We start from the raw sequence: 55,414 nt of genomic DNA, 5'->3' as shown, positions 1-55,414 counted from the left end.
ACGTTCGAGAAGCGCAGGCCCGTGATCTTCAGGTCCGGGTGCCAGCGGCACAGCTCGATCGCCATCTGCTCCTCGAGGTGCTTGGTGAGCGAGTAGACCGACTCCGGGCGCGCCGGGTACTGCTCGTCGACCGGGATGTAGGGCGGCGGGACGTCGAAGGGCAGGCCCAGCACGGTCTCGCTGGAGGCGTAGACGACGTTGCGGATGCCGGCACGGATCGCTCCGTGGAACGCGTTGAACGTCGCGATCATGTTGTTGTGGAACGTGGCGACGTCGGGCACGAGGCCCGGCGCGGGGATCGCGGCGAGGTGCACGAGCGCGTCGATGCCCTCGTACTGGTCGTTCACCGACTGCAGCGCGTCCACGACCTGGCCGTAGTCGGCGATGTCGATGCGGACGAAGCCCGCGCCGCGGTCCCCCGCACGGTCCAGGTTGAAGACCTCGTGCCCGGAGGCGCGGAGGCGGGTGACGACGTGGCGGCCGAGCTTGCCGGATCCACCGGTGACTGCGATTCTCATGCTCGAACGCTAACGGGCCTGAGCGACGAGGGACGAGGGTTGCGGATCAGCTCCGGGCATGGAGCGAGATCGCGCCGCCGACCTCGGGCGTCGTCTCGTCGGCGACGAGCTCCGTCCAGCGGCGGAGCACGGCGGCGCCGGCCGCGTCGTTCACGGCTCCGTCGACGACGAGGACCGGGTAGGGCTTCTCGGGCACGCCCTCTGCGGGCCGCACGTCGACGTGGGCGACGTCGTAGGCGTGCTCGAACAGCCAGTCGGCCATCGCGTAGTCGCTCCGGGAGTCGCCGACCGTGCGCCAGCGCTGCGGGATCGCGCCGGTCGCTCCGAGCAGCTCCACGGCGCGCTGGGCGCCGAGGTCCTTGCCGAGCCGGTTCGACTCGATGTCGGTCGAGATGACGGTCGGGTCGATGCGGAAGTCGACCGTCCCCTCCTCGTTCGGGTACCGGATGCCGCGGCGCTCGACTCCGAGGCCCGCGGCGGTCATGATCTGCAGGGCGTCGGCGTCGAAGACGAGCTGGCGCTCGAGGTAGTCCTCGCTCGGCAGGTCGACCAGCTGCTCGGCCGAGACCATGGCGCGCTTGGTCTCGTCGAAGAAGACCAGGTCGTCGTAGTCGGAGCGGATCATCCGCTCGAGGTCGCGGGCCACCGGCTCGGGGATCGCGAGCGACTCGTCGACGATCGGCTCCGAGGTGCCGCGGTAGTCGACGGTGAACCAGACGGCGCCCTTCTCGCAGACGCAGACGATGCGGGCCTCGGCCGAGACGCCGCGCTCGAGGAGCGCGGGCAGGACCCGCTCGCGCAGGAACGCGTCGGAGCGGCCCGTGTTGAACACGATCGGGATGCCGGCGTTGGCCAGGGTGACGAGGTCGTCGGCGATCTCGGGGATCGAGATCGTGCGCGTGACGGGGCTCGCGATGGGCCCGTCGACGTCGAGGAGCAGGCCGAGCGGAGGGGGTGTGGAGGTCATCGTGTCCCATTCTGCCGTGCCGGGGCCGCTCGACGCCTCCGTGACCGCCTCCGCGCGGGCGGAGCGGTTCAGGAGGCGGGGACGACGAGGGTGCGCTGGGCGGTGGTGCCGTCGGGAGCGAGGACGGCGAGGGTGATCAGGGTCTCGGAGTCGCGGCAGTCGGCGGTGACGGCGGTGTAGCCGGACGCCGCGAGGTCGACGGGCTCGCCCGCGCTCGCGTCGGTGGTGCCGACGGCCAGGCGGGCGGTGGCGCCTCCGCTCGTCTCCCACGACAGGGCGAGCGGGACGGAGGCGGTGCGGTCGCCCTCGCAGTCGACGGAGGCGGGGGTGGAGGCGAAGGAGACGATCGCGGGAGGAGCGTCGGATCCGGTGCCCGGCTCGGTGCCGGACGGAGCGGCGGAGACCGTCGGTGCGGGGGCGGCGGCGCCGTCGGCCGCCTCCGCGGAGCCGGGAGCGGCGGACGTCGCCGGAGCGGTCCCGGACGGCGCCGAGGACGGGCCCGCGGACGCCGTGGCTGCGCCGGGCGCTCCCCCGCCGGCGGGCCGGACGAGCAGCACGATCGCGAGGACGACGGCGACGAGTCCGAGGGCGGCGAGGACGATCCCGGTGGTGCGGGCGGAGCGGGACGGCATCGGTCCTCCTGGGACCGGGCGGCGGGCGCCCGACCCCTCCCCGAAGGCGAAGGCTAGGCCTCCTGGTCCTCGCGGCGACGGCTGCGGGCGATCAGGAGCGAGCCGAGGCCGAGGGCGACAGCACCTCCCGAGAGCAGCAGCCAGGAGCCGGTCTCCACTCCGGTGGAGGGGAGGCCGCCGGGGCCGGTCGGTGCGGTGATCGGCGCGGCCGTGGCGGTCGGTCCGGCCGTCGGCACGACGGTGGGCTCCGGGGTCGGCGTGGGCTCCGGGGTCGACGTGGGCTCGGGGGTCGACGTGGGCTCGGGGCTCACGGTCGGCTCGGGCGTCGCGGTGGGCTCGGGCGTCGCCGTCGGCTCAGGCGTCGCCGTCGGCTCGGGAGTCGCGGTCGGCTCCGGCGAGCCGGTCGGCTCCGGCGTCGGCGTGGGCTCCGGGGTCCCCGGCAGCTCGACGGCGGCGCCCTCCGGCGCCACGACGAGCAGCGCCCGGGCGACGTCGCTGAACGCTCCGACCGGGTGGTTGCGGAACACCGGCGAGGTGCCGAAGAGGAAGCCCTCGGTGCCCGACTCCGTCGAGAACGAGACGGCCGAGGCCTGCCCGGCCGCGTCGCTCCGGGACTGACCCTCGGAGTCGACCCAGTGCCCGGCGACGAACGTGCCGTCCTCCGAGTAGCTCTGCTCGACCGCGACGGACGCGTCGAAGCCGGCGAACCACAGTGCCGGCGAGACGAACGCGGTGTCCTGCGGGTAGTCGCCGAGGACTCCGCCGGCGGGCGTCTCGACCGAGACGATGCCGTTGGAGCCGCTGGTGCCTGTCTGCGCGGTCAGCTCGGCCAGGCCGAAGTCGGACACGAAGGCCGCTCCTGCGCCGCCGCGGCCGACGACGTCGCCGCCCGCTGCGAGGAACTCCTCGACGACGGTGCGGCCCACGGCCTGCTCCGGGGTGAAGGAGAGGGCGCGTCCCACGTAGAGCACGTCGGCGCCCTCGAGGGTCGCGGTGCCCGCGGTGAGCGCGGCCGCGTCGACGGCGACCGCGTCGGCGAAGCCGAGCTTGGCCAGCGCGTCGCGGTCCTCGTTCGTGCCGGAGTAGGCGACGCGGAGGGCGTCGAGCGCCTTCCCGTCCTCGGCGCGCACGCGGTCGGCGGTGGTCGCCGTGAAGTCGACGCCGAAGGCGGCGGCGGCTCCCTCGGCGGCCGCGAGCCCGGCGGCGTCTGCACGGAGGGCGATCGTGCCGTCCTCGAACTGCTCGAGGGCGACGCCGTCGGCCAGCAGCGCGTTGACGGCCTGGTACTCCAGGACGCCGCGCGGCTCGAAGGCGAGGTAGTCGGCGCCTGCCGGGACGGAGCCGACCGGAGCCACGGCAGTCACCGGCTCCAGGCCGACGGCCGGGAGGGCGTCAATGGTGGAGCCGATCGCCTGCACGTCGGCGCCCCAGAGGAGCGAGAGGCTCCAGGCCGAGACGTCGTACATCTCGGGCACGCGGCTCGAGATGTCGCTGCCGTCGGCGAGGAGGACGTTGGCGAGGCCGCGGACCGACTGGTGCATGTCGACCAGGTAGGTGCCCGCGGGGTAGGAGACTCCTCCGACGCTCGTGGCGGCCGTGGTCCGCGACACCTCGACGCCGTGGGCGAGCAGCTGCGCGACGAGGGTCTCGGCGTCCGAGACGGAGCGCTGCGTGCCGTCGACGGGGATGACGTAGGCGCGCGGGTACTCGGTCGTGTAGACGTCGGTCTCGTCCCAGATCTCGGTCCACTCGGTCGGCACGCCCGCGGGCAGGTCGGCCGCGGAGACGTCGGCGGGGATCTCGACGGCGGGGGCGCCGGTGACGCCGCGCTCGAAGATGCTGACCTGGTTGCTCAGGAGTGCGTCGCGGTTGGCCTCGATGTAGTCGACGGAGGCGTCCATGACGATCCCGGCGACCTCGACGTCGATGTCCGCGTTGGCCTGGCCCTGGGCGATCTCCTCCGGAGTGCTGTTGGCCGTGCGGCCGAGCGGAAGCTCCACCGTGTTGGTGATCGCGCCTTGGAAGGCGACGTACTGCGGGGCGAAGATGGGGGGCCAGTCGTCCCAGCCCGCGCGGATGTCGCGGTAGGGGATGAGGATCTTCCCGGTGTTGTCCGTCGTGGCGCTGCCGTCCTCGGCGAGGTAGGTGTTGCCGGGCACGTCGGCCTCGACGACGCGGCGCTCGATCTCCAGCGCGGTCGCGTACGCGTGCGGGAGGAAGAGGTCGTACTCGTAGTTCTCGCCGTGCGGCGGACCGCAGGGCTCGACCTGGAGGATCCCGGTGTAGCCGTGGATGTCGATGAAGTACGTGGGCTGGAGCACGCTCGAGAGGTCGCGGATCACGGCCGCCTCGCTGGTGGCTCCGGTGATCATGTCGCGGTTCGGGTCGTAGCCCGCGGCGACGGCGCGCTGGCCGAGGGCGCGGCCGTCGGGGTTGTTGGTGACGGTGAAGTAGAGGCGGTTGCCCTCGAGCAGCGCCTCGGTCTCCGCGTCCTCGGCGGTGGCGACGCCCTCGATGTACTCGAGGATCGCGTCGCTGCCCTCCCACTCGTTGCCGTGGATGTTGCCGTTGAACCAGACCGGCACCTTGTAGCCGTCCATCAGCTCGGCGTCGGCGGCCGCGGCGGCGGGCTCGTACTTGAGCCGGTCGCGCCACTCGGCCTGCTGAGCCGTCTCGGCCTCGGTCTCGGGGGCGGTGACGGTGACCAGGTAGATGTCGCGGCCGAGGCCGGACTTCCCGACCACCTGGGTCGAGACCCGGTCGGAGCGGGCGGCGAGCGCGTTCAGCTGAGGCGCGATGGCGTCGTAGGGGGTGACTCCGCGCAGGAGCGAGGCGTCGGTCGGGTCGACGGGAACCTCGGTCAGCGGGGTCTGCTGCGGGTAGCTGGTCGGCACCGCGATCGGAGCGGACGGCGGACGCACGATGTCCACGCGGGTGTAGCCGGCGGGTGCTGCGGTCGTGGCGGTCGCCGGCGGGGCGACCAGGAGGCCGCCGGCGGCGAGCGCGAGCGCGGCGCATCCGGAGGCGAGGGCGGTTCGAGATCTCAAGCGGAGTTCTTCCCTTGTCGAGGCGTGACGGAACGGATCGGGCCCCCGTCGGCGTCTGGATCTCCGAATCGGATGTGAACCCTCTCAGGAAGATAGAGGCTCCATGTTTCCGTCACGTGTCGGCCGGGTCAGCTCCGCGAGATGCCTCTTCGGTACGCCTCGCCCGGCGACTCGAGTGCCCGAGTGGCATCCGGCGAGAGGAGGAAGGAGGGCCCGGTCAGAGGAAGAGGGAGAGGACGAGCGTGGCGCCGAGCGCGAGGACGGAGGCGAGGGAGACGCCGACGGTCACGGACTTGAGGGCGCCGCGGACCGACTGGCCGAGGAAGCTCTGCAGCAGCCAGAAGGTGTTCGAGGTGACGTGGATGCAGAACAGCGCGCCGGAGCCCGCAGCGAGCGCGATCAGCAGCGGGTCGAGGCCGAGTGTCGCGGCGACCGGCGCGACGACTCCGGCCGCCGTGATCGCCGAGAGGGTGACCGAGCCGACCGCGATGTGCAGCACGGCCGCCATCACCCAGACGAGCAGCAGCGGCGCGGTCGCCGAGGTCGAGAAGTAGCCCTTCAGGATCTCGCCGAGGTCGCCCTGCGCGATCACCGCGGCGAGCGCCCCGCCGACGCCGGTGAGCAGGAAGATCTGCCCGCCGTCCTGGAAGCCCTTGGCGACCGCCTTCTCCATCCGCGCGGTTCCCACGGTGGACCGGCCGACCACTCCGGTGCCGATCACGGCGAGGAGGAGCGCGATGACGGGGTTCCCGAGGAACTGCAGCACCGGCAGCTCGATCCCGGAGACGGTGAGCACCGCCTGCGCGGCGATGAGCAGGAGGGCGAGGAGCATGGGCGCGAAGAGGAGCAGGAGCGGGCGCTCGCGGGCGGGGTGGGCGTCCTGCGCCTCGGCGGGACCCGCCGCGTCCTCGACGGACGAGCCGGACGAGCCGCCCGATGCCGCTCCGACTCCGCTCGAGGACGCCCCGCCGCTCCCCCGCGCTCCGAACGACGGCAGCCGTCCGCCGTCCGCGGCGGGCGACGCCCCCACCGTCGCGAGCCCGGTCGTGTCGTCGCGCACGACCAGCTGCTCGTCGCGCGCCGGGTCCCAGAAGCCGAGGCGGAACGCGAGCGACATCAGCAGGATCGTGACCACGACCGTCGGCGCCACCACCGCGAATCCGCCGAGCATCATCACGCCCAGCGGCACTCCGAGCAGCCCCGCGAGCGCGACCGCGGCGAAGCCGGGCACCATCATCACGATGCCCGTCTCGAGCCCGACGGCGAAGGTCACGGCGACGATGCCGGTGCCCGCGCGCCCCAGCCGCGGCGCGATCCGGCGGGCGAGCGGGGCCGCGATCACGATCAGCGCGTCGACGAAGATCGTCTGCAGGTACGTGGCGAAGGAGAGGCCCAGCGCGTAGGGGATCCCGCGGCGGCCGAAGACGCGCAGCAGGCCCTCGACGAGCCGGACGACGGCGCCCATCTCGTTGAGCATCGCGCCGATGAGCACGCCCCAGCCGATCAGGAGGCCCGCCTCCATCATCACCTCGCCGAAGCCGGTGGTCATCGTGGAGACGGTGTCGACGGGGCCGAGCCCGGTGAGCAGGCCGATCGCGGCGGCTCCGACGGCCAGCGCCAGCACCGGGTTGAACCGGAAGCGCACGATCGCGACGACGACCACGACGATCACGAGGGCGACGACGCCCAGGGTGTACCACTCGGGCATGACGTCCTCCTCCGCCCGCGACTGCGCGTGCCGTCACACCCTAGGGGACCGCCGCGCACCCCCTCGCCCCCGCCGGGCACGGGGCCCTAGCGTGGACGCATGGCACTGACGCTCCCCGAGCCCCGACTCCCCTCCCTCCTCGACTCCCCCGTCCTGCGCTGGGGGGTGATCGCGCCCGGCTCGATCGCAGGCTCGTTCGTCGAGGCGCTGCAGAAGCACACCCGGCAGCGCGTGGTCTCGGTGGGCTCCCGCTCGCTGGAGCGCGCGGAGCGGTTCGCGAGCCGGTTCGGGATCGAGCGGGCCTCGGCCGGCTACGAGGCCGTGGTCGAGGATCCGGAGGTCGACGTGGTCTACATCGCGTCGCCGCACTCGGAGCACGCCCGGCAGGCGCTGCTCGCCATCGCCGCGGGCAAGCACATCCTGGTCGAGAAGCCGTTCGCGCCGACCCCGGGCGAGGCCGAGATGATCGTGCACGCCGCGCGCGACGCCGGAGTGTTCGCGATGGAGGCGATGTGGATGCGCTACCTGCCGCACATGGACGTCGTGCGGCAGCTGCTCGCCGACGGGGCGGTCGGCGCGCCCGCCGTCGTCTCGGCCGACTTCGGCGCCGCCTTCGACTTCGACCCCTCCAGCCGCATCTTCGACCCGGCGCTCGCGGGCGGCGGCCTGCTGGACGTCGGCGTCTACGCCTCCTCCTTCGTCTCGATGGTGGCGGGCACCCCGCAGAGCACCGTCGTCGCCGGCAGCATGACCTCGACCGGCGTCGACGCGACCGCGACGATCGTCGGCAGCCACGCGCACGGGGTGCAGTCGGTGGCCACCTCGACCGTGCTGGCCGACACCCGCCACGCGGCGAGCGTCGCGGGGCGGGCGGGGCGGATCGACGTGCACCCGTCGTTCTGGACGCCGGGCGGCGTGACGCTCACCCGCGGCTCCGAGAGCGGATCGTGGATCGACGAGACGCCGCTCCAGGGCGGCGAGGGCCTCGCCTGGGAGGCGCTGCACGTCGCGCAGTACGTGACGGAGGGGCGCACCGAGTCGCCGCTGCACCCGCTCGACGAGGTGGTCGCCGTGGTGCGGACCCTCGACGACGCGCGCCGCCGGCTGGGCGTCTCGGTGTAGGGCGGGGCGGCGGGAGACCGCCGTTCCGGCCCTCAGCCCGCCGGCAGCTCGACGCGGAAGCTCGTGCGCCCCGGCTCGGACGCGACGAGGACGCGCCCGCCGTGGGCGTCGACGACCGCCGCCACGATCGCCAGGCCCAGCCCCGTCGATCCGGTCGTGCGCGCTCGGGAGGAGTCGCCGCGGGCGAAGCGCTCGAACAGCACCGGCACCAGCTCCGGCGCGATTCCCGGGCCGGAATCGGTGACCGTGACGACCGCGATCGGCCGCCCCTCCGACACCTCCTCGGCGAGCGCCGCCACGACTCGGGTGCCGGGGGGCGTGTGCACGGTCGCGTTCCGCAGCAAGTTGGCGACCACCTGGTGCAGCCGGAAGCCGTCGCCGCGGATCTCGATCGGCTCCTCGGGGAGCTCGAGGTCCCACTCGTGGTCGGGGCCCGCGGCGTGCGCGTCCGACAGCGCCTCGATCACGAGCAGCGTCAGGTCGACGGGCTCCTTCTCGAGGTCGCGGCCCTCATCGAGGCGGGCGAGCAGGAGGAGGTCCTCGACCAGCGAGGTCATCCGGGTGGCGGCGGACTCGATCCGGTCGAGGGAGTAGGCGGCCGACTCCGGCAGCTCGGTCCCGCCGCGCCGGGGCAGCTCCGCGTAGCCGCGGATCGCCGCGAGGGGGGTCCGCAGCTCGTGCGAGGCGTCGGCGACGAACTGCCGCACCTTGTCCTCGCTCGCCTGCCGCGACTCCAGCGCACCGGTGACGTGGTCGAGCATGCGGTTGAAGGCGGCGCCGACGCGGCCGACCTCGGTGCGGGTGTCGGCGTCCTCCTCCGGGACCCGCTCGACCAGCTCGACGGCGCCGCGGTCCAGCGGCAGCTCGGCCACGCGGGTCGCCGTCGCCTCCACCCGCTCCAGGGGCCGCAGGGCCACGCGGATGATCGCGGTGGCGACGAGGGCGACCAGCAGCATCGCCAGCAGCACCACCACGACGACCACCCAGGTGAGGGAGGCGAGCGTCTCGGCGACCTCGCCCAGGGGGACGCCGACGACGACGACGGAGCCCTCGACCGCCGCCGCGCGCACGCGGTAGGTCCCGAGACTCCCGGGCAGCTCGATGGTCGCCTCCTCGCCCCCTGCGGCGACGGCCGCCGCGAGCACCGAGTCGGCCGGGTCCGAGAACTGCCGGCAGACCCCGTCGGCGTCGACGTAGGCGCCGATGAAGGAGCCGTCCGAGCCCTGGACGGCGGTGATGGTGCTGAGGTTCTGGCTCGGGCCGCCGCCGAAGGATCCGCTGGGGCAGGTCGTGGCCTGCTCGATCGCGCTCGACCCGCCGAAGCGGCTCGGCCCGTCGAAGTCCTGGAGGCGCGTGACCGACTGGCTGAGCGACGCGTCCGTGCTGCCGTAGAGGATCGAGCGGGCGGAGAGCACGCTGACCGCTCCCACGACGCCCGCCGTCACCGCGACGAGCGCGACCACGGCGACGACCATCCGCCGCCGCAGAGTCCACGGCGCGCGCCGGCCGCGGCGGGAGCCGCGGAGGGCGGAGCGGGTCGCGAAGTCGCCGAGCGACGGGCGGCCGGTGCGGCTCACTGGTCGGCGGGCTTCAGGAGGTAGCCGGCGCCGCGCACGGTGTGGATCATCGGCGAGCGGCCGGCGTCGATCTTCTTGCGCAGGTACGAGATGTAGATCTCGACCACGCTCGACTTGCCGCCGAAGTCGTAGGACCAGACCCGGTCGAGGATCTGGGCCTTGCTGAGCACGCGGCGCGGATTGCGCATCAGGAAGCGCAGCAGCTCGAACTCGGTGGCGGTCAGCTCGATCTCGTCGCCGCCCCGGCGGACCTCGTGGCTGTCCTCGTTCAGCACCAGGTCCCCCACGACGACCTCGGGGTCGTCCGCGTCGTTGGCGAGCAGGGTGCTGCGGCGGATGAGGCCGCGCATCCGGGCGACCAGCTCCTCGAGGGAGAAGGGCTTGGTGACGTAGTCGTCGCCGCCGGCGGTGAGCCCGGCGATCCGGTCGTCGAGCGCGTCCTTCGCGGTGAGGAAGAGGACCGGGGTCTCGCTGCCGTCCGCGCGGACCCGCTGCAGGACCTGGAGGCCGTCGATGTCGGGGAGCATCACGTCGAGCACGATCACGTCCGGTCGGAACTCGCGGGTGATCGTGATCGCGGCGCGGCCCTCGGCGGCGGTGCGCACCTCCCAGCCCTCGTAGCGCAGCGCCATCTGGAGCAGGTCGGTGAGGGTGCTCTCGTCGTCGACGACGAGGACGCGGATCGGCGTCCCGTCGGCCCGCTTCAGGCGGGTGCGCTGCGCGGGGGCGAGGTGCTTCGAGGGGGCCGGGGTGCTCATGACTCCAGTATCGGGAGTTCCCTATGGATCGGCTATGACCGGCCGATGCCGTCGCTGTGCGCTCCCGATGCGTCCTCCGCGGGATCGGCGTCGAGCTCCTCCGGAGCGATCGCCGCGGTGCGCGCGTAGCCGCGGACCCGCCGGTCGATGAAGGTCGCCACCCAGAGCAGGACGCCGATCACGAGCAGCACCCCCGCGATGCCGTACTGGGCGGTGTCGCGTCCCGAGGTGATCGGCAGCACCAGGTAGACGCAGGCGATCGTGCCCAGCACCGGCAGCACGGTGGGGGTCCGGAAGTGACGGTGCTCGACCGGCTGCCGCCGCAGCACCAGCACGGAGACGTTGACGACGGCGAAGACCGCCAGCAGGAGGAGCGACGTGGTCCCGCCCAGGAGCACCGCGATGGGGTCGGAGGGGTCGCGCGACACGTAGGCGGTGAGGAGCAGGGCGATCACCGTCGTGAAGAGGATCGCGGCCCACGGCGTGCGCCGTCCGCGCAGCACGTTCTGCAGGAACGGCGGCAGCACGCCCTGGCGGCTCATCCCGTAGAGCAGGCGGCTGGCCATCATCATGTTGATCAGCGCGCTGTTGGCCACGGCGAAGAGCGAGATGAAGGGCAGGAGCGTCGAGATCGGGAAGTCGGGCGCCGCGGCCTCGACGACCGTGACGAGCGGAGTGTCGTTGCCGGCCAGCTCCCCCACGGGGACGATCGCGACGGCGAGCGTGGATACGAGCACGTAGACCACGGCGGTGATGCCGAGACCCGTGAGCATCACGCGCGGGAAGATGCGGCTGGGCTCCTTCGTCTCCTCCGCCATGTTCACGGAGTCCTCGAATCCGACCATCGCGAAGAACGCCAGCGAGGTCGCGGTGCTCACCGCGAGCAGCAGCGACTTGTCCTCCGGCGCCTCGAACGCGACCACCCGCGAGAAGTCGGCCTGCCCGCCGAACACCGCGAAGAAGCACACGAAGATCACCAGCAGCAGGCCCGAGAGCTCGATCAGGGTGAGCACCACGTTCAGCCCGACGCTCTCGGCGACACCGCGCAGGTTCACCAGGGCGATGCAGACCATGAACACCAGCGCGATGCTCAGCCGCGTCCCCGCGCCGTCCCCGAGCCCGAAGCCGATCGCGAAGTTGCTCGCGAAGGCGCCCGAGGCGGCGGAGGCCGAGGTGATCCCGCTCGCCATCACGGTGAAGCAGACGAGGAACGTGACGAAGTGGATCCCGAACGCCTTGTGCGCGTAGAGCGCGGCGCCCGCCGCCTGCGGGTACTTCGTCACCAGCTCCAGGTAGGAGCAGGCGGTGAGCGTGGCGACGACGAACGCGATCACGAAGGGGAGCCACGCGGCCCCGCCCACCTCGGCCGCGACCTGCCCGGTGAGGGCGTAGATCCCGGTCCCGAGGATGTCGCCGACCACGAACAGCAGCAGCAGCTTGGGGCCGAGCACCCGCTTGAGCTCGGGCGGGGCGGACGTCTCTCTCGTGGCGGTCATCGTCGGCCCCTCCCGTTGCGGATGAGCGCGAGCCTACGACCGCGGGCACCGCCCCGGGAAGAGCGGGCGCCCGGGGAGCAGGAGCCGACGACACCCACCACTCCGCTGTCGCGCCGTGCGCAGCGCAGCCTCCACCTCGCCGGCGGGAGGCTGCGCGAGGCCGGCTGACCGGATGCTGCCACGGCCGGAGCCTGTCCGGACGTCCCGTGGGCCCCCGACCCTCCGCCCCGCGCGGAGCCGGGGGTCCGCCGCATGTCCGGATGCTGCCGTGCCCGGATGCTGATCTGGTGCCGCCGACGGGCCTCCGCGAGGCTCTGAGGACCACGACGAGAGGACGCACCATGACCGCCACTGCACCCGCCGCCACCCCGCACCTCGGCCCCGTCGCCGCCGGAGGCGCCCTCGCCTGGGCCGCGCTGGCCGCGCTGCTCCTGCTCGGGGAGCCGCACCCCGCGGCTGTCCTCGTGCTCGTGCTCGCGGCCGCCGCCGCGACCTCGCTGAGCGTCGTCGCCGTCGCCCGCCGGCAGCCCCCCGCCCGCCGCACCGGCGTCGTGATCGGTCTCCTCGCCCCCCTCCTCGCGAACGCCGGTCTCACTCCGCTCGCCGCGCTGGTCGGCCCGGCCGTGTTCGGAGCGGTGGCGCTGGTCCTCGCCGGTGAGCTCGCCGTCGTCGCGGTTCTCGCGCGGCGGCGCTGAGTGCGCGCCTCCTACACTCGGGAGGGTCGGGAGAACGGGGGGCCGCCGGTGCTGAGCGAGAACGCGATCGCGCTGTACCTGCACGCGTCCGTGCGCGGAGACTGGTCGCTCGAGAGCGCGTCGGACGAGCTCGGCGTCACCGTCGACGGCCTCCGCGAGGCGCGCGACGAGCTGATCGGGCTCCGGCTGCTCGCTCCGCTGCACGCGGGGGCGGAGTCGCTCGCCACGGCCGCGCCGGACATCGCCCTGGCCGAGCTGATCGCCGACGACGAGCGGCGCCTCCTTGAGCTGCAGACCGGGATCACCCGCCGCCGCAGCGAGCTGATGGCCCTCGTCCCCGCCTACCGGAGCGCCCGCAGCGCCCTCGCCGCCGCGGAGCAGGTGGAGGTGATCGAGGACCCGGCGACCGTCCTCCGGCTGCTCCTCGACCTGCAGCGCGGAGCCTCGGAGGAGGTGCTGATCGCCGCTCCCGGCACCAGCAGCGTGGAGCGGCACGAGGCGAGCGACGCCGTCGACCGCGAGCTGCTCGGGCGCGGCATCGCGAGGCGGACGCTGTACCACGACCGCCGCCGCGACAACGCGGCTCTCCGGCGCTCGGTCGCGGAGCTCGAGCCGCTGGGCGCGCGGTTCCGGACCCTCCCGACGCTGCCCTTCCGGCTGGTGGTCTTCGACCGCTCCCTCGCGATCGTCGCCCGCTCCCGCGACGAGGACGACCGCGCCGCCCTGGTCGTCCGCTCCCCCGAGCTCGCGGCGACCCTGGCGCGCGTGTTCGACGCGGCGTGGGAGTTCGCAGCGCCCCTGCACGCGGCAGGTGCCGAGGAGGAGCCCTCCCTCTCCGCGGTGCAGCGGTCGATCCTGCAGGGCCTCGCCGCCGGGCTCACCGACGAGGCGCTCGCGGCACGGCTGGACCTCAGCGTGCGCACCTGCCGTCGGCACATCGCCGGTCTCTTCGAGCTGCTCGGCGCCGAGAGCCGCTTCCAGGCGGGCGTGCTCGCGGCCCGGCGGGGCTGGCTGCCGGTCCGACCGCGCTGAAGCCGGCCGTCGGCGAGCTCAGCGCCGCGGAGCCGCAGTGTCGGAACGGGGTGTCCGCTAGCGGACACGTCCTCTTCCGGCTCTTGTCCCGGCACTCTCCCAGGTCGAACATGGGGACCGCCGCCGACATCCCCGATGACGGGCGGCCTCCGCACCGCGACCCCGTACCCGACGGGACCGCGGCCCCGACGCCCGCGCCGTACCCGACGGACCGCGGCGCATCAGCGACCTGAGCCGAACGCGCGCACAGGCGCTCCTCCGGCGCGCCGTCCGGCACCCCCGACCGACGACGCTCCGGGCCCCCGCTTCCACCTACCCGAAGAGCTCACCCGTGAACCCCAGCACCCCCGCCCGCCCTGGTCCTTCCGCTCCACCCGAGATCCGCCCGCTCCTGACGCGCCAGCAACGCGTCGCCAGCCCCCGTGCCGTCACCAGCCGCGCCAAGCAGCAGTCGCCCTCGCTCATCATGATCGTGCTCCTCTCCGGCGCCGGCGCTCTGCTCTACGGCGCCTTCCTGCTCAACCCGCGCAACATCGGCGACCCCCTCCCGTTCGCCATCGTCATCATCTGCGAGCTGTACCTGATCGGCCAGGCCGCGCTCACGATGTGGACCGCCCTGTCGAGCACCTACGACCCGCGCGACTCCGCCTTCCACTCCGCTCGAGCGACGCTCTACGGGAGCCCGGTCGACGGCATCCCGATCGGCGAGGACCTCTACCTCGGCCGCCGCCGCATCACCGTCGACGTCTTCATCACGACCTACAGGGAGGACCCCGCGATCATCGAGGAGACGGCCCGTGCGGCCCGCGACATGCGCGGCACCCACGTGACGTGGCTCCTCGACGACGGGGACGACCCGCAGGTCGCCGCGATCGCCGAGCGCCTGGGCGTCCGCTACGTGGTGCGCGAGGACCGCGCGGGTGCCAAGGCCGGCAACGTGAACCACGCGCTCCGTCTGACCGACTCGGACTTCGCCGTGATGATCGACGCCGACTTCGTGACCGTGCCGGAGTTCCTGGAGGAGACTCTCCCCTTCTTCGCCCACGACGACGTCGCCTTCGTGCAGGCCCCGCAGGTCTACGGGAACGCGCACAACTTCATCTCGCGCGGCTCCGCCTACATGCAGATCGTCTTCTACGCCCTCACCCAGCCGGGCAAGAACAAGTACAACTCCGCCTTCTGCGTGGGCACCAACGCCGTCTTCCGCCGCAAGGCCCTCGACGACATCGGCGGGATGTACGAGGGCTCGCAGTCCGAGGACATCTGGACGTCGATCTTCGTGCACGAGCGCGGCTGGCGCTCGATCTTCGTGCCGATGACCCTCGCGGTCGGGCGCACGCCCGAGACGATCGAGGCCTTCGTCCGCCAGCAGGTCCGCTGGGCCGTCGGCGGGTTCGAGATCCTGCTCAAGCACAACCCGTTCTCGCCGAAGCGCCGGCTCACGACCGACCAGCGCGTGCAGTACTTCATGACCGTCACGTTCTACTTCACCGGGATCGTGCCGCTGGGCCTGATCGTGCTGCCCCCGCTGCAGATCTACCTGAACATCACGCCGGTCAGCCTGGAGGTGCCGCTCGTCGAGTGGATCCTCTTCTACTGCGGGTTCTACGTGCTGCAGATCGGGCTCGCGCTGTTCATCATCGGCTCGTTCCGGTGGGAGACGCTGCTGCTGTCGACCGTCACCTTCCCGATGTACACGAAGGCGTTCTTCCTCGCTCTCGCGGGCCGGAAGCCGGCCTGGACCTCGACGGGCGCGACCGGGCAGGCCGCCTCGCCCTTCAACTTCATCAAGGTGCAGATGGTCTTCCTGGTGTTCCTGGCCGCGACCTCCGTCGTCGGCTTCCTCAAGGCGGAGTGGACCGCGGAGTACTCGGTGGCGCTCGCCTGGAACGTCCTGAACACCCTCACGCTCGGAGCGTTCGCGGTGATCGCGGCGCGCGAGCACGTCCTCCTGAAGCGCGCCGCCCGGGCCGAGGTGGTCGCTCCGAGCGGCCCCGCCGCCGCGGGACGCCACGGACTCGCCGTCGGTGCGGCATGACCGCGCTGCGCTGGCTCGGCTTCCTCGCCTCGTGCGCCCTCGCGCTCGGCGTCGCCGCCGCCGGCCTGGTCTACGCGAACAACTCCTCGCTCACCGTGCGGGCGGCGAGCGCTCAGCTCGTCACCGACGAGTACTCGCTGGGGACGCCCTACGCGGGCACGATCCAGGACCTCACGATCTCCCGCGGCGACGCGGTGGAGAAGGGCGACGTGCTCTTCAGCCTGCAGAGCACCGTCCTCGAGTCCGACATGCAGACGAAGACGTTCACCAGCGCCGATGTCGGCTACCGGATCGAGGAGGGCGGCCTGATGGTCTTCACGGCGGCGCTGGACGGCGTGGTCACATCGGTCGACGCCGAGATCGGCTCCTTCGTCGAGGAGGACCAGATGATCGCGGTCGTCGCGATCTCGGACTCGATCCACCTCGAGAGCGAGTTCGTGCTCGGCGCCCGGGACTACTCGCGGGTCCCGATCGGCGGCACCGTCGCCGTGGCGATGCCGGACGGGACGACCGTCGACGCCGAGATCTACGACGTCGAGGTGGAGCGGTTCCACGAGGGGCGGGCGACGACCGTCATCCGCGCGCGCACCGACGAGATCACGACGCAGGACTACACCGTGGTCGGAGCTCCCGTCGCGGCGGAGGTGCGGCTCCGCGACGACGGCGACGGCTTCGGCGGCTGGCTGGTCGCCCAGCTCGGCAGGCTCTTCACGCCGGGCGGATTCGCGCGGTGAGGCGCGGGGCGGGGGCGGCCCTCGCTCTCGCCCTCGCGATCGCAGGCCTCACCGGATGCACGTCCGACGGCTCCGCGTCCGACTGGGCCGTGGCAGCGTCCGTGCACGCGCGGGAGCTGCCGCAGGTCCCCGGCCCCTACGCGGGGACGGCGCGGCTTGCCGAAGGGGTGCGGCCGCCGACGAACTCGTGGGTGTCCGGACCGGTGTTCGGGGAGGATCTCCCGCTCTACTCAGGGATCCTCACCGTCACGCCGCGCGCCGACGGCTTCACCGTGGGCCTCCCGATCGTGGAGGCGGCTCCGCGGACCGTCGACGCCCTCGCCCGGGACGATCTCACCGTGACGGTCCCCTCGAGCGCGGTGGCGCTCTCCGCGTTCGACGACCTCGTCGCGCACTGGAGCCTCGCGGGTGCCGGTGAGCTCGTCGCAGCCGAGGGCTGGCCCTACGCCTCCTACCGGACCGAGAGCGCCCAGACGGTGCTGATCGGAGGCGCCACCGCTCCCGAGCGCGCGGCCGGCGGCCTGCTCCTGGTCACCGCGGGCGGACAGCGGTACGGGCTGGTGGCGCCCGCCGCCGCCCTCGATACGTTCCCCCGGATGACGCTGGACGGCACGCTGCTCCTCTTCGCGGTGCCTCCGGGAGCGAGCAGGGCGCGGATCGACGAGCTTCGGCGTCGTGCAGTGCCCCTCGAGGGCGCGAGCGTCTCCCACGACGTCACGGCGAGCACCACCACCACGACCTACGCGCTGCGGACCGAGGGCGGCGCCGAGACGTTCTTCGGCCTCGGGGCCGAGGGGGCGATCGGCTACGACACGCTCTACGGCCGGGTGGGGCTCCGTGCGGGAACGTCGTTCTCCCGCGCCGCCCCCACTATCGTCGAGTCGGGGGCGCTCGATCTCGGCTCCCTCACGGCCGAGGAGAAGACGACGCTCCGGACGCAGGTGCCACTCGACGCCGCGGCCACCCGCTTCGCCGCGCCCGACACCTACGGAGCCGGCAAGGAGCTCTACCGCGCCGCTGCTCTGCACCGTCTCGCCGTCGACCTCGGCCTGGAGGAGGTGGCGGCCGACCTGCACGACCGGATCGCCGCCGAGCTCGACCAGTGGCTCGACCCGCGCGGCTGCGCACCGGGTGCCGTGAAGTGCGTCGTCTACGACCCCGTGCTCGGAGGCGTCGTCGGCTCCGCGCCGTCGTTCGGGTCCGACGCGTTCAACGACCACCACTTCCACTACGGCTACCTGCTCTCCGCCGTCGGGATGCTGGCCGCCGAGGACCCGTCCCTCCTCGAGCGGTACCGGACCGTCGCGGACCTGCTCGCCCTGGATCTCGCCTCTCCCGTCGACACCGCCGAGTTCCCGCGGCTGCGCGTGTTCGACGCGTACCGCGGCCACTCCTGGGCCTCGGGGCTCGCGCCGGCCCGGGACGGCAACGACCAGGAGTCGGTGTCCGAGGCGGTCAACGCCTGGAACGGCCTCGCCCTCTGGGCCGCCGCCTCCGGGAACGCGCCGCTGCTCGAGGAGGCGCGCTGGCTGCTCTCCCTCGAGACGCAGGCGGCCGCAGACCTCTGGCTGAGCCCGGAGACGCCGGTCGGCTTCGAAGCGCCGTTCGTCGCGATCAACTGGGGCGGCAAGCGCGACTACGCCACCTTCTTCGACGCGACACCCTCGGCGCTGCTGGGGATCGAGCTGATCCCGATGCCGCCGTCGACCGCGTTCCTCCCCGACCCCTCGCGGGTCGACGAGCTCGTGGCCGGAGCCCCAGGCGCGCCGCTCGCCGACTACGTGCTGATGCTGCAGGCGACCAGCGACCCGGCCGCGGCTCTCGCGCGGGCGGAGCGCCTGCCGGACTCCTCGATCGACAGCGCCGACTCGCGCAGCTACCTGGTGGCGTGGATCCTCACCCGCTGATCCCGCACAGCCCGCTCAGCCCGCGTGCGCTCCGAGGAACGCGAGCGCCCGCGGCCAGGCGTCGGTCGCCGCCTCGGCCTGGTAGGTCTGCTCGTTCGCGTCGTTGAAGAAGGCGTGGCCCGCTCCCGGGTAGACGACGACCTCGACGTCCTTGCCCTCGGTCGCCTCGCGGATGCGCGGCACCTGCTCGACGAGGGGAGCGTCCTGATCGCCCAGGAACGCCAGCACCGGCACCTGCAGCGCGCCGAGCTCCTCGGCGGACGCGGTGACGTGCCCGTAGAACGGCACGGCCGCCGCCAGCCGCGGCTCGGCCAGCGCGAGCGCCCACGAGAAGGTGCCGCCGTAGCAGAACCCGGTGACGGAGACGCTGGTCGCGCCCTCCTGGCGCAGGAGCCGCTCGACGAGGGCGCGGAGGATCGCGACGGTGCGCGTCGCGTGCTCCGGAGTGAAGACGGGGGCGAAGAAGGTGCGCAGCTCGACCTGGCGCGGCAGGCGCCGCACCGGGTGGTCGTAGTCGGCGCGCTGCTCCTCGTCGAGCTGCTCGAGCAGGCCGCTGTCGGCCAGGAGCTCGGGGGCGACGACGCTGTAGCCCTCGGCCGCGTAGCGGTCGGCGACCGAGCGGATGTGCCCGTCGACCCCCCAGACCTCGTGGATCAGGATCAGCGCGCGGCCGCCCTCACCGCTGCGGTACACCGGTACGTCGTGCTCGGCCAGGGTCCAGGTCTCATCGCTCGTGGGCATGCTCGCACCCTAGCCCCGGACCCCGGGAGCACGCGTCGTCAGAAGTCGTACTCGCAGTTGCGGAGGTTCGCCACGTCCTCGGTGAGCGTCGGCTCCCCGCCGAGCAGGAACGCGTAGTTCTTCGAGTTGGAGGCCAGGAAGCGCAGCGTCGAGTCGTGCACGCAGTCGCGCTCGGTCAGCAGCACGGACGAGCCCAGGGCCGCCGCCGTCGTCGCTCCCGAGAGGGCGTCGGCGAAGGAGGACCCCGCGGCGAGGAAGACGCTGTCCTGCAGCAGCGACTGGGGGTAGGCGCTGTTCAGCTCGACGCTGGTCTCGTAGCGGTCGCGGCCGGCGATCCTCGAGACCGAGGGGGCGAGGCCGCGACGCTCGAAGTCCGCCACGTACGCGTCCCGGATCGAGGGGTCGCCGCCGAGGAACTCCACGTGCTCCGGCGCCAGATCGCGCACCGCGGTCGCGGTCGCGGAGTCGGCGCCCGAGGTCGCACCGTCGACCAGCAGCACGGGCTGCGCACGCCAGCCGGCGATCGGCGCGGCCGACAGGGCGTCGGGGAAGTTCGTGCCGGTCGCGACGAACATGTTCGAGTAGGGGCCGCTGCCGAAGGCGTCTGCGACGATCCGGCGGGAGGTGTCGTAGCGGTCCGTCCCGCCGATGCGCTCGGTGCCGCCGACGATCGAGCGGATCGCGGAGAGGACCCCGGGGCTCACGCTCAGCTCGCTGCCGACGACCACGACCCGCTCCGGGCGGAGGCGGCGGATCTCGTCGGAGACGACCCGAGGCAGGCGGTCGGGATCGGTGAGCAGGAGCGCGCCTCCGAGGGCGGCGGCGGCCGGGCCGGCGCTCAGCGCATCCGGCCAGTTCGCCCCGCTGGCCACGTAGAGCACCGGGATGCCCGGGGAGAAGTAGCCCGTCGCCTCCACCGAGGTCGCGTAGCGGTCCGATCCGGCGAGGCGGCCGGTGTACTGCTGGTAGTCGCTGCTCAGCGAGAGGTCGATCCCGGCGGCCGATCCGCCCACCGGGACGCGCACGTCGCCCGCGTCGCCCGAGCGGAGGACGTGGTCCCAGTAGCTGTCGTCGATCACGTCGTCGCGGCTCGACGCCCGGACGAGGTAGTCGCCGGGGACGACCTGCTGGAACGAGTACGGGTTGTCGCCGCCCGTGATCAGGTCGAGCTCGCCGGTGCGGAAGTAGCCGTCGGTTCCCGGGTCGCGGTACCAGATGTCGACGCGCTGGTCGCCCGCGACGCCGCTCAGGCGTCCCTCGAGCGACCCCAGCCGTGCGGTGCGCAGCTGCACGCCGGCCGCCGGGGCCTGAAGCGGCTCGGCGCTGCGGGCGACGGCGCTGCCGCCGGACCAGAGGTCGGCGTACAGGTCGGCGTTGTCCTTGATCAGCAGGTAGTAGGTCTGCCCGGCGGTGAGCCCGTCGATGCTGAAGGTGAGGTCGCCGGCGACGGAGTGGTTCCCGAGGAGCCCCGCCTCGCTCGACCAGACCTCGACGTTCAGGAGGGCGCCGCGGGGAGTGGTGGTCGCGATCGAGCCGTCGGCCTCCTCGACCACGACACGGCCGCTGATCGACGCCGCAGCGCTCGCACGGGCGGCGCTCGGCGCCTCGTCCGGCACGGCGGGCAGGGGGGACTCGGCGCTGGGCTGCCAGAGAGGCTGCCCCTCGGGGAGCACGATCGAGCGGGGCGCGTCGGAGGCGGCGCCGAATGCGGCGACGGGGGCGGCCGACGGCGCGGCCGCCGATGCGGCGGAGGCGAGCGGGCTGGAGGTGATCGCCAGGGCGGCGACGAGGACCGCGGAGGCGGCGGACCTCAGAACGAGCGGGGACACGGCGGAGTGCCTGCTTCCAGGAGGAGGTCGCCCTGCGGCCGACCCGGCGGAGGGGATCGCGCTCATGCTAGCGGCGGCCCGCGCCCCGTCGTCCTCCCCGATCAGGGGTCAGGAGACAGGCGGCGCGACGAGGATGTCGTCCCACTCCAGAGCGCGCTCGAACCGGAAGCCGTGCCGCTCGTAGAGGCGGCGGGCGTCGCTGCGCTTCAGCACGTCGAGCCGGAAGGGCAGACCCGGCCGCGCCTCCTCCGCCATCACCCGGCGCAGGACGGCGCCGCCGACTCCGCGTCCCTGTGCGTGCGGCGCCAGGTAGAAGTGCTCGATCCAGACCGCGTCCGGCTCGACCCGCGCGGCGATGCTCCCGGCGAAGGCGCCGTCGAGCTCGATCACCCGGGTGAGCTCGGGCCGGTAGCCGTCGAGGAAGCGGTGCCGCACGCGGTGCTCGTCGTAGCGGTCGAGCGTCTCGAGCGACGGGCGCATGACGACCGCGCGCAGCTCGGCGATCGCTGCCGCGTCCTCCGCGGTCGCGGGGCGGAGCGACCAGCCGGCGTCGTCGGCCACGGTCAGCGGCCGCGGGGCTTGCGGGTGCGCCGCACCGCCGGCGCGGACGCCTTGGCGCGGGCCGGCTTCTTCTTGCCGCCGCCGGCCCTCTCCGCCTTCTCGCGCGCCTCCCGCGCCTTCGCCTTGGCGGCCTTCGCCCGCGACTCGACCTTCGGCGTCGCGGCGGTTCCGCGCGTGGTGTTCGCGCTGCGGCCGCGGACGACTCCGATGAAGTCCTCGACGTCGTCGCCCTTGTCGTCCGTCACCCAGGCGAGGCGGACGGAGGAGGGAGCGACGCCGGTCACCGGCACCGCGGTGACGTCCTTGCGGCTGTGCACGCGCGCCACCGACTGCGGCACGATCAGCACGCCCACGCCGGCCGCGACCTGCTCGACCGCGTCGTCGAGGCCGGCCATGCGCGGCAGCGGGCGCCGCGAGCCGTCCGCGAGCTCCTCGGCGACCGCGGCCCACTCCGGCACGTCCTCCGGATCCTGGAGGAGGTGCTCGCCGGCCAGCTCGGCGACCTCGAGCTCGTCCGCGGCGGCCAGGGCGTGCTCGCGGCCGACGACGGCGACGGGCTGCTCGTCGTAGAGATGGATGGAGCTGAGGGCGGAGGAGGAGACGTCGCCGCGGACGAACGACAGCTGCGCGCGGCCGTCGAGCAGCGCCTGCTCCTGATCGCGCTCGGCGACGACGGTGATGCGCAGCGGGAGATCGGAGCGGCGCTGGCCCCAGACGCGGGTCCACTTGGTGGGGGTGACGCCGGGCACGAGGGCGACGGCGAGCACGGGGCCGGCGGGGACGGCGTCCTCGGCGTCGGAGTCGGCGGCGTCGGAGTCGGCGGCGTCGTCGACATCGCTGTTCCCGGCGTCGCTGTCCTCGGCGTCGAGGTCGGCGGAGTCGAGGTGGTCGGAGTCGAGGTCGTCGGAGTCGCCGTCCTCGGAGGCGCCGTCCGTGTCGTCCGACTCGGCTCCGGCGCCGACCGCACCCGATCCGGCCGACGCGTCGACAGCCGCCGCGTCCGCCTCGCCCTCCGGACGCCCCTCCGCCTCGGGAGCGGCCTGCGGGTCGACGGTCTCGGGCTGCTCGCTCATCCCCTCAGGGTAGGTGGTCCGCGCCGCGCCGGTAGGGTTGCCGCATGGCCAAGGCGACACAGACGATGAAGGCTGCGACCGCGGCGAAGAAGCTGCAGGTCTACCTGCCCGCGACCCCGGAGGAGTTCCAGGAGTCGGCGATCACGCGCGAGCAGTACGACGAGCTCGCCGCGAACCCGCCCGCCTGGCTCGTGCAGCTCCGTGAGGAGGGGCCGCACCCGCGCTCCGTCATCGCCTCCCGGCTGAACGTCTCCATCTCGGGGCTCGCCCGCGGCGGCGTCACCGAGGCGCTGACCACTCCCGAGATCCAGGCCCTGCTCGACGAGGTCCCCGAGTGGCTGCGCGTCGAGCAGAACCGCTACGCGGAGGTCCGCCGCGAGCAGGCCCGCATCAAGTCCGAGCGCGCCGCCAAGGCCGCCGACTGATCGCTCTCCCGCCTGCGGGACCCCGATCCGGCGCGGGCGACGTGGCCTGCGGACCGGAGCGGGATCCCGCCGAGGAGAGCCGCGCGGCTACTGGTTCGAGAACGCGGCGTCGAACGACGCGGTCGGGGTCCTCCAGAGCAGCGAGCGGATGAAGCCGACGGCCTCCTTCGCGCCGTGGAGGCGGTCCATCCCGGCGTCCTCCCACTCGATGGAGATCGGGCCGGAGTAGCCGATCGACTCCAGCGCGCGGAACGCGTCCTCCCACGGGACGTCGCCGTGCCCCGTCGAGACGAAGTCCCAGCCGCGGCGCGGGTCGCCCCACGGCAGGTGCGCGCCGAGCACGCCGGCGCGGCCGTTCTTCGGGCGCAGGCGGGTGTCCTTGCAGTCGACGTGGTAGATCCGGTCCTTGAAGTCGACGATGAAGCCGACCGGGTCGATGTCCTGCCACATCATGTGCGACGGGTCCCAGTTGAAGCCGAAGGCCGGGCGGTGCCCGATCGCCTCGAGGGTGCGCACGCTCGACCAGTAGTCGTAGGCGATCTCGGACGGGTGCACCTCGTGCGCGTAGACCACGCCGTTCGCGTCGAACTCGTCGAGGATCGGGTTCCAGCGGGTCGCGAAGTCCTCGTACCCCTCGTCGATCACGGAGGCCGGCACCGGCGGGAACTGCGCCACGTAGGGCCAGATCTTCGAGCCGGTGAAGCCGACGACCACGTCCACGCCGAGCTTGCGGGCGACCCGCGCCGAGCGCTTCATGTCCTCGGCGGCGCGCTGACGCACCCCCTCCGCGTCGCCGTCGCCCCAGGTGTAGTCGCGCACGAGTGCCTTGTGGCGGAAGTCGATCGGGTCGTCGCAGACGGCCTGGCCGGTGAGGTGGTTCGAGATGGCGAAGACCTCGAGGCCGTAGCGGTCGAGGATCTCCAGGCGCGAAGCGGCGTAGGCGTCGTCCTCGTCCGCGCGCTTGAGGTCGAGGTGGTCGCCCGAGGCCGCGATCTCGAGGCCGTCGTAGCCCCACTCGGCGGCGAGTCGGGCGACCTCCTCGAAGGGCAGATCGGCCCACTGCCCGGTGAACAGCGTCACGGGGTGGGTGGCGGGGTAGGTCTTCTCGTCGCTCATGCGGCGATCTCCGTCCGGTCGTCGGCGGCGGGCACGGTCACCCAGACGCCTGTCTCGGCCGCGTCGAGCACGGCCTCGGTGATGCGCGCCGCGCGGAGGCCGTCGGCGAAGGTCGGCAGACCCTCCACGTCGGCGCCCGCCACGGCGGCGTAGGTGTCGCGGGCGAACGCCGTGAAGGCGTCCTGGTAGCCCATCGGATGACCGCTCGGCACGATCGAGAGCCGGGCCGCGTCGGGCGCGAGGATCGAGGCGTCGCGCGGCACCAGCAGGGCGCTGTCGCGCCGGCCGACCCACAGCGTCTCGGGGAGCTCCTGCTCGAAGCGCAGCGACTCCTCCAGCCCGGACACCTCGAGCACCAGCTCGTTGCGGTGGCCCGCGGTGACCTGCGAGACGAGGAGCGTGCCGACGGCGCCGCCCTCGAGCCGGACGATCAGGCCGGCCACGTCCTCGGTGCTCACCGGGCGGCCGCCGCGCTCGGCGTGGACGGTGCTCGTGATCGCGGCGAGCGAGTCGATCCGGTCGCCGGTGACGAACTCCAGCAGGTCGACCAGGTGCGAGCCGATGTCGCCGAAGGCGCGCGAGCGGCCGCCGGCGGCCGGGTCGACGCGCCAGTTGTCGTCGGAGGCGCCCAGCAGCCAGTCCTGGAGGTAGCTCCCGCGGACGGTGACCAGGCGGCCGGTCTCGCCGGAGGCGACGCGGGCACGGGCCTCGCGCACCATCGGGTGGAAGCGGTAGGCGAACGGGACGGTCGCCACCACGCCGGCGGAGGACGCGGCCGCAGCGAGCGACTCCGCCTCCCGCAGCGTCGCGGCGAGCGGCTTCTCGCACACCACGTGCTTGCCCGCCTCGATCGCCGCGAGCGCGAGTGCGGCGTGCGTGGCGTTCGGGGTGCAGACGTGCACGAGGTCGATGCTCTCGTCCTCGATCAGGGCCCGGGCGTCCGGGTAGGCGCGCTCGACGCCGAGCTCGGCCGCCGCCCGCTCGCCCTTCTCCGGGGTGGAGGAGGCGACTCCGGCGAGCACCGCTCCGGCGCTGCGGGCCGCGCGGCTGTGCACGGCCGCCATGAAGCCGCCGCCGAGCACGCCGACGCGCAGGGGCGCGGGCATCAGGAGAGGGTCGCTTCGGTCGGGTCCCAGCTCTCGGGCAGTGCGGGGCGGGGCGTCACGGAGCTCGTGACGAGGACCTTCTCGCCGGTCTCGGCGGCCTCGAGGAGCGAGAGCATCACGTCGGTGACGTGGTACGCGAGGTCTCCCGAGGCGGCCTCGGGGCGGTCGGCCCGGATCGCACGGGCGAGCTCGAGCACGCCGGTGCCGCGGGAGGCGGTCGAGCCGGTCGCCGCGATGACCTCCGGCTCGGCGGACCCGCGGCGGTGCAGGGTGATCTCTCCGTCGTGCTGGTTCGGGTCGGGGAGGACGAGGGTGCCCTCGGAGCCGTTGATCTCGACGAAGCCGGTGCGCGGCAGGCTCGACTCGAAGCTCCACACGCCCTGGGCCGAGGCCCCGGACTCGAAGCGGAGCAGCCCGCCGATGTGCGTCGGGATGGTCACCGGGAACTCGGTGCCCTCCTTCGGGCCGGAGCCCACGACGCGGGTGGCGCGGGCCTGGGACGAGACGGCGGTGACGCTCTCGACGGGGCCGAGGTTCTGCACGAGCGTGGTGATGTAGTACGGGCCCATGTCCAGCAGCGGTCCGCCGCCCTCGGCGAAGTAGAACTCCGGGTTCGGGTGCCACGACTCGGGGCCGGGGCCCTGGAAGAGGGTGAGGGCGGAGAGCGGCGTGCCGATGGCTCCGCTCTCGATCACGCGCTGCGCCGTCTGGAGGCCCGCGCCCAGGAAGGTGTCGGGAGCGGTCGCGACGCGCAGCCCCTTGTCCTTTGCCAGCGCGAGCAGCTCGATCCCGCTGTCGCGGTCGAGCGAGAAGGGCTTCTCGGTCCACACGTGCTTGCCCGCCTCGACCGCGCGGCGCGCGACCTCGACGTGCGCGGCCGGGATCGTGAGGTTCACGACGATCTCGATGCCCTCGTGCGCGAGGAGCTCCTCGACGGTGCCGGAGGCGGGGACGCCGAAGGCCTCGGCCTGGGTCCTCGCCCGCTCGAGGTCGATGTCGGCGACGAAGAGCACCTCGAGGTCGGGGAAGACGGTGAGGTTGGTCAGGTACTGGGTGCTGATGTTGCCGGCGCCGATGACGCCGACGCCCACGCGGCCGGTGCCGCTCATGCGCCGAGCCCCGAGACGTAGCGGTGGGCCGACTCCAGGCCCTCGAAGATGTCGCCGGCGTAGGCGTCGAACTCCAGCACGGGCAGGGCCTGCGGAGCGGCGGCGAGGATCGCCGGGACGTCCATCGCGCCCTCGCCCGCGGGCAGCTGCTCCTGGGTGTCGGCCGAGATCGGGCCGTCCTTCACGTGCAGGAAGCGCACCTGGTCGCCGAGGCGTCCGAGCACCTCGACCGGGTCGTCGCCGCCGACGGCCGCCCAGTAGGTGTCGAGCTCGAGGACCATGCGCGGGTCGAGCAGGCCCGCGAGGTGCTCGAAGGCGCTGCGGCCGTCGACGCGGTTCTCGAACTCGAAGGCGTGGTTGTGGTAGCCGAGCACCAGGCCGCGGGCGGCGGCGGAGTCGACCAGCGCGTTCAGCTCGTCGGCGATGCGGGCGACGTCGTCCGCGGTGGTCCAGCGGGTCGGGTCGACGTAGGGGTCGATCACGGTCTCGACGCCGAGCGAGGCGGCCGTGTCGAGGATCTCGTCGACGGTGGCGTCGCCCTGAGGGCCGAGGAGGCGCGCGTGGGCGCTGGGAGCGCGCAGTCCGCTGGCCGGGAGCGCTACGCGGTAGGCGTCGGCCAGGTCGACGAACCCGAAGAGCTCGACCGTGGTGAAGCCGATCGCCGCGAGGCGGTCGAGGGTGGCGGGAAGATCGGCCGCGAGCGGCTCGCGCACCGAGTACAGCTGGACAGAGAGGTCTGGGGGTGTGGCCACCGGTGGGGCTCCTGATCGCATCGGAAGGTGTGCCTCGAACCCTACGCGGACTTTTGCTCACGGACAAGCAAAACTAGCCCTGCGCGCCCGCCAAGTCGGGCGCCCGCCGCACAGAAGCACGGGCGCTGTGGTTGACTCTGGCCATGTCCCCGCGCCGCCGCATCACCGTCAGCGCGGTCGGCGAGCTGCTGCTCCTGCTGGCCGACGGGGCGCCCCGGACGCGGGCCGACGTGGTCGCCGAGACGGGCCTGCCGCGCGCGGCCGTCTCCGCCCAGCTCGACGTCCTCACCGCCTCCGGCCTGGTCGCCCGACAGGACGACGCCCCCTCCTCCGGCGGCCGTCCCGCCGCCCGCGTGGCCTTCGACCCCCGGGCGCGCAGCCTCCTCGCCGTCGACCTGGGCGCCGCGCACGCCGTCGTCGCCCTGACCGACCTCGACGGCACGGTCCTCGCCCGCCGCCGCGAGAGCATCGCCATCGCCGACGGCCCCCTCGCCGTCCTCGGCCACGCCCTCGACGTCGCCGCGGCCCTGCTCGGCCGGACTCCGGCGGCCGGCCCGCTCGCGGGAGTCGGCGTCGGCGTCCCCGGACCCGTCGAGCACGCGACGGGCCGCCCGGTGAAGCCGCCGATCATGCCCGGCTGGGACCGCTTCGACATCCCGGAGTTCGTCGGCCGCCGCCTCCCCGTACCCGTCCTCGTCGACAACGACGTGAACCTGCTGGCGCTCGGCGAGCACGCCGACCACTACGCCGACGTGGACGACCTCCTCTACGTGAAGGTCTCCACCGGCATCGGAGCCGGGATCGTCAGCGGCGGCGCCCTGCAGCGCGGAGCCCTCGGAGCCGCGGGCGACCTGGGCCACGTGCAGGTCCCCGGCGACCGCGGCGAGGCCGACCTCGAGGCGATCGCGAGCGGCTCGGCGATCGCCCGCCGGCTGACCGAGTCCGGGATCGACGCCGCCAGCACCTCCGACGTCGTCACCCTGCTGACCGGCGGGGACCCCACCACCGTCGAGCTCACGCGCGCCGCCGGCCGCGACATCGGCGAGGTGCTCGCCACCTGCGTGAACCTCCTGAATCCGTCCGTCATCGTCGTCGGCGGCAGCATCGCCCAGGCCAGCCACGAGGTCCTCGCCGGGGTCCGCGAGGTCGTCTACCGCCGCTCCCTCCCCCTGGCGACCCGCGCGCTCGACATCGTGCAGGCCGCGGCCCAGGGCGGAGGCGTCCGCGGTGCCGCCCTGATGGTCCGGCGCCACCTCCTCTCCCCCGCGCACGTCGACGCCTTCCTCGACGCCTGAGCCGCCGGCGCGGGCCGTCGCGCCCCGGTGAGAGGGCGCGGGTCGGCGTGCCGATTCGACCGGGCGCCGCAGGGGGCAGAGAATGAATCGGTGCCCGACCTGCAGCTCTCCTTCCCCTGGGAGACGCAGCCCGTCTTCACGGACGCCGAGCCCCCGCACCTCCGGAGGGTCGTCGCCGACTCCTCGGACCGCGTCGCCTGGCTCCGCGCCCGCTCGCGCGGCATCACGGCGACCGACGTCGCCCGCCTCTCCTCCCCCGCCGCGATCGGCAAGGCAGCGCTCGACAAGCTCTACGGCACCGGCTTCGGCGGCAACGCCTTCACCGACCACGGCCGCGCCCGCGAGCCCGAGATCGCCGCCTGGGTGCGGAGCGAGCACGCGATCGAGCCCAGCAGCACCCTCTTCCACGCGAGCCAGGAGCGGCGGCACCTCGCCACGCCCGACGGCATCGGCCTCCGCGAGGACGGCCGGCTCGAGCTCTGCGAGATCAAGACCACGACGAAGCCGTGGCGGAGCATCCCGCGCCACTACCTGCGGCAGGTCTTCTGGCAGCAGTACGTCCTCGGCGCCGAGCGCACGCTCGTCGTCTGGGAGCAGCACCGCGACTTCGTGCCGATCGAGGGCGAGCCGAACTCCCGCTGGGTCGACCGCGACGAGGACGAGATCCACATCCTCGTGCGGCTGGCGGGGATGCTGATGGCCGAGCTGCACGAGCGGACGCGCGCCCGGTGACGGTCCTCCTCCTGCACGGCCTGGGCGGCGACCGCTCCCAGCCGCTGGGGCTGCTGCGCTCCGCCCTCCCCGCCGGCAGCGAGGTCATCGCTCCGGACGTCCGCGCCCACGGCGCCTCCGAACTGCTCGGCGCGCCCGGCGACTTCGCCCTCGAGGCGCTCGCCGACGAGGTGACGGAGGAGATCGTGCGCTCCGGAGCCGCGCACAAGCCGCTCACGGTGCTCGGCATCTCGATGGGCGCGGCGATCGCCCTGCGCCTCGCCGTCCGACGCGTGCTGCCGATCGACCGCGCCGTCTTCGTGCGTCCCGCCTTCACCGCCGAGCCGCTGCCCGAGAACCTCACCGTGTTCCCCGTCATCGCGCAGCTGCTGCACGACCACGGCGCGAAGCGCGGCGAGCGGATGTTCCGCGCCTCGGGCCTGTTCGCGCGCGCCGCCGAGGTGTCCCCCGCGTCGGCGGAGGCGCTGACGCTGCAGTTCCGCTCCCCGCGCGCGGCCGAGCGCGCCGTCCGGCTCGCCCAGATCCCGCGGAACGCCGCCTACCGCGACTCCGGAGAGCTGGGCGAGGTCATCGCGCGCACCCTGGTGATCGCGGCCGAGCGCGACCCCGTGCACCCGGTCGAGGTCGCGGAGGCGTGGGCTAGGGCTCTTCCGGATGCGGACTGCGAGCGGGTGCCGTCGCGGGACGAGGGCTTCGCCGCTCAGCAGGACCGGATCCGCGGGCACGTCCGCGGCTGGCTCGCTCGGCGCTGAGGTCCTCGAGCGCGAGCACCAGGCCGACGAACGCGAGCCAGAGCACTGCGATCGCCGTCGCCACGAACTCGAGCGTGCCGCCGAGCCGCAGCCACACGCGCAGGAGCGACAGGATCCCACCCGTCCCGGCGACGACCGCCACCGAGATCCCGGCGGCGAGCGAGAGCCGCGCGACCGCAGGGCGCCCCCGCACGGTCGCCAGCTGGAGCATCGCGGCGCAGGCGGCCCCGAAGCCCAGCACGGCGGCCGAGGTGTGGATGAGGTCCTGCCAGCGGAAGGCCGGCCCGACCGGCAGCGGGCAGCCCGCCGTGCAGGTCACCTGCGAGGCGAGCGCGAAGCAGGCGGCCGCCAGGAGGATGGCGCCCGCCGGGCGGAGGGCGGGCAGCAGGCGGGCGCGCACGGGCCAGGCGCCCGCGGCGATCAGCGCACCGCCGGCCGCCACGAGCAGAAGGGCGGCCTCGAAGGCGCCCGCCGTCGGCAGGTCCGGCGCGCCCATCTCGCTGACGTAGACCCAGCGGCTGGTGCCGATGCTGATCCGGGCGGCCAGGAGGACCACGAGCCCGGCCAGGACAAGGAGGGCACCGCCGACCAGCAGGGTACGTCGGCGTCGCATCCCCTCATCGTGCCAGACCGGGCGCCCGCGGCTCCGCGCGCCAATCTTCTCCCGAGGGTGACACCCCCGTAACAGCGCCGACTCATTGCCTCGATTGACTGGTCGCGGCGTCGGATGCGGGGATCGGGGGCGACGTCCTCGGCACGCTCCACCCGCACGCCTCAGCGACAGGAAAGGCGACGATGCACACCAGCGCGCTCGGGCACGGCCTCGCGATCGGCGAGATCCCGGAGGAGGTCGTCCTCCCCGACACGATGACGGCGGCGGTGATCGACGCGCCGGGCGACGCCTCCGCCCTGCACCTGGCGACCGTGCCGACACCCTCCGCCATCAACGCCGAGTTCACCGTGAAGGTGGTCGCGGCCGGCGTGAACCCGCTCGACGCGAAGACGCGCGCGGGCCAGGGGGTCGCCTCGCAGATCGCCTCCTACCCGGCGGTCCTCGGCCACGACTTCTCGGGCGTCGTCGTCTCGAGCCCCTACCCGGCGCATCCGCTGCGGCCGGGCGACGAGGTCTACGGCTTCGTCATGGTGCCGCGCTACTCGGGCTCCTACGCGGAGTACGTCAGCGTGCCGAGCGTCTCCATCGCGCGGAAGCCGTCGACGCTCTCGCACGTCGAAGCGGCCGGCGTCCCGCTCGCGGCGCTCACCGCCTGGGGCATGGTCGTCGAGCTCGCCAAGGCGCACGAGGGCCAGCGGATCCTCATCCACGCCGGGTCGGGCGGAGTCGGCCACTTCGCGGTGCAGTTCGCCGCCTACTTCGGCGCCTCGGTGATCGCGACCGGCTCGACCCGCAACCTCCAGTGGCTGCACGAGCTCGGCGCCGCGCAGGTGATCGACCACACCGCCGAGCGCTTCGACGAGCTGCTGTCCGGCGTCGACGTGGTCATCGATCTGGTCGGCAACGTCCACGACGACACGGGCTCGCGCTCGCTGAGGGTCCTCCGCCCCGGGGGCCTGATCGTGAACGCGCCCACCGGGAGCTGGCCCGGGTTCTTCGAGGAGGCGGCCGCTGCGGGCGTGCGCGCCTCCACCTACCGCGTCGCTCCCGACGGGGCGACCCTCGGCGTGGTCTCGCGCCTTCTCGAGTCGGGCGACGTCCGCGTCTTCATCGACGGCATCTTCCCCCTCGCCCGCGCCTGCGAGGCGCACGAGCAGCTCGAGACGGGCCACACCCGCGGCAAGATCGTCCTCACCGTCTCCGAGGGCTGACCTCGGCGAGAGGCCACTCGGATACGCCGCGCGGAGCGGGTCGCGTACCCGGGTGGCGTCTCGCGGGGAGGGTCAGGCGAGAGAGCGCTCGAGGACGAAGTCGTCCTCCCAGCGGTCGCCGACGAGGAAGCGCTTGCGGCCGACGACCGCGAAGCCGTGCTTGGAGTAGAACCGCTGAGCACGCGCGTTCTCCTCGTTGACGCCGAGCCAGACGCCCGCGGCACCGTGTGCCCGCGCCTCCTCGAGGGTCGCGGCCATCAGCGCGGCCGCCGCTCCGGAGCCGTGCCGGCCGGGCAGGAGGTAGAACTTGCTGAGCTCGACGGTCGGACGCAGCCGGATCGCCGCGACGACGTCGGCGTCGGCGGGCTCCCCGCGCACGAGCATCGCGTAGCCGGTCAGCGCGCCGGAGTCGTCGTCGACCAGGAGCGAGCGGAGCGGATCGGCGAGGTGGTCGCGGAAGCGCTCGACCGAGAGCACGGTGCGCACGAATTCGGCCTTCGCCTCCGCGGTGGTGTGCGGCGGGCAGGCCAGTGGGAAGGTCGCGGCGGCCAGCTCGGCCAGGGCGTCGGCGTCGGCGGGGGACGCCCGGCGGACGGTCACGGGAGGCGCGACGGAGCGGAGCGGCGGATCACCGGTCCAGTATGCCGGGACGACGAAGGAGGGGGCCCGCCGAAGCGGACCCCCTCCTCACGTCAGTGCGTGCTCGGCTCAGGCCAGGACGTTGACGTCCAGCGGGATGCCGGGGCCGAAGGTCGTCGAGACGGCGGCCTTCTGGATGTAGCGGCCCTTCGAGGAGGACGGCTTGAGGCGGAGGATCTCGTCGAGCGCGGTCTTGAAGTTCTCCTGGAGCTGCTCCTCGGTGAACGCGGCCTTGCCCACGACGAGGTGCACGTTGGCGTGCTTGTCGACGCGGAACTCGATCTTTCCGCCCTTGATCTCGGTCACGGCCTTCGCCACGTCCGGGGTCACGGTGCCGGTCTTCGGGTTGGGCATGAGGCCGCGGGGGCCGAGCACCTTTCCGAGACGGCCGACCTGGCCCATGAGCTCCGGGGTCGAGACGGCGGAGTCGAACGAGGTGTACCCGCCCGCGACCTTCTCGATGAGCTCGGCGCCGCCGACCTCGTCGGCACCGGCGGCCAGCGCGGCCTCGGCGGCCGGACCGGTCGCGAACACGATGACGCGGGCGGTCTTGCCCGTGCCGTGGGGCAGGATGACCGTGCCGCGGACCATCTGGTCGGCCTTGCGGGGGTCGACACCGAGCTTGAGGGCGACCTCGACGGTGCTGTTGAACTTGGCGGAACCGGTCTCGCGGGCGAGCGCGACGGCCTCGTCGGCCGTGTAGAACTTGCCCTCTTCGAGCTTGGCCGCGGCGGCCCGGTAGGCCTTCGACTTCTGTGCCATGTTGTTTCTCCTTGAAACGAGAATGTGGTTCTAGAGCCTGGCGGGCTCTCCCACGGGGGTGATGGAGTTCTGGTGGTGCCGCGATCGCGGCCGTGACTGCTGCTCGCGGGAGGCGGAGAGGTCGTGCGGAGGCGTTTCCGGACCGGGCGTGCGACCCCGCTGAGGGGCCGCCGTCGGGTTCTCGAGGCTTCCGCGGTGGGTCCGCGCCGGTGGGCGCGTCGCTCCCGCCGTCGAGCAGCGCGTCGCGCTACTCGACCGTGATGCCCATCGAGCGGGCGGTGCCGGCGATGATCTTCGCGGCGGCGTCGATGTCGTTGGCGTTCAGGTCGACCTGCTTCGCCTCGGCGATCTCGCGGACCTGCGCCTGGGTGAGCTTCGCGACCTTCACGGTGTGCGGGGTCGAGGAGCCCTTGGCGACGCCGGCGGCCTTCTTGATGAGCTCCGCCGCGGGTGGGGTCTTCAGCACGAAGGTGAACGAGCGGTCCTCGTAGACGGTGATCTCGACGGGGATGACGTTGCCGCGCTGCGACTCGGTCTGCGCGTTGTACGCCTTGCAGAACTCCATGATGTTGACGCCGTGCTGACCGAGCGCCGGACCGATCGGGGGCGCGGGGTTGGCCGCGCCGGCCTTGATCTGGAGCTTGATCAGGCCGGTGACCTTCTTCTTGGGGGCCATTCTGATTCCTTTTCTCAGGGTTCGAGCGGTCGGGGGCTCCCGGCCGCTCTCCCGCGCATCCGACGGTGCCGGATCGCGGTGGAGGAGGGTCGTCCGGCGCGCACAGGGGCGGGCGCCGACACGAAAACCCGTACGAGCTTACACGAGCGGGGCCACCCCCGACAGGGCGGAGGAGGGGCCGACGCCCGGGGGCGCGTGGGGCGGTGCCGGAGGGGGCGCCGCCCGGAACGGCGAACGCCCCCTCCGACGTGCGGAGGGGGCGTTCACGCGGCGCGGAGGCGACGCGTCAGAGCTTGGTGACCTGGTCGAACGACAGCTCGACCGGGGTCTCGCGCTCGAAGAGCGAGACGAGCACGGTGAGCTTGCCGCTCTCGGGCTTGATCTCGCTGATCGAGCCGGGAAGACCCGCGAACGAGCCCTCCTTGATGGTGATGGTCTCGCCGATCTCGAAGTCGACCTCGGCGGGCAGCACGCGCTGGGCCTGCTTCTGGCCCTTGGCGCCGGAGGTCTTCGAGGGGGCGACGTCCTTGATCTCGACGAGGCTCTTCAGCATCGTGAAGGCCTCCTCGAAGCGCAGCGGGGTCGGGTTGTGGGCGTTGCCCACGAAGCCGGTGACGCCCGGCGTGTGGCGGACGACCGACCACGAGTCCTCGTTGAGGTCCATGCGCACCAGCACGTAGCCGGGGATGCGCACGCGGGTGACCATCTTGCGCTGGCCGTTCTTGATCTCGACCACGTCCTCCATCGGGACCTGGACCTCGAAGATGTAGTCCTCGGCCTCGAGCGAGACCTTGCGGTTCTCGATGTTGGACTTCACGCGCTTCTCGAAGCCGGCGTAGGAGTGGATGACGTACCACTTGCCCGGCTTGCCGCGCAGCTCGGTGCGGAAGGCCTCGTACGGGTCGATGTCGGCGAGGTCCTCACCGGCGGCCTCGGCGTCCTCGGCGGCGACCTCGGCCTCGTCCTCGACGGCCTCGAGGGCCGCTTCGGCCTCCTCGACGGTGTCGATGTGCGCGGCCTCGTCGACCGCGGAGTCGGCCTCGGGGTCGTCGACGGAGCCGATGGCGTCCAGCGCTGCCTCGAGGTCGGAGGCGAGGTCGTCCTCGGACTCGTTCTCGTCGATGATGCTCAGCGCACCCTGCTCGGCGGGCTCGACGGCGTCCTCAGCCTGCGACTGGACGTCGCCCTCCTGCTCCTCCTCGACCTCCGACGACTGCTCGGCAGCCGTCGCCCAGTCGACGTCGTCGCGGTTTCTGTCAGACACTCGTCACAACTCTCTCTCGATCGATCGGTCGCGCCCCTCGGGGCGCGTCCCGCTGTCGCCGGCACCCTCCGCTCGCGCGGCCCAGATGCTCTCGGGTCAGGCGGCGGGTGTGCCGAACACGTACGTCACGGCCAGGGCGAACACCCAGTCGAGGAAGGACACCAGCGCCATCATGATGACGACGAAGATCAGCACGACCACGACGTAGTTGCCCAGCTCCTTGCGGGTGGGCGTCACGACCTTCTTCAGCTCGGCGATGACCTGCCGGATGAAGAGGGCGATGCGCGCGAACGGGTTGCGCCGCGCGGCTCGCTGCTGATTGGCGATCGCGACGACGTCCTCGCTCGGCTCGTCGACTGCTTTCCCGGCCACCTGCACGCACCTTTCCCGCACCGGAACCTCCGGTGTGGCCGACCGCCCGTCATGGGCGGCCCTGGACCGATGACCGCAGCGTCGCGGGGACCGCGTGCGACGGGCATCGATGTGCAGGGCGGACAGGGCTCGAACCTGCAACCTGCGGTTTTGGAGACCGCTGCTCTACCAATTGAGCCACCGCCCTATGGATGCCGTTGCGAGCATCCGAGGAGGAGACCGACCCGCCGCCCCACCGCCGCGACCCTCGCGGGCGCTGTGGATGAGGGCAGAGATCGACTACCTCGGACGAGTGTACGTGGACCCGCAGGGCGTGTCCAGCCGAGCGGCGGGGGGCCTCGGAGCCCCGTGCGCGCGCAGGATACGCTGGCCGTCGTGTCCTCCACCACGCGCATCTCCGCCCGCATCGCCGCCATCGCCGAGTCCGCCACTCTGAAGGTCGACGCCAAGGCGAAGGCCCTCCAGGCTCAGGGCCGCCCGGTCGTGTCCTACGCCGCCGGCGAGCCCGACTTCCTCACTCCCGAGCACATCGTCGAGGCCGCCTCGGCCGCCGTGCTCGACCCGAGGAACTACCGCTACACCCCCGCGGCGGGCCTCCCCGACCTCCGCGCTGCCATAGCTGAGAAGACGGCGCGCGACTCCGGATGGGCCGTCGACCCCTCGCAGGTCGTGGTCACCAACGGCGGCAAGCAGGCCGTCTACCAGGCCTTCCAGACCCTCCTCGACGACGGCGACGAGGTGCTGGTGCCGACCCCGTACTGGACCACCTACCCCGAGGCGATCAAGCTCGCCGGCGGCGTTCAGGTGGACGTGTTCGCGGGCGCCGACCAGGGCTACCTGGTCACCGTCGAGCAGCTGGAGGCCGCGCGCACCGAGCGCACCAAGGTGCTCCTGTTCGTCTCCCCCTCCAATCCCACCGGCGCCGTCTACTCGGCCGAGCAGACCCGCAAGATCGGCGAGTGGGCCGAGGAGCACGGCCTCTGGATCATCGCCGATGAGATCTACCAGAACCTCGTCTACTCCACCGGCGACCAGGACGACGCGAGCCCGCTCGAGCACGCGACCTCGATCGTCGAGGCGGTGCCGGCCCTGCGCGACCGGACGATCCTCGTCAACGGCGTCGCGAAGACCTACGCGATGACCGGCTGGCGCGTCGGATGGATGGTCGGCCCGGCCGACGCGATCAAGGGCGCCTCGAACCTGCAGTCGCACCTCTCGAGCAACGTCTCGAACATCTCGCAGCGCGCCGCGATCGCCGCCCTCACCGGCCCGCAGGAGCCGGCCGAGGAGATGCGCCTGGCCTTCGACCGCCGCCGCCGCACCATCGTCGCCGAGCTGAACGCGATCGACGGGATCGAGTGCCCCACCCCCGGCGGCGCGTTCTACGTCTACCCCGACGTGAACGGGCTGCTGAACCGCGAGTGGAACGGCACCACCCCGACGACCTCCCTCGAGCTCGCCGACCTCATCCTCGAGCAGGCCGAGGTCGCCACCGTCCCCGGGGAGGCCTTCGGACCGAGCGGCTACCTCCGCCTGTCCTACGCCCTCGGCGACGACGCGCTCCTCGAGGGCGTGCGCCGCTTGCAGCGGCTCTTCGGCAACGTCTAGCCCCTCTCCTCCTGCGTCGTCGATAGGCCGCGGCCGGCTCGACGACGAGGTGCGTCGCAGAGAGCGGGATGCGCAGCGCGGACGACGATCCGCCGACACGCGGATCGCCGGTCGCCGCTCGACCGTGCCTCACGGTGACCGGCGGGTACTGCGACGCGCCTGTCCGACAGGTGAGGGGTGCCTGGCATCTCGGGGCGGGGAGGGCAAGAGGGAGGCGGAAATCGGGGATCACTGTCGCCGGAGGGGTGCGACAGGGCACGCTGTGACGATGAGCGAAGACCACGCCGTCCGAGTCCGCGACCTGCGGAAGGACTACGGGGGCGCTCCGGCGGTCGCGGGAGTCTCCTTCGACATCCACCGGGGCGAGACCTTCGCGCTCCTCGGCCCCAACGGCGCCGGGAAGTCGACGACCATCGAGATCCTCGAGGGCTACCGCGACCGCTCCGGCGGCGAGGTGTCGGTGCTCGGGGTCGACCCGCGCCACGGCGACCTGGCGTGGAAGGCGCGTCTGGGGATCGTCCTGCAGTCCAGCGGCGAGTCCGGCAACGCGACGGTCCGCGAGCAGATCGCGCACTTCGCCAGCCTCTATCCGCGACCTCGCGACGTCGACGAGACCATCGAGGCCGTCGGGCTGACGTCCAAGGCCCGCTCGCGCATCGGGCGCCTCTCGGGCGGCCAGCGCCGCCGCGTCGACGTCGCCCTCGGCATCATCGGCCGCCCCGAGCTGGTGTTCCTCGACGAGCCCACCACGGGCTTCGACCCCGAGGCCCGCCACTCCTTCTGGGACCTGATCGCTCTGCTCAAGAGCGAGGGCACGACCATCCTGCTCACCACCCACTACCTCGACGAGGCCGCCCGCCTCGGCGACCGCGCCGCCGTGATCTCCGGCGGGCGGCTCCTGGCCATCGGCCCGATGAGCGCGATCGGAGGGGACGAGGCGCGCGTCCCGATCGTGCAGTGGCGCGAGGACGGCGTGCTGCACCGGCTGCGCACCACCGAGCCCGCCCGGACCGTCGCCGAGCTGCACTCCCGGATCGGTGAGCCGACGGCGCTCGAGGTCGTCCGCCCCAGCCTCGAGGACATCTACCTCGACCTCATCCGCGAGGACCGCGACGCGGTCGACCTGATCGGAGAGCCCGCGTGACCGCCGTCGCCACCCGCCCCCGCACCCTCTCCACTGGCCCGGGACGCACCGTCCGCCTCGGACTCGCTCGCGCCCGCTACGAGATCCGCTCGTACTTCCGCGCTCCGGACCAGGTGTTCTTCACCTTCCTCTTCCCGGTGCTGCTCCTGACGATCTTCTCGGTCGCGTTCGGCGACACCGCGGTGATGCAGGCGAACCCGCAGGACCCGGGCATCCCGATGGCCGAGTACTACGTGCCGGGCCTCGCCGCGGCCGGGATCCTGCTCTCGGGCGTCCAGAACCTGGGCGTCGACATCGCGGTCGAGCGCGGCGACGGCACGCTCAAGCGCCTCGCGGGGGCACCGCTGCCGGTCTTCAGCTACTTCATCGGCAAGTTCGGCCAGGTGCTCGTGACGAGCCTCGCGCAGACGGCCCTGCTGCTCCTCGTCGCGGCGACGGTGTTCTCGGTCGAGCTGCCCACCGACAGCGGGCGCTGGGCGACCTTCGCCTGGGTCTACCTGGCAGGAGTCGCGACGTCGGCCATCCTCGGCATCGCCGTCTCCGCGCTGCCCCGCTCGGGCAAGAGCGCGACCGCCGTGATCGTGCCGCCGCTGCTCGTGCTGCAGTTCATCTCGGGGTCGTACCTGTCGTTCACGACGCTGCCGGACTGGCTGCAGAACACGGCGAGCGTCTTCCCGCTCAAGTGGATCGCGCAGGGCATGCGCGCCGTGTTCCTGCCGAGCGGATTCGAGGAGGCGGAGGTGAACGGGTCGTGGGACCTCGGCGGCGTCGCGCTGGTGCTCGGTATCTGGCTCGTCGTGGGGCTCGTCGCCTGCCGCTTCGGCTTCCGCTGGATCCGCCGCGACAGCTGAGCCGGAGGAGGCCGCGGCCGGAGGGCGCGCGTCCCCGGGAGCGCGGGGCCTGCGCGCGCAGACCGCGCGGACTCAGACCGCGGTGCCGACCACGACGGGCTCGGGGTGCAGCAGCACGCCGAACTCCGCCAGGACGCGGCCCTGGACGTACCGGGCGAGCTCGGCGACCTGCTCGGCCGTCGCTCCTCCGCGGTTGGTCAGGGCGAGGGTGTGCTTGCTCGACACGGCGGCCCGCGAGCCGGGCAGGGCGAAACCGCGCGAGACGCCGGCGTGCTCGATCAGCCACGCGGCGCTGAGCTTCACCAGGCCGTCGGCGCGGGGAGGCACGGGCAGCCCGACGGGCGCTCCGGCCTCGACCGCGGCGAGCGGGGTGATGACGGGCGCCTCCGCCGTCGGCTCGACCGGCCAGCGCGGCGCCTCGGGCGGCAGGGAGTCGGCGAACGCGCTCGTGACGAGGGGGTTGGTGAAGAAGGAGCCGGCGCTCGCGGTGTCCGGGTCCTCCGGATCGAGGACCATGCCCTTGCCCGCACGCAGCGCCAGCACGGTCTCGCGCACCCGCGCGAGCGGCACGCGGTCGCCGAGCGCGACTCCGAGCGCCGACGCCAGCTGACCGTAGGCGACGGGAGTGCCGTCGCCCTCGGCGCCGACCTCCTCGAGCGCGAACTCGACGGCCAGCACCGCGCCCCGGCGGCCCTGCTTGATCACGGAGGTGCGGTAGGCGAACTGCAGCTCCTCCGCCGTCAGCCGGACGGGCTCGCGGGCGCCCTCGTCGAGGAAGTCGACCGCGACCAGCGTGTCCGAGAGCTCCTGGCCGTAGGCGCCGATGTTCTGCACCGGCGACGCACCGACCGTGCCGGGGATGCCGCTGAGAGCCTCGAGGCCCGCCCAGCCGCGCTCCACGGTCGTCGCGACGAGGCCGTCCCACGACTCGCCCGCCTGGACCCGCAGGAGCACGAGCCCCGGCTCGTCGGAGGGGAGCCGCTCGACGCCGGTGGTGCGCACGCGCACGACCGTGCCCTCGACCCCGTCGTCGCCCACGAGGAGGTTGGAGCCGCCGCCGAGCAGCAGCCACGGCTCGTCGTCCGACCACAGGCCGACGAGCGTCTCGACCAGCTCCGCCTCGGTGGCGGGCTCGACGAGGCGCTCGGCGGGTCCGCCGACGCGGAGGGTGGTCAGGGCGGAGAGCAGCGGCGCGGAGGTCACGCGAGTCGGACCCGTGCCTGGGCCTTGCCGAGGACGGACTGGCCCTCGACCGAGACGGCGAGGTCGACGCGGACCCAGCCCTCCTCGGCGTTCACAGCACCGATCCTGGCGACCACGTCGATGGCGGCGCCGTCGCGCGGGTCCACCACGACGGGGCGGGTGAAGCGCACCTGGTAGTCGACCACGCGTCCGGGGTCGCCGACCCAGTCGACGACGACCTGCACCGCGGTGCCCATCGTGAGCATGCCGTGCGCGAGCACGCCGGGCAGGCCGACCTCGGCGGCGACGTCGTCGCGGTAGTGGATGGGGTTGAAGTCGCCCGAGGCGCCCGCGTAACGCACCAGGGTGCCGCGGTCGATCGGGAAGCGGCTCTCGGCGACGACCTGGCCGACGCTCAGCTCGGCGAGAGCGGGCAGTGCGGTGCTCATTCGTCTCCCCTGACCACGAGGGTCGAGATCGCGGTGACGACGTGCTCGCCGCTCGCGTCGACCATGCGGGACTCGGTGGTGACCATCGAGTGGGCGCCGAGCTTCTTGATGGCGGCGACCGAGAGGGTCGCGGTCAGCTCGTCGCCGGCGACGACCGGACGGGACAGCACGAAGCGCTGGTCTCCGTGCACGACGCGGCTGAAGTCGATCCCGCCGTCGGGCTCGGCGAGCAGCTGCTGGAGCGTGAACTCCTGCACGACGACGGCGAAGGTGGGCGGAGCGACGAGGTCGGGGTGCCCGGCGGCGCGGGCGGCCTCGACGTCGTGGTGCAGGGGGGAGGTCGCGGAGACGGCGCGGGCGAACTCGCGCACCTTCTCGCGCCCCACCTGATAGGGCTCCGTGGGCGCGAAGACGCGCCCGACGAGTTCGGGGTTCACTGGCACCCGGCCATACTAGGCGCTGCCGTCGCGGGGCCCTCGGGGCTCCGGAGGCGCCGCCGGTGGTCACCCGGGTATGACCACCGAGAATTTCCCATCCGTGTATGGCTGACCCGCGGCCGAACTTCTCCGAAGCTGGCGGGCATGTCGACACCCACTCCCGAGCGCGACTGGGCGACCTACGCCCGCGAGCTCGGCACCAACATGCACCGGGCCCGCATCGCCAAGGGCGCCAGCCAGGAGCGGATCGCCCACGCGGCCGGGCTCGCGGGCTACACCTACCAGAAGTTCGAGAAGGGCGAGTCGAAGCCCGGCTCGCCCGCGAACCCCACGCTGCACACCCTCCTCGCGCTCTGCGAGGCGCTCGAGATCGAGCTGACGGACCTCCTACCGCCCGACCCGCCGCGCACCTCACGAGGCGCCGAGTAGCCGGAGCACCGCGCCGGCCAGCCGCGACCCCGAGCTGAGATCGAGGTCGACCTCGCCGAGCCCGTCGGCCTCCAGGCGGAGCCTGTCCTCCCCCGACTCCCCCGGGCGGCACAGGGAGACGTGCACCGTCGCGCCCGCGGCCCCGTCTCCACGCGCCCAGAGCACCACCGGGAGCGAGCTCGCCGCGGAGCGGTGCAGCCGCTCCGCCACTGCGACCAGCTCGTCGTGCTCACCCGTACACCAGCGCGGGCACCCCTCGTCGTTCCTGCCGTCCATCCGCTCCTCCACGTTCCGCACCCCTCGGTCGAGGAGACCAGCCCACCAGGCGGTACCGACACCGAGGGCCCGCCGCGCCCCGATCCCGACCGGGGTGTGGACAGGAGACGGTCGTCCGCCCGTTGTGGAGGAGCGAGGACCAGGATCCCATACGCAGGTGGTGCCGCCAGGGGTCCGGCACGAAGCACCGGCGCGGTGTCAGCGGTGGACGATCAGCCAGGTCGCGATCGCCGTGGTCGAGCCCGTGTTGACCATGCGGTGCGGCCGCTCGCACGGGAACGTGATGGCGTCGCCCGGCCCGAGGACGACCGACTCGTCCTCGAACTCGACCGTCAGCTCTCCGAGCGTCACCGTCCCCATCTCGAACCCGTCGTGGCGGAGCAGCTGCCGGTGCGCCGTCGAGGTCGAGCCCGGCGGGTAGGTCGACTCGAAGAAGTCGACGGCGTCCAGCGGACGCGGCGCCAGACGGCGGAACAGCACTCCGCCCTCGAGCGCCACGGGCGCCGACTCGCGCGCCCGGACGACCGCGGTCTCGACCGGCGCCGACGCGCCCTGGTCGAACACGGCGGACAGCGGGACCCCCAGCGCGTCCACGAGGGCGATCAGCCGGCCGACCGAGGGCTGCATGGCTCCGCGCTCGATCTGCGAGACGGCGCTCACGGAGATGCCGAGTCGTCCGGCGAGTGCCTTCAGCGACAGGCCCGCCGAGAGCCGCAGCTCCCGCAGCCGGGCGCCGAGTCCGGCCCCGTCCGCGATCGCCCGGGCGGCCGCCTCGTCGGGCGCGGTGTCGTCGGAGGGCATGGCCCGTCCCCTCTCGCGGATCGTCACACAGCCGTAACGGAGCCGAAACGAGCGGCGGCCTCCCGACTCGTAGCGTGGCCCGCGTGAAGTGATCACTTCACTCGGAACGCTCTCCGCGACGCCCCGCCTCCTCGGCCGGACGTCCCGACCACCCTGACACATCCGCTCCGTGCCGCTCTGCGCACGACCGCCCGAGAGGTGGATCCACCCATGTCCGACCGCGTCACCGCACCCCGAGTCACCGCTCCTCCCGTCGATCCGGATCCCGCCGCCGCGGCGAGCGCCGGCTACGACGACCGCCTCTCCAACGAGGACCTCGCCCCGCTCCGGAAGCAGCGCTGGTCGAGCTACAACATCTTCGCGTTCTGGATGTCGGACGTGCACAGCGTCGGCGGGTACGTGACCGCGGGCTCGCTCTTCGCGCTGGGCCTGGCCGGCTGGCAGGTGCTCGTCGCCCTGGTGGTGGGCATCGTGATCGTGCAGGTCTTCTGCAACCTCGTCGCCAAGCCCAGCCAGGTCACCGGCGTGCCCTACCCCGTCATCAACCGGGCGATCTTCGGCATCCGCGGCGCGAACATCCCGGCGATCATCCGCGGACTGATCGCGATCGCCTGGTACGGCGTGCAGACCTACCTGGCGGCGCAGTCGCTGAACATCGTCTTCCTCAAGTTCTTCCCGGGCATGGCCGCCCTGAACACGCCCGAGGCGTCGTTCCTCGGCCTCTCGGCCCTGGGCTACCTCTCCTACGCGATCCTCTGGGTCGCGCAGGCCGCGCTGTTCTGGCGGGGCATGGAGTCGATCCGCCGCTTCATCGACTGGGCGGGACCGGCGGTCTACGTGGTGATGCTCGTGCTGGCCGTCTACCTGGTGTCGCAGGCGGGCTGGGAGAACATCTCGCTCACCCTCGGCTCCGGCGAGCCGCTCGACCTCGCCGCCGCGGTGCCGGTGATGATCTCGGCCGTCGCCCTGGTCGTCTCCTACTTCTCGGGCCCGATGCTCAACTTCGGCGACTTCTCCCGGTACGCCCGCAGCTACGGCGCCGTGAAGCGCGGCAACCTGCTCGGCCTCCCGATCAACTTCCTCTTCTTCTCCCTCCTCACCGTGATCACCGCCTCGGCGACCGTGCCGGTCTTCGGCGAGCTGATCACCGACCCGATCGAGACCGTCGAGCGGATCGACACCTGGTTCGCCGTGCTCCTCGGCGGGCTCACCTTCGTCATCGCGACGATCGGCATCAACATCGTCGCCAACTTCATCTCCCCCGCGTTCGACTTCTCGAACGTCAACCCGAAGAAGATCAGCTGGCGGATGGGCGGCATGATCGCCGCCGTCGGCTCGGTGCTGCTCACCCCGTGGAACTGGTACTCGAACGACACCGCCATCCACTACACGCTCGGCATCCTCGGCGCGCTGATCGGACCGCTGTTCGGCGTCCTCATCGCGGGCTACTACCTGATCAGCCGCCAGCGCGTCTGGGTGGACGACCTCTACACGATGAGCGAGAAGGGCCGCTACTGGTTCTCGCGCGGCTTCAACCCCAACGCCGTCTGGGCGACCGTGATCGGCGGAGTCCCCTCCGTCGCCTCGGTGCTCGTGCCGCGCTGGATCGCGGAGGCGGGAGGCGCGGAGTTCACCTGGCTCGGCGACTACAGCTGGTTCCTCGGCTGCGGGCTCGGATTCGTCGCGATGGCCGTGCTCGAGCGGCGCGCGCCGCGGATCGGGCGCCTCGACGAGGACCTCGAGCACGTCAGCGACGGCTCGACCGTCTGATCCGGCCGGCACGGAGGAGGGATCCGCTCCGGCCGCTCCGCATCCCGCGGACCGGCGGCCGGGCGGGTCCCTCCCCCTCCCGGCACCCGAACCGAGGAACCACCATGCGCATCACCGTCGTCAACCCGAACACCAGCACTGCGATGACCGCGGCGATCGGCCGGGCCGCCCGCTCCGTCGCCTCGCTCGGCACCGAGATCACGGCCGTCACCCCGCCGATGGGTCCGGCGTCGATCGAGAGCCACTACGACGAGGCGCTCGCCGTGCCCGGCGTCCTGCACGAGATCGCCCGGGCGGAGGCGGCCGGCTGCGACGGCGCGGTCATCGCGTGCTTCGGCGACCCGGGCGTCGACGCCGCGCGCGAGATCGCGAGCGGCCCGGTCGTGGGGATCGCCGAGGCCGCCATGCACATGGCCGCGCTCGTCGGCCGGGGCTTCAGCGTGGTCACCACGCTCTCGCGCACGAGCGGCCGCGCCTGGGACATCGCCCGCCGCGCCGGGTTCAGCGACGCCTGCCGTCAGGTGCGCGCCTGCGACATCCCCGTGCTCGAACTCGACGACCCCCGCTCCGACGCCCGCCGCGCGATCCTGGCGGAGTGCGCCGAAGCGCTGGCCGTCGACGGGTCCGACTCGATCGTGCTGGGCTGCGCGGGCATGGCCGACCTGTGCCGCGACCTCTCACGGGAGCTGGGCGTGCCCGTGATCGACGGCGTCGCCTCGGCGGTGCGCCTGGTGGAGGGGCTCGTCGCGATGGGCGTCAGCACCTCGCGGCGCGACGAGTACGCCGCGCCGCGGACGAAGGCGATGGCGGGGCTGCTCGCTCCGTTCGAGCGGGTCTGAGGTTCCACGTCCCGTGCAGTCGGGCGTTCTGCCGGACCCCCGACCCGGACCCACCTGCGAGGATCGGGGGATGAGCGTCCTCCGCGATCTCGGCCTCGGTGCCCGGCTCTTCCTCCGCGGCTTCCGCACCTGGGTCCGCTCGCCGCGGGCGATGCTCCTCGGCGCGATCCCGCCCCTGATCGTCGGTCTGGTCTTCGTCGGCGTGCTGGTCCTGGTGCTCACGCGGGTGCAAGACGCGGTGACCGCGCTCACCCCGTTCGCCGGCGGCTGGGACGAGGGCACGGCCGCCACCGTCCGCCTGGTGCTCTCGATCGCGGTGGTCGGCGCCGCGCTCGCCCTCGGCGTGGTCCTCTTCGCCGCGGTGACCCTGCTGGTCGGCGACCCCTTCTACGAGCGGATCTGGCGGCGGGTCGAGGACGACCTCGGCGGCGTGCCCGACGAGCGCGAGAGCACCTTCTGGCAGGGGGTCGGCCGCGGCCTCCGCGACTCCGCCGTGCTGGTCGCCACCTCCCTCGGGATCGGCGTGGTCCTGGTGCTGCTGGGCCTGGTGCCGCTGGTCGGCTCGATCGTCGGCCTCGTCGCCGGCGCCCTGGTCGGCGGGAGGGCCCTCGCGCTCGAGCTGACCGGGTTCGCGGGCGACGCCCGGGGGCTCTCCCTCCGCGACCGCCGCCGCCTCCTCGGCGAGCACCGCGCGGTCTCGCTCGGCTTCGGCATCGCCGTCTACCTGGCGTTCCTCGTCCCCGGGGGCGCGGTCGTCGCCACCCCCGCCGCGACGGCCGGCGCGACCCTCCTGCTCCGGACCCTGCGGGGCGAGCCGACCGAGCGGCCGGCCGCCTGACACCGCTTGGCCGCCGCCCGGCTCTCCCCTAGACTCGCCGCGTGCGCACGTCGATCCGAAGCCCCTGGTGGCCCGCCTCCTAGGCGGACCGACGCGCAGACCCCTCGCACGCGACCGCCTCCTCCGGGCGGTCGTTCTGCATGTCAGGGCCCGGGTGGGGCACGACCCGATTCAAGGACCACGATGACCTCGCTCCTCTCCCGCATCCTCGCCTCCGACGGGACGCTGCCGTTCGCGGTGGTCCTCCGCCAGGGCCGCGACGCCGTCGACGTGTTCACGGGCGACGTGCTCGACGTCGAGGGCCTGGCCGACATCCCGCTCGACGGCGACGACGTGCTGACCCTCGTGCCCTACCGGCAGGTGCGCGAGCGCGGCTTCGCGGCGAAGGACGACGGAGCCCCGCTGCGCAACCTCGTGGTGCGCGAGCGCGAGAGCGTCCCCCTGGCGGAGGTGCTGCGGCTCCTGCCCGGGCGGGAGATCCCGGTCGAGGAGCGCGGCTTCGACGTGCCGGACGACGAGTACGCCGACATCGTCCGCCGGGTGATCGAGGACGAGATCGGCCGCGGCGAGGGCGCCAATTTCGTCATCAACCGCGCCTTCGTCGCGCAGACCGACGCGCCGCCCGTCGAGGCGGTCCTGGCCTGGTTCCGCCGCCTGCTCACCGACGAGTCCGGCGCGTACTGGACCTTCGCGATCCACACCCCCGGCGTCGACGGCGCGCAGACGGTCACCGCCGTCGGCGCGACCCCCGAGCGCCACGTCTCGGTGCGCGACGGCGTCGCGATGATGAACCCGATCAGCGGCACCTTCCGCCACCCCGCGGCCGGACCCACCGGGGAGGAGGTGCTCGCGTTCCTCGCCGACGTCAAGGAGAGCGAGGAGCTCTTCATGGTCGTGGACGAGGAGATGAAGATGATGAGCGCGGTCTGCCCGGACGGCGGCCGCATCCTCGGGCCGTTCCTCAAGCAGATGTCGCGGCTCAGCCACACCGAGTACCTGCTCGAGGGCCGCACCGGACTCGACGTGCGCGAGGTCCTGCGGCTGACGATGTTCGCGCCCACGGTCACCGGCTCGCCGATGGAGAACGCGTGCGCCGTGATCGCCGAGTACGAGAAGGAGCCGCGCGGCTACTACTCCGGCGTGCTCGCCCTCTTCGAGCCGGAGGAGCACGGCTACACGGTCGACGCCCCCATCCTCATCCGCACCGCCTACCTCCGCGCGGACGGCCGCCTCACCGTGCCGGCCGGCGCGACGCTCGTGCGCCATTCCACCCCCGAGGGCGAGGTCGCCGAGACGCGGGCGAAGGCGTCGGGCGTCCTCTCCGCCCTCGGCCTGCTGCCGCACCGCGAGGTGCCGCCGGCCATCGACCTGAACGCGCAGCCGGGCGTGCAGGAGGCGCTCGAGGCGCGCAACGAGCGGCTCGCCTCGTTCTGGCTCCGGCCCCAGGCGCCCGAGCACATCGCCGGCCTCGCCGGGCACACCGCTCTGATCGTCGACAACGAGGACCAGTTCACGACGATGCTCGCCCACCAGCTGCGCCACCTCGGGATGGACGCCCGGGTCGAGCGCTGGTCGGAGGTCGCCGACGTGCTGAGCGACGACCTCGTCGTCTTCGGCCCCGGCCCGGGCGACCCCCGCGACGAGTCCGAGCCGCGGATCGCACACCTGCGCTCGCTGATGACCACCCGCCTCGAGGCGGAGCGGCCGATGCTCGCCGTCTGCCTCAGCCACCAGATGCTCTCACTGCTGGCGGGCCTCCCGGTCGAGCCGCTGCCCGCGCCCCGCCAGGGCGTGCGCCTGGCGGTGGACGTGTTCGGCGAGGACGCCGCGATCGGCTTCTACAACACCTTCTCCTCCGTCGCCCCCGGCGTCGCGCGCACGCCCCGGCTGGGGCTCGAGGTGTCGGTCGACCCGGAGACGGGAGTGGTCAACGCCCTGCGCGGCGAGCACGTCGCGTCGGTGCAGGGGCACCTGGAGTCGGTGCTCTCCTCCGACGGCCTGCGCACCCTGGAGCGGCTGGTCCGCACCGCGACCGCTCAGCCCGCGCGCGCATGAGCGGCCTGCGGCTGATCGCGTCGCCCGCCTACCCGGCCGAGCTGCAGGAGGCGGTGGCCGCAGCCGTGCGCGCGGCGGCCGAGGCGGCGCGCGGCTGGTACGGGCGCGGCGACAAGGTCGCGGCGGACGAGGCGTCGGTCGCGGCGATGCGCGCCGTGCTGGCCGACGCTCCGTTCGACGGCGTCGTCGTGATAGGCGAGGGCGAGAAGGACGAGGCCCCGATGCTCGCGAACGGCGAGCGCCTCGGCCGCGCCTCCGCTCTCTCCTGCGACGTGGCGGTCGATCCGCTCGACGGGACCCGGCTCACGGCGGAGGGGCTCCCCGGCTCGGTGAGCGTGATCGCGCTGGCCCCGCGAGGCACGCTGTTCGACCCGCGTGACGTCTTCTACATGAACAAGCTGGTCTGCTCCGGAGCGGGCCGGGGCGCCGTCTCGCTCGACCTCCCTCCCGCCGAGAACGCCGCACGGCTGGCGGCGGCGCTCGGGAAGCCCGTCGCGGAGCTGGTCGTCGTCGTGCTCGACAAGCCGCGTCACTCCGGGCTCATCAAGGCTCTGCGCGCGGCCGGGGTCGCGCTCGAGCTGCGCGGCGAGGGCGACGTGTCGGTCGCGATCGAGGCGGCCGATCCCGCGGGCCGCGTCGACCTCGTCCTCGGCATCGGCGGCACCCCGGAGGGAGTGGTCGCCGCCTGCGCCGTCCGCGCCCTCGGCGGGGTCATGGAGGGGCGCCTCGCCCCCCAGACCGCACCGGAGCGCGCCAACGCCCTGGCCGCCGGCCACGACCTCGACCGCCTGCTGACCCTGGAGGACCTGGTCTCCTCGGACGACGTGCTCTTCGCGGGCTGCGCGGTCTGAGACCTCTCCCACGGGCAGGACCTCGCCCGGGAAAGCCGAAGGCCCCGGCTCGACGCGCGAACCGGGGCCTTCTCGCTGTAGCGGGAGCGGGACTTGAACCCGCGACACCACGATTATGAGCCGTGTGCTCTAACCACCTGAGCTACCCCGCCGCGCGTTCTTCGCAGGTCTGGCCTGCGGGGAACGGAGCCCCCTGTGGGAATCGGACCCACTACCTCTTCCTTACCAAGGAAGTGCTCTACCAATGAGCTAAGGGGGCGCACCTGCGGGTCTGACAGCCCCTCTCGGGGCGTGCCCGCGATTTGGCACCGTTAGACGATAGCACCTCCGCGGAGCGTCGATGACCGCGGGGGACGCGCCCCCGCGGCCGCCCGTCTGCGGCTACGCCCGGCTCGCCTCGTCGAGCGCGGCGAGCTCCTCGGCGCTCAGCTCGAGGGAGGCCGAGGCGATCAGCGCCGGCAGCTGCTCCATCACGCGGGCGCTGGCGATCGGCGCGACCACTCCGGGCTGCGAGCGGAGCCAAGCGAGGGCCACCGTCGCCACCTCGGCGCCGTGCGCCTCCGCCGCCGCATCGAGCGCCGCCAGCACCCGGCGGCCGCGGCCGTCGAGGTAGCGGGAGGCGCCGTCGGCGCGCGGACCCTCGGGCGTCGATCCGTCGCGGTACTTGCCGGTCAGGAATCCCGACGCCAGGGCGGAGTAGGGGACGACGGCCAGCCCCGCCTCGCGGGCGAGGGGCAGCAGGTCGGCCTCGATCCCGCGCTCCACGAGGTTGTAGTGCGGCTGCAGCGCGACGGGCGCGTGCAGGCCCTCCTCGCCCGCGATGCGCAGCCACTCCGCGACGCGCTCGGCGCTGAAGTTCGACACTCCGATCGCGCGAACCAGGCCCTGGTCCACGAGCTCGGAGAACACGGCGGCGATGTCGGCCATCGGCACGGCCTCGTCGTCGAAGTGGGCGTAGTAGAGGTCGATCCGGTCGGTCGCGAGCCGCTCGAGGGAGGCGCGGGCGGCCGCGCGCACGGTGTCGGGCGCGAGGCCGGTGAACTGCGGGTGGCGGCCCGCCTTCGTCGCGATCACCACGTCGTCCCGGTCCCCCGAGCGCTGCGCGAGCCACTCGCCGATGATCGTCTCGGACTCGCCGCCCGTGTTGCCCGGGACCCAGGCGGAGTACGCGTCGGCGGTGTCGATGAAGTCGCCGCCCGCGGCCGTGTAGCCGTCGAGGACGTCGAAGGAGGTCTGCCGCCCCGCGGTCCAGCCGAAGACGTTGCCGCCGAGCGAGAGCGGGAAGACGTCGATGCCGGAGTCGCCGAGCGGCGAGCGGGTGACGGAGGAGGATGCTGCGCTGTCGATGCTCATCCCCCGATTCAAGACCCGCTCCCCGCCGTGATCGATCCCCCTCACGCGCATGCGCGGCAAGGACTCAGGCTCTCAGCGCCGCGGGTAGTCGGCGTAGGCGAAGCGCGTCGAGTCCGGCGCCCAGCCGGAGACGTTGATCGTCCCCTGCCCGCCGTGGAGGCGCTCCAGCACGCGGCCGGGCTCGAGCGACGAGCGCCCGGGGAGGTCGAGCAGCCGCAGCTCGACGTCGACGTTCTCGGGGTGCCCGGCCGTCCCCTCCGGATAGGCGAGGTAGAGCAGGTGCGCGCCGTCGGGCGACTCGTGCGGGAACCAGTCGACCGTGTCCGACTCGACCAGGCGGGAGAGCGCGGAGCCGTCGAGGCCGATGCGGAACAGCTGCGCCCCGCCTCCGGCCCGCTCGGAGTTGAAGACGAGGGTGCGGCCGTCGGCCGAGACGTCGACGCCGTCGTCGGCCGGCTCGTCGTCGGTCAGGGCGGTGAGCGCGCCTCCTCCGACCGGCATCGTGTAGACATCGGTCCGCCACCGCCCGGAGGCGTCACCGCCGCCGATCAGCGCGAGGGTCGCGCCGTCGGGCGAGACGCCGTGCAGGTAGTGCTTGAAGCGCGCGCCCTCGCGCTCGGCGGTCAGGCGGCGGGCGGGGGCGGAGCCGTCGAGCTCGACCGCGTACAGGTGCCCGTCGCGCGCCGAGACGTAGGCGAGCCCGTCGGACGGGGCGAGCACGTGGTCGTTGTTGAGCTCGGCCGGCACCCCGTCGAGCGGGATCGGCTCGAGCACGGGCGTCCCCTGGAGCGGCAGTCGGAAGAGGCCGCCGTCGCCGTTCACGATCAGGGCGGAGCCGTCCGGAGTCCAGTTCGGCGCCTCCACGAGGAGGGAGTCGGACTCGAAGACGGTCGTCGACTCCCCCGTCGCGAGGTCGTGGACGCGGAGTCGGCAGAGCTGGTCGGGGAGGAGCGAGCGGGCCATGCTCCCCACGGTAGGGCCCTGGCGGATCACGACGGGGCCGTCAAGCCTCCGCGCACTCAGGTTCCGCGGGAGGGCGCTCCGATATTCTTGACCGACTTATGCGCTGGGTACACCTTGGGAGGAACATGTGATGCTCCTCATCCTCGTGATCTCGTTCGCGATCGCCGTGGTGACCCCCTGGCTGATGGACCGGTTCGGGCCGAAGACGTTCTACGCGCTGGCGCTGATCCCGGCCGCGAGCTTCGTCGCCACCGCGACCGCCCTGCCGACGATCCTCGACGGCGGCGAGATCCGCGAGTCCGTGCCGTGGATCCCCGCGCTCGACATCGCCCTCTCCTTCCGCCTGGACGCGCTCTCGATCGTCCTCGCCCTCGTGGTCAGCGGAGTCGGCGCCCTGGTCCTCGCCTACTGCGCGACGTACTTCAGCCGCGACGAGCCCTCGCTGGGCCGGTTCGCAGCGCTCCTGTCCGCGTTCGCCGGAGTGATGTACGGGCTGGTCACGGCCGACGACGTGATCATCCTCTTCGTCTTCTGGGAGGCGACGAGCGTCCTCTCCTACCTCCTCATCGGCCACTACAGCGGGCGCAAGGAGAGCCGGGGTGCCGGGCTCCAGGCGCTCCTGGTCACGACTCTCGGCGGGCTGGCGATGCTGGTCGGGATCATCGTCCTGATCGTGCAGGCCGGTACCACCAGCCTCTCCGGGATCGTCGCCGCCGCCCCCTCCGGCCCGATCGTGTCGACGGCGCTGGTGCTCGTACTGCTCGGCGCGTTCTCGAAGTCCGCCCTGGTGCCGTTCCACTTCTGGCTGCCGGCCGCGATGGCCGCTCCCACGCCGGTCAGCGCCTACCTGCACGCCGCCGCGATGGTGAAGGCGGGCATCTACCTCGTCGCGCGCCTCGCGCCGGGCTTCGCCGACGACTCCGTCTGGCTGCCCGTGGTGGTGAGCGTCGGAGTCTGGACCATGCTCGTCGGCGGCTGGCGCTCGCTCCGGCAGTACGACCTCAAGCTCGTGCTGGCCTACGGCACCGTCAGCCAGCTCGGCTTCCTGACCGTCGCCGTCGGCTTCGGCTCGCGCGACGCCGCGCTGGCCGGACTGACCCTGCTCGTCGCCCACGCCCTCTTCAAGGCGCTGCTCTTCCTCACCGTCGGCATCGTCGACCACCGCGCCGGCACGCGCGACCTCCGCAAGCTCAGCGGCCTGGGACGGCAGGCGCCGGTGCTCGCGGGCGCCGCCCTCGTCGGCGTGCTGTCGATGGCGGGCATCCCGCCGCTGCTGGGCTTCGTCGCCAAGGAGGCCGTGTTCACGAGCCTGATCTCGGCGATCGAGCAGGGCTCGTTCTGGGCCTGGGTCGCGCTGGTCGGCCTCGTCCTCGGCTCGATCCTCACCGTGGCCTACTCCGCGCGCTTCTTCTGGGGCGCCTTCGCCCGGAAGAAGGGGCTCGAGGACACGCACCTGCACGCCGAGCCGTGGACCTTCACCGCCGCCCCGGTGCTGCTGGCCGCCGCCAGCATGATCGGCGGGATCGCCGCCTCCGTGCTCGACCCGCTCGTCGCCGTCTACGCGGACACCCTCCCCTACGCCGCCCCGGACGCCGACCCGGAGCTCGCCGCCGCCGCGGAGGCCTCCGACCACGGCGGCTACCACCTCGCGCTCTGGCACGGCTTCGAGCCCGCGCTGGCACTCAGCGCCCTCGTGATCGCCGTCGGACTCCTGCTCTTCGCCAAGCGCGTCGCCGTCGCGCGCGCGCAGTCGATGCTGCCCAACCGGATCGACTCGGCCGAGGGCTACTGGGCCACCGTCCGCTGGCTCGACCGTGTCGCCAGCACGGTCACCGAGTTCGTCCAGCGCGGCTCGCTCCCCCGCTACCTGACGGTGATCTTCGCGGTCTTCGTCCTCGGCGTCGGCGGTGCGGCCGCCCTCAACCGCACCTGGCCGGGCGATCTCGTCTTCTGGGACAGCCCGGGCCAGCTCGCGGTCGCGGCCGTGATGATCCTCGCGGCGGTGCTGTGCGCGATCGCCCGCAACCGGGTCGCCGCCGTGCTGCTGGCCGGCGCCACCGGCTACGGGATGGTGGCCCTCTTCGCCCTGCAGGGTGCACCGGACCTCGCCCTCACCCAGGCGCTGATCGAGACGGTGACCCTCGTGGTCTTCGTCCTGGTGCTGCGCCGCCTCCCGACCCGCATCGCCGCGAAGCACCAGCCGATGCGCAAGCGCCTGCGCGCCGTCATCGGCATCGCGGTCGGAGCGGTCATGGCCCTCGCCGCCACCATCGCCCTCGGCGCCCGGACCGCGACGCCGATCTCGGCCGAGCTGCCCCGCCTCGCCTACGAGGAGGGCAAGGGCCGCAACATCGTCAACGTCCTGCTCGTCGACATCCGCGCCTGGGACACGATGGGCGAGATCTCGGTCCTCGTCGTGGTCGCCACCGGCGTCGCGAGCCTGATCTTCCTCTCCAGCCGGGCCGGAGGCGCTCCCCGCCTCGAGTCGCAGAGCGCCGACGACCGCCGCGAGCGCGCGATGGACCTGACCGCCTCCTCCGCCGACGCCGAGCGCGACGGCGACCGCGGCTCCTGGCTCGTCGCCGGGCGCACGCTCCGGCCGGAGAACCGCTCGATCGTGCTCGAGGTGCTGGTGCGCCTGCTCTTCCACCCCGCGATGATCGTGTCGGTCTACCTGCTCTTCACCGGTCACAACACCCCGGGCGGAGGCTTCGCGGGCGGCCTGCTCGCCGGTCTCGCCCTCGTCGCGCGCTACCTCGCCGGCGGCCGCTTCGAGCTCGGCGAGGCCGCGCCGATCGACGCGGGCAAGGTCCTCGGACTCGGCCTCTTCTTCGCCGTCGGCACCGCCGTCTCCTCCCTCGCCTTCGGCCTCGAGGTCCTCGAATCGAGCTGGCTCGACCTCGAGGTGCCGGTGCTGGGCGAGCTCCACCTGGGCACGTCCACCCTCTTCGACATCGGGGTGTACCTGATCGTGATCGGCCTCGCCCTCGACATCCTCCGCAGCCTCGGCGGCGAGGTCGACCGCCACGGCGAGGAGGCCGAGCAGGGCTCCCCCTCGGGCGACGGCGTCACGCACTCGACCGACAGCACCCCCGGCCCCGGCCAGGGCACGGTCGACGGGCTCGAGACCTCGCTGCCCACCGGCTCCACGGTCGTCGGCGGACCGGGCAGGGGGGACGGCGCATGAGCATCACCCTCGTCCTCGTCGTCGTGATGGCGGTGATGTACGCGGCCGGCGTCTACCAGATGCTCGAGCGCAGCCTCACCCGCATCCTGATCGGGTTCCTGCTCGTCGGGAACGCGACCAACATCCTCATCCTGCTGATGGCCGGCCGCTCGGGCATCGCGCCGTTCGTCACCGACGACGGGCGCTCCTACGAGCAGATCGCCGCCGAGATGGCCGACCCGCTGCCGCAGGCGCTGATCCTCACCGCGATCGTGATCACCTTCGGGGTGTCCGCCTTCCTCCTGGCGATGATCTACCGGCGCTGGCGCCTCGCCAACGCCGACCAGGTGGAGGACGACGAGACCGACGCCTCCGTCCGCGAGGACGCGGCGGGCATCTCGGCCCAGACCACCGCCGACGACCGGGCGCTCGACGTCCTGCTCGAGTCCAGCGACGAGGGCACCGCCGCCAAGCACGGGGAGAGCGCCATGACCGACGACAGGAAGGAGGACCGATGAACGCCCTGATCCCGCTCGTCGTCACCCTCCCCCTCCTGGGAGCGGCCGTCGCGCTGATCCTCGGACGCCACCGGCGCGCGCAGATCACCGTGAACATCGTGACGCTCTCGAGCGTGCTGGTGATCTCCTCGGTGATGCTCGTGCTGGTCCTCACCGGCGACGGAGGCGGCAGCGCCGTCTACGTGGGCGGCTGGGAGCCGCCGTGGGGCATCGTGCTGGTCGTCGATCCGCTCGCCGCGCTGATGCTCGTGATCACCTCGATCACCCTGCTGGGCGTCCTGCTGTTCTCGGTCGGCCAGGGCCTCGTCGACGGCAACCGCGAGACGCCGGTCACGATCTTCCACCCGACCTACCTGATCCTCTCGGCGGGCATCCTCAACGCCTTCGTCGCGGGCGACCTCTTCAACCTCTACGTCGGCTTCGAGATCCTGCTGGCCGCGAGCTACGTGCTGATCACCCTGGGCGGCACCGCGCCGCGGATCCGCGCCGGCACGACCTACGTGGTCGTCAGCCTGGTCTCGAGCGTGTTCTTCCTCTCGGCCATCGGCCTGCTCTACGGCGCCACCGGCACGGTCAACATGGCGCAGCTCTCGATCCGCATCGCCGAGCTCCCCGCCGACGTGCA

At 73.0% G+C, this 55,414-nt stretch carries 52 protein-coding genes and 3 tRNA genes (2 of these 55 running past the window's edge); 23 read left to right on the top strand and 32 right to left on the bottom strand.

Going from position 1 to position 55,414, the window contains the following annotated elements:
- The 5 genes from C5C35_RS08990 to C5C35_RS08970 all read right to left on the bottom strand — a co-directional run.
- Positions 1–518, bottom strand: partial view of an NAD(P)-dependent oxidoreductase gene (locus C5C35_RS08990; protein WP_104227477.1) — the 5' portion only. 334 nt of this gene lie to the left of the window's left edge; the window shows 518 of its 852 coding nt (coding positions 1–518); its start codon is at positions 516–518; its stop codon lies off the left edge, out of view.
- Positions 519–564: 46 nt separating this feature from the next.
- A complete protein-coding gene (locus C5C35_RS08985) occupies positions 565–1,485 on the bottom strand; it encodes a hypothetical protein (protein ID WP_104234599.1) in 921 nt (306 codons plus the stop codon).
- A 68-nt stretch (positions 1,486–1,553) separates the two neighbouring features.
- Positions 1,554–2,117: a hypothetical protein gene (locus tag C5C35_RS08980; protein WP_104261657.1), complete on the bottom strand. Its 564-nt coding sequence runs from the start codon at positions 2,115–2,117 to the stop codon at positions 1,554–1,556.
- 53 nt (positions 2,118–2,170) lie between these two features.
- On the bottom strand, positions 2,171–5,164 hold the full coding sequence (locus C5C35_RS08975) for a M14 family metallopeptidase (RefSeq protein WP_104262978.1): 2,994 nt from the start codon (positions 5,162–5,164) through the stop codon (positions 2,171–2,173).
- 217 nt (positions 5,165–5,381) lie between these two features.
- The gene (locus C5C35_RS08970) at positions 5,382–6,872 is read right to left on the bottom strand and encodes a GntP family permease (protein ID WP_104262977.1); all 1,491 of its coding nucleotides are present in this window, start codon (positions 6,870–6,872) and stop codon (positions 5,382–5,384) included.
- 99 nt (positions 6,873–6,971) lie between these two features.
- On the opposite strand from C5C35_RS08970, the gene C5C35_RS08965 reads away from it, so the two are divergent.
- Positions 6,972–7,994 carry a Gfo/Idh/MocA family protein gene (locus tag C5C35_RS08965; RefSeq protein WP_104223651.1) on the top strand — a complete coding sequence of 341 codons (1,023 nt, stop codon included), beginning with the start codon at positions 6,972–6,974 and terminating at the stop codon, positions 7,992–7,994.
- A gap of 32 nt (positions 7,995–8,026) precedes the next feature.
- Here C5C35_RS08965 and C5C35_RS08960 read toward each other — a convergent pair whose 3' ends face one another.
- Genes C5C35_RS08960 through C5C35_RS08950 form a run of 3 tightly spaced genes read right to left on the bottom strand, consistent with a single transcriptional unit; the run spans position 8,027 to position 11,825 of the window.
- On the bottom strand, positions 8,027–9,571 hold the full coding sequence (locus C5C35_RS08960; protein ID WP_219814158.1) for a cell wall metabolism sensor histidine kinase WalK: 1,545 nt from the start codon (positions 9,569–9,571) through the stop codon (positions 8,027–8,029).
- A complete protein-coding gene (locus C5C35_RS08955) occupies positions 9,568–10,329 on the bottom strand; it encodes a response regulator transcription factor (protein ID WP_104223650.1) in 762 nt (253 codons plus the stop codon). The genes C5C35_RS08960 and C5C35_RS08955 overlap by 4 nt, the downstream gene beginning before the upstream one ends.
- A gap of 32 nt (positions 10,330–10,361) precedes the next feature.
- A complete protein-coding gene (locus C5C35_RS08950) occupies positions 10,362–11,825 on the bottom strand; it encodes an APC family permease (RefSeq protein ID WP_104227060.1) in 1,464 nt (487 codons plus the stop codon).
- Between the two features lie 341 nt (positions 11,826–12,166).
- On the opposite strand from C5C35_RS08950, the gene C5C35_RS08945 reads away from it, so the two are divergent.
- The 5 genes from C5C35_RS08945 (at position 12,167) to C5C35_RS08925 (ending at position 18,231) form a co-directional block, all read left to right on the top strand.
- Entirely contained in the window at positions 12,167–12,520 is a 354-nt protein-coding gene (locus C5C35_RS08945; protein ID WP_104247765.1) for a hypothetical protein, read from the top strand.
- Positions 12,521–12,568: 48 nt separating this feature from the next.
- Positions 12,569–13,552 (top strand): LuxR C-terminal-related transcriptional regulator, encoded by a 984-nt coding sequence (locus tag C5C35_RS08940; RefSeq protein ID WP_104247766.1) that lies wholly within the window; start codon positions 12,569–12,571, stop codon positions 13,550–13,552.
- A 331-nt stretch (positions 13,553–13,883) separates the two neighbouring features.
- Positions 13,884–15,590, top strand: coding sequence for a glycosyltransferase family 2 protein (locus C5C35_RS08935; protein ID WP_146084579.1), 1,707 nt, complete (start codon positions 13,884–13,886; stop codon positions 15,588–15,590).
- Positions 15,587–16,324: a biotin/lipoyl-binding protein gene (locus C5C35_RS16975; protein ID WP_104247768.1), complete on the top strand. Its 738-nt coding sequence runs from the start codon at positions 15,587–15,589 to the stop codon at positions 16,322–16,324. Before C5C35_RS08935 ends, C5C35_RS16975 begins: the two co-directional genes overlap by 4 nt.
- Complete coding sequence (locus tag C5C35_RS08925; protein WP_104262975.1) at positions 16,321–18,231, top strand: glycosyl hydrolase; 1,911 nt, start codon at positions 16,321–16,323, stop codon at positions 18,229–18,231. Before C5C35_RS16975 ends, C5C35_RS08925 begins: the two co-directional genes overlap by 4 nt.
- Before the next feature lie 15 nt (positions 18,232–18,246).
- On the opposite strand, the gene C5C35_RS08920 is transcribed toward C5C35_RS08925, so the two are convergent.
- The 4 genes from C5C35_RS08920 to C5C35_RS08905 form a co-directional block, all read right to left on the bottom strand.
- Positions 18,247–18,972: a dienelactone hydrolase family protein gene (locus C5C35_RS08920; RefSeq protein ID WP_104223644.1), complete on the bottom strand. Its 726-nt coding sequence runs from the start codon at positions 18,970–18,972 to the stop codon at positions 18,247–18,249.
- Between the two features lie 38 nt (positions 18,973–19,010).
- On the bottom strand, positions 19,011–20,801 hold the full coding sequence (locus C5C35_RS08915; protein ID WP_104262974.1) for a cell wall-binding repeat-containing protein: 1,791 nt from the start codon (positions 20,799–20,801) through the stop codon (positions 19,011–19,013).
- Between the two features lie 108 nt (positions 20,802–20,909).
- Positions 20,910–21,362: a GNAT family N-acetyltransferase gene (locus C5C35_RS08910; RefSeq protein ID WP_258061255.1), complete on the bottom strand. Its 453-nt coding sequence runs from the start codon at positions 21,360–21,362 to the stop codon at positions 20,910–20,912.
- A 2-nt stretch (positions 21,363–21,364) separates the two neighbouring features.
- Positions 21,365–22,435, bottom strand: a complete 1,071-nt coding sequence (locus C5C35_RS08905; protein ID WP_104262973.1) for a LysR substrate-binding domain-containing protein — start codon at positions 22,433–22,435, stop codon at positions 21,365–21,367.
- A gap of 44 nt (positions 22,436–22,479) precedes the next feature.
- Between C5C35_RS08905 and C5C35_RS08900 the strand changes: the two genes are divergently transcribed.
- Entirely contained in the window at positions 22,480–22,860 is a 381-nt protein-coding gene (locus C5C35_RS08900; RefSeq protein ID WP_104223641.1) for a DUF5997 family protein, read from the top strand.
- Positions 22,861–22,947: 87 nt separating this feature from the next.
- Here C5C35_RS08900 and C5C35_RS08895 read toward each other — a convergent pair whose 3' ends face one another.
- Genes C5C35_RS08895 through C5C35_RS08880 form a run of 4 tightly spaced genes read right to left on the bottom strand, consistent with a single transcriptional unit; the run spans position 22,948 to position 26,943 of the window.
- Complete coding sequence (locus C5C35_RS08895; protein WP_181134942.1) at positions 22,948–23,976, bottom strand: sugar phosphate isomerase/epimerase; 1,029 nt, start codon at positions 23,974–23,976, stop codon at positions 22,948–22,950.
- Positions 23,973–25,082, bottom strand: a complete 1,110-nt coding sequence (locus tag C5C35_RS08890; RefSeq protein WP_104260442.1) for a Gfo/Idh/MocA family protein — start codon at positions 25,080–25,082, stop codon at positions 23,973–23,975. Before C5C35_RS08890 ends, C5C35_RS08895 begins: the two co-directional genes overlap by 4 nt.
- Positions 25,082–26,191, bottom strand: coding sequence for a Gfo/Idh/MocA family protein (locus C5C35_RS08885; protein ID WP_104262972.1), 1,110 nt, complete (start codon positions 26,189–26,191; stop codon positions 25,082–25,084). Before C5C35_RS08885 ends, C5C35_RS08890 begins: the two co-directional genes overlap by 1 nt.
- Positions 26,188–26,943, bottom strand: coding sequence for a sugar phosphate isomerase/epimerase (locus tag C5C35_RS08880; protein WP_258063586.1), 756 nt, complete (start codon positions 26,941–26,943; stop codon positions 26,188–26,190). The genes C5C35_RS08885 and C5C35_RS08880 overlap by 4 nt, the downstream gene beginning before the upstream one ends.
- Positions 26,944–27,086: 143 nt before the next feature.
- Between C5C35_RS08880 and C5C35_RS08875 the strand changes: the two genes are divergently transcribed.
- The 3 genes from C5C35_RS08875 (at position 27,087) to C5C35_RS08865 (ending at position 29,722) form a co-directional block, all read left to right on the top strand.
- Positions 27,087–28,238: an ROK family transcriptional regulator gene (locus tag C5C35_RS08875; protein WP_104223637.1), complete on the top strand. Its 1,152-nt coding sequence runs from the start codon at positions 27,087–27,089 to the stop codon at positions 28,236–28,238.
- A gap of 99 nt (positions 28,239–28,337) precedes the next feature.
- Positions 28,338–28,970, top strand: a complete 633-nt coding sequence (locus tag C5C35_RS08870) for a YqaJ viral recombinase family protein (RefSeq protein WP_104223661.1) — start codon at positions 28,338–28,340, stop codon at positions 28,968–28,970.
- Positions 28,967–29,722, top strand: a complete 756-nt coding sequence (locus tag C5C35_RS08865; RefSeq protein ID WP_181074521.1) for an alpha/beta fold hydrolase — start codon at positions 28,967–28,969, stop codon at positions 29,720–29,722. Before C5C35_RS08870 ends, C5C35_RS08865 begins: the two co-directional genes overlap by 4 nt.
- Here the strand turns inward: C5C35_RS08865 and C5C35_RS08860 are convergent.
- The gene (locus C5C35_RS08860; RefSeq protein ID WP_104223635.1) at positions 29,610–30,335 is read right to left on the bottom strand and encodes a DUF998 domain-containing protein; all 726 of its coding nucleotides are present in this window, start codon (positions 30,333–30,335) and stop codon (positions 29,610–29,612) included. The two genes, C5C35_RS08865 and C5C35_RS08860, sit on opposite strands and share 113 nt — an antisense overlap.
- Positions 30,336–30,517: 182 nt before the next feature.
- Between C5C35_RS08860 and C5C35_RS08855 the strand changes: the two genes are divergently transcribed.
- Positions 30,518–31,546 (top strand): NADP-dependent oxidoreductase, encoded by a 1,029-nt coding sequence (locus tag C5C35_RS08855; RefSeq protein ID WP_374952914.1) that lies wholly within the window; start codon positions 30,518–30,520, stop codon positions 31,544–31,546.
- Between the two features lie 72 nt (positions 31,547–31,618).
- Here the strand turns inward: C5C35_RS08855 and C5C35_RS08850 are convergent, their stop codons facing one another.
- The 6 genes from C5C35_RS08850 to C5C35_RS08825 all read right to left on the bottom strand — a co-directional run bounded on the left by C5C35_RS08850 (position 31,619) and on the right by C5C35_RS08825 (position 35,446).
- On the bottom strand, positions 31,619–32,146 hold the full coding sequence (locus tag C5C35_RS08850; protein ID WP_104262969.1) for a GNAT family N-acetyltransferase: 528 nt from the start codon (positions 32,144–32,146) through the stop codon (positions 31,619–31,621).
- 108 nt (positions 32,147–32,254) lie between these two features.
- Entirely contained in the window at positions 32,255–32,947 is a 693-nt protein-coding gene (gene rplA / locus C5C35_RS08845) for a 50S ribosomal protein L1 (RefSeq protein ID WP_104223633.1), read from the bottom strand.
- 247 nt (positions 32,948–33,194) lie between these two features.
- Positions 33,195–33,623 (bottom strand): 50S ribosomal protein L11, encoded by a 429-nt coding sequence (gene rplK, locus C5C35_RS08840; protein WP_104223632.1) that lies wholly within the window; start codon positions 33,621–33,623, stop codon positions 33,195–33,197.
- A gap of 286 nt (positions 33,624–33,909) precedes the next feature.
- Complete coding sequence (gene nusG, locus C5C35_RS08835; protein WP_104234235.1) at positions 33,910–34,887, bottom strand: transcription termination/antitermination protein NusG; 978 nt, start codon at positions 34,885–34,887, stop codon at positions 33,910–33,912.
- Between the two features lie 96 nt (positions 34,888–34,983).
- Complete coding sequence (gene secE, locus C5C35_RS08830) at positions 34,984–35,259, bottom strand: preprotein translocase subunit SecE (protein ID WP_068208793.1); 276 nt, start codon at positions 35,257–35,259, stop codon at positions 34,984–34,986.
- 114 nt (positions 35,260–35,373) lie between these two features.
- A tRNA-Trp gene (locus C5C35_RS08825) sits at positions 35,374–35,446 on the bottom strand.
- 179 nt (positions 35,447–35,625) lie between these two features.
- Between C5C35_RS08825 and C5C35_RS08820 the strand changes: the two genes are divergently transcribed.
- The 3 genes from C5C35_RS08820 to C5C35_RS08810 all read left to right on the top strand — a co-directional run bounded on the left by C5C35_RS08820 (position 35,626) and on the right by C5C35_RS08810 (position 38,862).
- A complete protein-coding gene (locus C5C35_RS08820) occupies positions 35,626–36,867 on the top strand; it encodes a pyridoxal phosphate-dependent aminotransferase (protein WP_374953118.1) in 1,242 nt (413 codons plus the stop codon).
- A 268-nt stretch (positions 36,868–37,135) separates the two neighbouring features.
- Entirely contained in the window at positions 37,136–38,011 is an 876-nt protein-coding gene (locus C5C35_RS08815; RefSeq protein ID WP_104254889.1) for an ABC transporter ATP-binding protein, read from the top strand.
- The gene (locus C5C35_RS08810) at positions 38,008–38,862 is read left to right on the top strand and encodes an ABC transporter permease (RefSeq protein WP_104223629.1); all 855 of its coding nucleotides are present in this window, start codon (positions 38,008–38,010) and stop codon (positions 38,860–38,862) included. Before C5C35_RS08815 ends, C5C35_RS08810 begins: the two co-directional genes overlap by 4 nt.
- Positions 38,863–38,934: 72 nt before the next feature.
- On the opposite strand, the gene C5C35_RS08805 is transcribed toward C5C35_RS08810, so the two are convergent.
- From C5C35_RS08805 to C5C35_RS08795, 3 genes are read right to left on the bottom strand one after another with little or no spacing between them, the layout of a single operon-like run.
- Positions 38,935–40,065, bottom strand: a complete 1,131-nt coding sequence (locus tag C5C35_RS08805; RefSeq protein WP_104260446.1) for a UDP-N-acetylmuramate dehydrogenase — start codon at positions 40,063–40,065, stop codon at positions 38,935–38,937.
- A complete protein-coding gene (locus tag C5C35_RS08800; protein WP_104238284.1) occupies positions 40,062–40,493 on the bottom strand; it encodes a MaoC/PaaZ C-terminal domain-containing protein in 432 nt (143 codons plus the stop codon). Before C5C35_RS08800 ends, C5C35_RS08805 begins: the two co-directional genes overlap by 4 nt.
- Positions 40,490–40,936, bottom strand: coding sequence for a MaoC family dehydratase N-terminal domain-containing protein (locus C5C35_RS08795; protein ID WP_104227045.1), 447 nt, complete (start codon positions 40,934–40,936; stop codon positions 40,490–40,492). Before C5C35_RS08795 ends, C5C35_RS08800 begins: the two co-directional genes overlap by 4 nt.
- Positions 40,937–41,074: 138 nt before the next feature.
- On the opposite strand from C5C35_RS08795, the gene C5C35_RS08790 reads away from it, so the two are divergent.
- Positions 41,075–41,359 carry a helix-turn-helix domain-containing protein gene (locus C5C35_RS08790; protein WP_104223625.1) on the top strand — a complete coding sequence of 95 codons (285 nt, stop codon included), beginning with the start codon at positions 41,075–41,077 and terminating at the stop codon, positions 41,357–41,359.
- On the opposite strand, the gene C5C35_RS08785 is transcribed toward C5C35_RS08790, so the two are convergent.
- Positions 41,342–41,635 (bottom strand): DUF6907 domain-containing protein, encoded by a 294-nt coding sequence (locus tag C5C35_RS08785; RefSeq protein ID WP_104262968.1) that lies wholly within the window; start codon positions 41,633–41,635, stop codon positions 41,342–41,344. The genes C5C35_RS08790 and C5C35_RS08785 overlap by 18 nt on opposite strands.
- Before the next feature lie 198 nt (positions 41,636–41,833).
- Positions 41,834–42,436 carry a helix-turn-helix domain-containing protein gene (locus tag C5C35_RS08780; protein WP_104227043.1) on the bottom strand — a complete coding sequence of 201 codons (603 nt, stop codon included), beginning with the start codon at positions 42,434–42,436 and terminating at the stop codon, positions 41,834–41,836.
- Between the two features lie 210 nt (positions 42,437–42,646).
- On the opposite strand from C5C35_RS08780, the gene C5C35_RS08775 reads away from it, so the two are divergent.
- The 5 genes from C5C35_RS08775 to C5C35_RS08755 all read left to right on the top strand — a co-directional run bounded on the left by C5C35_RS08775 (position 42,647) and on the right by C5C35_RS08755 (position 48,789).
- Positions 42,647–44,206, top strand: a complete 1,560-nt coding sequence (locus C5C35_RS08775) for an NCS1 family nucleobase:cation symporter-1 (protein ID WP_104227042.1) — start codon at positions 42,647–42,649, stop codon at positions 44,204–44,206.
- Positions 44,207–44,310: 104 nt separating this feature from the next.
- Complete coding sequence (locus tag C5C35_RS08770; protein WP_104262967.1) at positions 44,311–45,045, top strand: aspartate/glutamate racemase family protein; 735 nt, start codon at positions 44,311–44,313, stop codon at positions 45,043–45,045.
- Between the two features lie 70 nt (positions 45,046–45,115).
- Positions 45,116–45,883, top strand: a complete 768-nt coding sequence (locus C5C35_RS08765) for an EI24 domain-containing protein (RefSeq protein ID WP_104260448.1) — start codon at positions 45,116–45,118, stop codon at positions 45,881–45,883.
- A gap of 183 nt (positions 45,884–46,066) precedes the next feature.
- Complete coding sequence (locus tag C5C35_RS08760; protein WP_104262966.1) at positions 46,067–47,938, top strand: anthranilate synthase family protein; 1,872 nt, start codon at positions 46,067–46,069, stop codon at positions 47,936–47,938.
- On the top strand, positions 47,935–48,789 hold the full coding sequence (locus tag C5C35_RS08755; RefSeq protein WP_104262965.1) for a fructose-bisphosphatase class II family protein: 855 nt from the start codon (positions 47,935–47,937) through the stop codon (positions 48,787–48,789). Before C5C35_RS08760 ends, C5C35_RS08755 begins: the two co-directional genes overlap by 4 nt.
- 78 nt (positions 48,790–48,867) lie before the next feature.
- Here C5C35_RS08755 and C5C35_RS08750 read toward each other — a convergent pair.
- From C5C35_RS08750 to C5C35_RS08735, 4 genes are all read right to left on the bottom strand, one after another.
- Positions 48,868–48,941, bottom strand: a tRNA-Met gene (locus C5C35_RS08750).
- A gap of 35 nt (positions 48,942–48,976) precedes the next feature.
- Positions 48,977–49,048, bottom strand: a tRNA-Thr gene (locus C5C35_RS08745).
- Positions 49,049–49,170: 122 nt separating this feature from the next.
- Positions 49,171–50,142 (bottom strand): aldo/keto reductase, encoded by a 972-nt coding sequence (locus tag C5C35_RS08740; RefSeq protein WP_104260450.1) that lies wholly within the window; start codon positions 50,140–50,142, stop codon positions 49,171–49,173.
- Positions 50,143–50,214: 72 nt separating this feature from the next.
- A complete protein-coding gene (locus tag C5C35_RS08735) occupies positions 50,215–51,105 on the bottom strand; it encodes a PD40 domain-containing protein (protein ID WP_104262964.1) in 891 nt (296 codons plus the stop codon).
- 130 nt (positions 51,106–51,235) lie between these two features.
- Here C5C35_RS08735 and C5C35_RS08730 point away from each other — a divergent pair, with 130 nt between their 5' ends.
- The 3 genes in view from C5C35_RS08730 to C5C35_RS08720 are tightly spaced (each overlapping or abutting the next) and all read left to right on the top strand, a layout consistent with a single transcriptional unit that may run on beyond the window.
- Positions 51,236–54,292, top strand: coding sequence for a Na+/H+ antiporter subunit A (locus C5C35_RS08730; RefSeq protein WP_104262963.1), 3,057 nt, complete (start codon positions 51,236–51,238; stop codon positions 54,290–54,292).
- The gene (locus C5C35_RS08725; RefSeq protein ID WP_104223614.1) at positions 54,289–54,789 is read left to right on the top strand and encodes a Na(+)/H(+) antiporter subunit C; all 501 of its coding nucleotides are present in this window, start codon (positions 54,289–54,291) and stop codon (positions 54,787–54,789) included. The genes C5C35_RS08730 and C5C35_RS08725 overlap by 4 nt, the downstream gene beginning before the upstream one ends.
- A protein-coding gene (locus C5C35_RS08720; protein ID WP_104262962.1) for a Na+/H+ antiporter subunit D crosses the window boundary here: on the top strand, positions 54,786–55,414 show its beginning. 967 nt of this gene lie beyond the right edge of the window; only the first 629 of its 1,596 coding nucleotides appear in the window; the start codon lies at positions 54,786–54,788; the stop codon falls past the right edge of the window. Before C5C35_RS08725 ends, C5C35_RS08720 begins: the two co-directional genes overlap by 4 nt.

The sequence above is a fragment of the Rathayibacter sp. AY1F8 genome (genome assembly GCF_002932165.1).
Lineage (GTDB): Bacteria > Actinomycetota > Actinomycetes > Actinomycetales > Microbacteriaceae > Rathayibacter.
The sequence above is the reverse complement of the archived record's forward strand: the minus strand, read 5'-3'. Positions and strand labels throughout refer to the sequence as shown.

Excerpts from the sequence above, each read along its gene's own strand:
- C5C35_RS08955 (WP_104223650.1), bottom strand. The coding sequence starts at position 10,329 with ATGAGCACCCCGGCCCCCTCGAAGCACCTCGCCCCCGCGCAGCGCACC.
- C5C35_RS08980 (WP_104261657.1), bottom strand. The coding sequence starts at position 2,117 with ATGCCGTCCCGCTCCGCCCGCACCACCGGGATCGTCCTCGCCGCCCTC.
- C5C35_RS08950 (WP_104227060.1), bottom strand. The coding sequence starts at position 11,825 with ATGACCGCCACGAGAGAGACGTCCGCCCCGCCCGAGCTCAAGCGGGTG.
- C5C35_RS08985 (WP_104234599.1), bottom strand. The coding sequence starts at position 1,485 with ATGACCTCCACACCCCCTCCGCTCGGCCTGCTCCTCGACGTCGACGGG.
- C5C35_RS08890 (WP_104260442.1), bottom strand. The coding sequence starts at position 25,082 with ATGCCCGCGCCCCTGCGCGTCGGCGTGCTCGGCGGCGGCTTCATGGCG.
- C5C35_RS08755 (WP_104262965.1), top strand. The coding sequence starts at position 47,935 with ATGAGCGGCCTGCGGCTGATCGCGTCGCCCGCCTACCCGGCCGAGCTG.
- C5C35_RS08765 (WP_104260448.1), top strand. The coding sequence starts at position 45,116 with ATGAGCGTCCTCCGCGATCTCGGCCTCGGTGCCCGGCTCTTCCTCCGC.
- C5C35_RS08855 (WP_374952914.1), top strand. The coding sequence starts at position 30,518 with ATGCACACCAGCGCGCTCGGGCACGGCCTCGCGATCGGCGAGATCCCG.
- C5C35_RS08760 (WP_104262966.1), top strand. The coding sequence starts at position 46,067 with ATGACCTCGCTCCTCTCCCGCATCCTCGCCTCCGACGGGACGCTGCCG.
- C5C35_RS08965 (WP_104223651.1), top strand. The coding sequence starts at position 6,972 with ATGGCACTGACGCTCCCCGAGCCCCGACTCCCCTCCCTCCTCGACTCC.
- rplA (WP_104223633.1), bottom strand. The coding sequence starts at position 32,947 with ATGGCACAGAAGTCGAAGGCCTACCGGGCCGCCGCGGCCAAGCTCGAA.
- C5C35_RS08905 (WP_104262973.1), bottom strand. The coding sequence starts at position 22,435 with ATGAGCGAGCAGCCCGAGACCGTCGACCCGCAGGCCGCTCCCGAGGCG.
- C5C35_RS08800 (WP_104238284.1), bottom strand. The coding sequence starts at position 40,493 with ATGAGCACCGCACTGCCCGCTCTCGCCGAGCTGAGCGTCGGCCAGGTC.
- C5C35_RS08815 (WP_104254889.1), top strand. The coding sequence starts at position 37,136 with ATGAGCGAAGACCACGCCGTCCGAGTCCGCGACCTGCGGAAGGACTAC.
- C5C35_RS08725 (WP_104223614.1), top strand. The coding sequence starts at position 54,289 with ATGAGCATCACCCTCGTCCTCGTCGTCGTGATGGCGGTGATGTACGCG.
- rplK (WP_104223632.1), bottom strand. The coding sequence starts at position 33,623 with ATGGCCCCCAAGAAGAAGGTCACCGGCCTGATCAAGCTCCAGATCAAG.
- C5C35_RS08920 (WP_104223644.1), bottom strand. The coding sequence starts at position 18,972 with ATGCCCACGAGCGATGAGACCTGGACCCTGGCCGAGCACGACGTACCG.
- C5C35_RS08875 (WP_104223637.1), top strand. The coding sequence starts at position 27,087 with ATGTCCCCGCGCCGCCGCATCACCGTCAGCGCGGTCGGCGAGCTGCTG.
- C5C35_RS08785 (WP_104262968.1), bottom strand. The coding sequence starts at position 41,635 with ATGGACGGCAGGAACGACGAGGGGTGCCCGCGCTGGTGTACGGGTGAG.
- C5C35_RS08895 (WP_181134942.1), bottom strand. The coding sequence starts at position 23,976 with ATGAGCGACGAGAAGACCTACCCCGCCACCCACCCCGTGACGCTGTTC.
- C5C35_RS08860 (WP_104223635.1), bottom strand. The coding sequence starts at position 30,335 with ATGCGACGCCGACGTACCCTGCTGGTCGGCGGTGCCCTCCTTGTCCTG.
- C5C35_RS08740 (WP_104260450.1), bottom strand. The coding sequence starts at position 50,142 with ATGAGCATCGACAGCGCAGCATCCTCCTCCGTCACCCGCTCGCCGCTC.
- C5C35_RS08790 (WP_104223625.1), top strand. The coding sequence starts at position 41,075 with ATGTCGACACCCACTCCCGAGCGCGACTGGGCGACCTACGCCCGCGAG.
- C5C35_RS08970 (WP_104262977.1), bottom strand. The coding sequence starts at position 6,872 with ATGCCCGAGTGGTACACCCTGGGCGTCGTCGCCCTCGTGATCGTCGTG.
- C5C35_RS08900 (WP_104223641.1), top strand. The coding sequence starts at position 22,480 with ATGGCCAAGGCGACACAGACGATGAAGGCTGCGACCGCGGCGAAGAAG.
- C5C35_RS08945 (WP_104247765.1), top strand. The coding sequence starts at position 12,167 with ATGACCGCCACTGCACCCGCCGCCACCCCGCACCTCGGCCCCGTCGCC.
- C5C35_RS08885 (WP_104262972.1), bottom strand. The coding sequence starts at position 26,191 with ATGAGCGGCACCGGCCGCGTGGGCGTCGGCGTCATCGGCGCCGGCAAC.
- C5C35_RS08730 (WP_104262963.1), top strand. The coding sequence starts at position 51,236 with ATGCTCCTCATCCTCGTGATCTCGTTCGCGATCGCCGTGGTGACCCCC.
- C5C35_RS08775 (WP_104227042.1), top strand. The coding sequence starts at position 42,647 with ATGTCCGACCGCGTCACCGCACCCCGAGTCACCGCTCCTCCCGTCGAT.
- C5C35_RS08770 (WP_104262967.1), top strand. The coding sequence starts at position 44,311 with ATGCGCATCACCGTCGTCAACCCGAACACCAGCACTGCGATGACCGCG.
- C5C35_RS08735 (WP_104262964.1), bottom strand. The coding sequence starts at position 51,105 with ATGGCCCGCTCGCTCCTCCCCGACCAGCTCTGCCGACTCCGCGTCCAC.
- C5C35_RS16975 (WP_104247768.1), top strand. The coding sequence starts at position 15,587 with ATGACCGCGCTGCGCTGGCTCGGCTTCCTCGCCTCGTGCGCCCTCGCG.
- C5C35_RS08780 (WP_104227043.1), bottom strand. The coding sequence starts at position 42,436 with ATGCCCTCCGACGACACCGCGCCCGACGAGGCGGCCGCCCGGGCGATC.